Here is a 57,671-nt window from a genome sequence, read left to right as displayed (position 1 = left end):
TCACCACCGAATGGACCAACGAAGAGCGCCACGCCCGCCGTATCGGTCAGATGGCCGAATATGAGCAGACCGGCGCTATCGCTGGCAAACAGATCGACAGCTACGAGAACTAATGCCAGAAGGGCACTCAATCCACCGCCTGGCCCGCCAGCTCACCGACGTATTTGCCGGTGCCCAGCTGGCGGTCACCAGCCCCCAGGGAAGATTTGCGGACGGCGCAGCCCTGCTTGACGGTCATACCTTCGACTCGGCTTTCGCCCACGGTAAGCACCTCTTCGCCCGTTTCTCCAACGATCTCTACCTCAACGTCCACCTGGGAATCTACGGTGCCTTCACCTTCGGCGGAGACGAGCACTTTACAGGGGCCTCCTCGATTGGTGCTCCCCGTAAAATTGGTGAGCAAGAGGACCACCGTACCGAACTCTCAGCTGAACCTCCTGCACCCCGGCCAACCACCCGCGTCCGCCTGGTTTCAGAGCACGGCTGGGCAGACCTGGTGGGCCCCACCATCTGCCGAACCCTCACCTCCAAGGAAGTGGGGGAAGTGCGCGCAAAACTGGGCCCCGACCCCCTGAACCAGGACGCCGACCCGGCCGCCTTCTACGCTGCGGCAGCCAAGACCAGTCGGCCTATCGGTGTGGTTCTTATGGACCAGAAGGCTATCTCGGGGGTAGGAAATATCTTCCGCGCAGAATCCCTCTACCGCACCGGTATCGACCCCTTTACTCCGGCTAAAGAATGCAGCCGACAGCAGCTTGAAGCCCTCTGGAACGATAACAAGCACCTACTGGAAATCGGCGTGCGCGTAGGTCGCATCATCACCACTGAGCCCGCCGACAGGTCCGGCATCCCGGAAACCGAGGCCTGGCCGGATTACGCTAACTACGTGTACCACCGCCAGGGCCAGGCATGCCCCCGCTGCGGGGCAACTATTGCGATGGAAGAAGTTGCCGGTCGTAAGCTCTACTGGTGCCCGGGCTGCCAGCACTAGGTAACCAGCCTAGCCGTAGGCTCAGACGAGAAAAGTAGGGCCCCGGTTGTATCACCGGGGCCCTACTTGTTTCTATGTTTTAGCGGTCTGTCAGGTCAGAGAGGTTAAAACCGGTGGTACCGTCGGTGCACTGTACGCTCACCGGGCCTGTGGTTGTGCAGGTCATGCCCATCCAGCTGATGGACTGCCCCTCGGGCAGTACCGTGTTGGTCTTGAACCAGTCGTGTGTGGCAGCCCGCCCGCGGGCCTGCACCGTGCGGGGCTGGGTATCACCGGGCCCCATTGATACCGATTGCAAGACCCAGTTCTTTGAGTCATCTGTCATGCAAAATACACCGTAGGTCTGCATCAGGCAGGCTATCTGGGGGTCCGGGGTCTGGAAGACAACAGAGGGCTGGTCGGCAGCTGCAAAACTATAAGCTGCAACGTCAGCCACCGGGGTTCCCGTGACAAGATCGGTGGTCACCAGAGAAACTGGGTCGATGGTAAAGCCGTCGTTGACCGGGGGAGTCAGGGCCGTGGCGCTAGGGGACTGCGCAGCGGTCTCAACCGCAGAAGGTTCTGCGCTGGGAGTTTCTGTTGTTGGCTCAGCGGTGGGGCTGGGGGTGCTACTTTCGGACGGGGCAGTGGTCGCACTGCTTGCGGCGCTAACGTCAGTTTCAGCGGGGGCAGCGGTGGTCTGGCTACTCCCGCAGCCTACAAGTGCTAGGACGCCGGTAGCGAGCAGGGCGCTCACCGGAATGAATCGAGCAGATAGGGGTGCTAAAGCCATGAAGAAATCAACCTTGTGGTCAAAAATGTGAGTGTCTATTCCAATCCTAGGGGAAGAACAGCCGTTTCAAAGGTTAGGGTAGCAGCCGACCTGTGAGTTATTTACCCGCTGAAGTCCTTGATGGAGTTGCTTAGCGCAAACCAGTGCACCCCGTTATCGCAGCGGGCGGCGCCGTCCGGCGTTGCAGTACAGCTAAACTCACCGACCGTAATCGTGTGGTTGGCAGGTAGCTGGGTGCCGAAGGAGAAGGGGGCGAACCCGGGGGTGCTGCCCTGGAGGAAGTCCTGGTGGGGTACCGTGCCGGGGTCAAGCCACATCACACCGTAGCCGATGCGCCCCTGGGAGCCTGCCCGGTAGCAGCTCACCTGCTCTGTGCTCATGACGCAGCCCGCGCCGTCCGCTGTTTGGAAGTAGACCTTTCCGTCGCCGGCGGGGGTTACCCCGTCGATGCTGGTCTGGTAGGGGGCGAGGTCGGTGACGAGAGTGGTCGCTCCGCTGTTAACCGGTGGGTTGATGGCCTGTACCGGGGTTTCGGTGGGGGCAGGAGCTGCCGGCTGGGCAGAAGGTGTCTCAGCGGCTGAAGATACCGGGGCGGCGGTGGTTTGGGTAACTGTTTCGGGTGAGATTGAAGGTGCTGCGGCTGCTGTCTCTGAAGCCTCAGCGCTGGCAGAAGCCACGGGGCTGGATACTGTGGGGGAGGGGGTAGCGCTGGCGCTAGCACTGTGGCTTGTGACGGAGGCGGACGACGTAGCGCCGGCCTGAGTCTGTTCGGTTGGGGAAGAGCTACAGGCAGCCAGGGCAAGCACTGCGGCGAGGGGAAGAGCCGCTTGAAGGGGGCGGGGGCACATACTGTCTCCTTTGACGGTGGGGTGTCCCTCTAATGATAGGGGCCAACGTATATGCTGGTGAAGAGTTAAACGCCATCATGACATCGAAGGGCTACTATGCGCGATACCGGATACTTGCTAGGGCAGGCCAACCTGGTGCTCTTCGACCTAGATGGCACCCTGCTCGATAGCGATACGGCAACCGCGGTGGGTTTTAACCGGGCTGTTCGGGAGTTTGGCTTTGAGGGGGAGATTGATGACACTCAAAGCTACTTCCAGGCCTGGGCTGATATTCAGCGCGAGGATTTTCAGCGCCATTTGGCAGGAGAGCAGGTTTTTGATGAAAATCGCCTGTTTCGCACGTCGAGTCTCTTGCACCTGATGACGGGGGAGCAGCAGAGCGCTGACCGGGCTCAGAAGTTTTTGGCGACCCTACAGGAGGAAACCCGAAAGGCTTGGGCTCCTTTTGCTGAGGTTGATCGGTTTTTTGAGGAGCTCGGCCGCAGGTTTGGGCATCTGCAGGTGGCGGTGATCTCTAACGGTTCTCAACTGACTGAGCAGAAGAAGCTTGACGCTATTGGTCTGCACGATATGCCCCTGTTTTCGTCGGAGCGGGTGGGCATGAGTAAGCCCGACCCCTACCTATTCCGGTTTGTATGTGCCCAGCTGGAGGTAGACCCGACTTTTGCGGTGCACGTGGGTGATAACTATATCGCGGACGTCGCCGCCCCGGCTCGGGCGGGCCTGCAGGCTGCCTGGGTTAACCGGCATCGCCGCGGTCAGAAGTTGCCCCGGGGGAGCGTGAAGGTGCGCAACCTAGTGGAGCTTTTGGATGTTCCAGCTCCCGTTGCTCGACGCTTTTTCTAGGGAACAAAAACGGTCACTCCGAAGAGTGACCGTGAAGCGAGTTTGCGCTGAAAATGACTTCCGCCAGTCCCGAGCGATAGCGAGCGGCTGACGGGAATCGAACCCGCGTATCAGGCTTGGGAAGCGTGCGCTCTACCATTGAGCTACAGCCGCGTGAGAGGGGATGACGGGAATCGAACCCGCGTAATCAGTTTGGAAGACTGAGGCTTTACCATTAAGCTACATCCCCGAATGGGTGCCCAGTGTTGTGGACGTGTTCCAGTAAACCTGGTCGAACGGGGCCTTGTCAAATCAGTGTGGAGTACGGCGTTTCCCAACACGCCCTGGGCGTAATCGAGGAGTGAGTTAGGTTTTAGGAGCTAGAACCGCTAAACTGGGTGGTGCCTTCCGTGCAAATCGGGGTGTGGCGTAGCTTGGCTAACGCGCCTGCTTTGGGAGCAGGAGATCGCAGGTTCGAATCCTGTCACCCCGACGTGAAATAGAACGACCCGCCGGAAACGGCGGGTTTTTCTATAGAACGTTATATCTAGCCCCACTCTTTTCCGGGTGGCGGTTCCAATCAAGTTATCAGGAGATCAACGGACGTGAAGACTGCCGTCGAGAAGATCAACCCGACCCTCGCAAAGATTGAGGTCGAGGTTCCCTTCGCTGAGTTCAAGACCTACCTTGACCGTACCTACAAGTCACTGGCTAACCAGATTTCGGTTCCCGGTTTCCGTAAGGGTAAGACCCCCAAGGCTCTCATCGATCAGCGTGCAGGCTTTGACTTTGTTGTCGAGAACGCTCTGAACGATGCTCTGAACAGCTACTACTCACAGGCTCTCGCTGAGAACGAGCTGACCCCCCTGGCGCAGCCCGAGCTTGACATCGTTTCTAAGCCTGAAGAGGGCAACCGTGAAGCTGACGTGAAGCTGACCATTGAGGTCACCGTCCGCCCCGAAATCGAACTGCCTGACTACTCAGGTATCAAGGTTGAGGTTGCAAGCGTAGAGGTCACCGAAGAAGACGAGCAGAAGGCACTCGATGCCCTGCGCGGCCGCTTCGGCACCCTGAAGGCTGTTGACCGCCCCGCAGCTGACGAAGACTTCCTGACCATCAACATCGCCGCTGAAATTGACGGTGAAGAGGTGGACGCCGCTAACGACCTGTCCTACCAGGTTGGCTCCGGCACTATGCTGGACGGTCTGGACGAGGCTGTTCTCGGTCTCTCCGCTGGCGAGGACGCCACCTTCGTCACCAAGCTTGCCGGTGGTGAGCACGCAGGTGAAGAAGCAACCGTTAAGGTTGAGGTCACCGCTGTGAAGGAGCGCGAGCTGCCTGAGGCTGACGACGACTTCGCTCAGCTGGCTTCAGAGTTCGACACCATTGCTGAACTGAAGGAAGACCTGAAGAAGCAGGCTGCTGATTCCAAGGTTGCCGAGCAGGGTGCAGAAGCACGCGACAAGGTTCTTGATGCTCTGGTTGAACTGGTTGAAATCCCCGTTCCCGAGAAGGTTATCGAAGACCAGCTGGCTCAGCACTTCAACGCTCCCGGCCAGGACGATGACCACGACACCGAAGAGCACCGCGCAGAGGTTCGCGAGAACACCGAGCGTGCTTTCAAGAACGAAATCATCCTCGACGCTATTGCTGAGAAGGAAGAAGTTTCTGTCGAGCAGGCTGAGCTCATTGATTACATCATCACTATGAGCCAGCAGTACGGCATGGACCCCAACCAGTTCGCTCAGATGCTCGACGGCTCAGGCCAGTCCGGCATGATTGTTGGCGAGGTTCGCCGTTCAAAGGCTCTGGCAGCTGTTCTGGCTCAGGCTGAGGTTAAGGACGCCGACGGTAAGGCTGTTGACCTCTCATCCTTCCTGGGTGAGACCGCAGACGCCGAATAAGTTTTTGCCTTGTGAGGCTCTAAAACTTTTCTAGCTCAAGCCCCCGCAAGACCCTGATTGGGTTCTTGCGGGGGCTTTGTGCTGCCTGCGGGGAAAACCCGTGGGAAGAGGCGGACGCGGGTGCCGACGTCCGCTGTTTGAAAGAAGGTGACCTGGGTGATTAGAAGTCAAATTCGGTAAATAAGTTAAAAAAATATTTCGTAATAGGGGTTTCTGGGTTGATAAGTAAGGTGGGGCTAACTAATCTTAGGTAAGTCAAGCCTTACAAGATGTTGAGGCTAACCAAGTACACACCACGAACAGATATAGGAAAACCCGTGAAGGCAAACCGTATCTCCCTGCTCGCAGCCACCTCCGTTGTAGCACTGGCGCTCACCGCCTGTGGCGCGGGCACCACCGACGCATCCTCTGAATCCAGCGCGTCCACCTCAGCTTCTGCCAGCCAGTCAGCTGGCACCGTTACCGTCACCGATAACTACGGTGAGGTTACCGTGACCGTTCCCCCTCAGAAGGTCGCCGCAACCGATAACCGCACCTTTGAGGTTCTCGAGTCCTGGGGCGTCGACCTGGTGGCAGCCCCCATCACCCTGATTCCTGCAACCGTCGAGACCTACAAGAACGACTCCTCTATCACCGATATCGGAACCCACCGCGAGCCTAACCTTGAACTGCTCGCTGCTGAAGAGCCCGACCTGATCGTCAACGGTCAGCGCTTCTCCCAGCACTACGACGCCATCAAGGAACTAAACCCCCAGGCCGCCATTCTCGAACTTGAACCCCGCGACGGTCAGCCCCTTGACGAAGAGCTCAAGCGCCAGGTCACCGTACTGGGCGAGGTCTTCGGCAAGCAGGCTGAAGCCGACAAGCTCATCGCAGACTTCGACGCCGCTCTAGCCCGCGCTAAGGCCGCCTACGATGGCGAATCCACCGTCATGGCCGTCAATGTCTCCGGCGGCGAAATTGGCTACATTGCCCCCTCCATCGGCCGCACCTACGGCCCCGTCTTCGACATGCTGGGCCTCAAGCCCGCCCTCGAAGTTGAAGGCTCCTCTGACAACCACCAGGGTGACGATATCTCGGTTGAGGCTATCGCAGAAGCCAACCCCGACTGGCTGCTGGTTCTTGACCGCGATGCTGGCACCAGCACCGATGAAGGTTCACCCGCTGCCGCAGACGTCATCGCCGGTAGCTCAGCCCTGGCCAACGTCACCGCAATCACCAAGGACCAGATTGCCTACGCTCCGGCTGATACCTACACCAACGAATCCATCATCACCTACACCGAGATCCTCAACGATCTTGCCGATAAGTTCGAAGCCGCCAAGTAAGGCACCGGCTGAGACCCTATAACCGATGAAAAAGGAGTCATCCTGCCCTCGTGGCGGGGTGACTCCTTGAGGGCTTTTATGACGACCACCGAAACCACCCGAGTTAGCCGCACCAGGAATTCCCTGGTCAGCGGCAAATTCCTGCTAGCCAGCCTGGGAATTGTTGCCCTGCTCGTGCTCTCCTTGTTCACGGGGGAGTACGACATCTTCAACAAGGCTGACGGCGCTGCCATGTTCGCCATCACCCGCATACCCCGAACCATTGCCCTGGTGCTGGCCGGGGCAGCCATGGCCATGTGCGGGCTGGTGATGCAGATGCTGACCCAGAACAAGTTCGTGGAACCTACCACCACCGGTACCACCGAATGGGCAAGTCTGGGCCTGCTCTTTATGCTCTACTTCTTCCCCGCGGCAAACCTCTTGCAGCAGATGACGGCGGCTATCGTTTTTGCTTTTATCGGCTCAATGCTCTTCTTCCTTTTTCTGCGCCGGGTATCTCTCAGGTCTTCCCTCATTGTGCCGATTGTGGGCATGATGCTGGGTGCTGTTGTTTCTGCCTTTACCACCTTCTTTGCCCTTCAGACCAACCTGCTACAGAACCTGGGTGTGTGGTTCGCCGGCAGTTTTACGTCCGTCATTAAGGGGCAGTACGAGGTGCTCTGGCTGGTGCTCCTGGTAGTTGCTGTTATCTTCTGGTATGCCGATCGGCTAACCGTCGCCGGTCTGGGGCAGGAATTTGCAACCAACGTGGGTCTGAACTACGCCCAGATCATGCTGGTGGGCACCGCCCTCATCGCGGTTGCTACAGGTGTGGTGACCGTGGTGGTAGGAGCTTTACCATTTCTAGGACTGATCGTTCCCAACATCGTCAGTATGTTCCGCGGCGATGATCTTCGCTCTAACCTACCCTGGGTAGCCCTCACCGGTATCGGTGTTGTGACCGTCTGCGACCTGATTGGCCGCACCATCATTGCCCCCTTCGAAATCCCGGTGTCTGTGATTCTGGGTATCGTGGGTGCTCTTGTTTTTATTGGTCTGATTGTGAAGGGGCGCCCTCGTGTATCAGCAGGCAAGTAAAGAAAGCCGGGTGAGTGCGTCCGCTCTGCCCGCGATGAGCGCTGGTGCGGACGTCCGCCCCGCCTCCCGCAGGGCAGGCACCTCCCGTAGCGCTGGGGCTTTCAAGACCCCGGCTGCTGCCCGCACCTACTGGGTGCTCCTGGCAGTGCTCACCGCTGCCGCTGCGCTGGCAGCCTTTGGGCTCTTGGCCTACGCCAACCCCTTTGAGACCGGCACTCACAAGTGGTGGCTCATTGCTGAACGCCGCTCAAACGCCCTGATTGCGATGGCTGTAGCGGCTGTCTGCCAGGCTGTGGCAACGGTGGCTTTTCAGACGGTGACCAACAACCGCATCATTACCCCCGGTATTCTGGGCTTTCAGGCCCTCTACGCCGCGATTCACACGGCAACCATCTATTTCGCCGGGGCAGCCGGGCTGATTGCTGCCCGCACCCTCGACACCTTTATTTTCCAGCTGGTCATGATGGTGGCCCTGAGTCTCTTGCTCTACTCCTGGCTGCTGACCGGTAAACGGGCCAACATGCACGTCATGCTCCTGGTCGGTGTGGTACTGGGTGGGGGACTGGGGTCTGTCTCAACCTTTATGCAGCGCATGCTGACCCCCAGTGAGTTCGATATCCTGACCGCCCGCCTCTTCGCCTCGGTCAACAACGCTGACCCCGACTACTACCCGGTAGCCCTGCCCCTGGTCGTCCTGAGCGTTGCGGTGCTCTACGCAAAATCCCGCACCCTCAACGCCCTCTCCCTGGGCGCACCCGCGGCTACCAACCTGGGAATCAACCACCGCCGCGAATCCATTATCGTGCTGGTGATCGTCGCCATCATGATGGCGGTCTCCACCGCCCTGGTCGGCCCGCTGACCTTCCTCGGCTTCTTGGTAGCAACCCTCACCTACCAGTTCGCCGACACCTACGACCACCGCTACCTCTTCCCCATGGCAACAGTGCTCTCCTTTACCATTCTGGCGGTCTCCTACTTCATCATGAACCACATCTTCTCAGCCCAGGGCGTGGTAGGCATTATTATCGAGCTCATCGGTGGCCTCACCTTCCTGATCGTGATTCTTCGAAAGGGCAAACTATGATCACCCTCCACCAGGTTGCTAAAAGCTACTCCGGTGAAACCAACATCGGCCCGGTCGATGTTCAGCTGCCTGCAGGCGGAATCACCGCCCTGGTCGGCCCTAACGGTGCCGGCAAGTCCACCCTGCTCACGATGGTGGGCCGTCTACTCGATATTGACGCAGGCACCATCGAAATTGGTGGCCTGAATGTGGCCACCACCAAGTCCAAAGACCTGGCCAAAGTCGTCTCGATTCTGCGGCAGGAAAACCACTTCGTCACCAAACTCACCGTGCGCCAGCTGGTGGGCTTCGGGCGCTTCCCCTACACCGGGGGCCGACTCACCGCTGAAGACGAAGAGATTATTTCCCGCTACATCGACTTCCTTAACCTCACCACCCTCGAAAACCGCTACCTCGATGAACTCTCAGGCGGCCAGCGGCAGCGGGCCTACGTAGCTATGGTGCTCTGCCAGGAAACCGACTATGTGCTTCTTGATGAGCCCCTCAATAACCTCGATATCTCGCACTCCGTGCAGATGATGCAGCACCTGCACAACGCCGCCCGCACCCTGGGCCGCACCATCATCGTGGTGCTGCACGACATCAATTTCGCCGCCCGCTACGCCGACTACATCTGCGCTATCAAGGACGGCAAACTAGCCCGCTTTGGAACCGTTGCAGAGATCATGCAAGATGATCTGCTCACCGATATCTTCAACACCCCCATCCAGGTAATCCAGGGCCCCAACGGCCCCATCGCCTGCTACCACTAGGCCCCGTGCCCGCTCGCTCTTGCTCACAGCGTAGCGGGCACATGCCAACAGCGAACTGAAGGGCAAAAGGCAATTTTTGGAGCCCCAAAAGCGATAACCTAAGTGTCAAGCAAATCTTTGGCACCGGCGTCCGCGCGGGTGCTGCAACCGACACAAGGAGCGGAACACATGTCCTTCACCCCTGAAGCACACCAGGCCCCCGCCATGGAAACCCCCATGGGCGGCCAGGACGACTACGTCTACAACCGCCTGCTCAAGGAACGCATCATCTGGCTGGGCTCCGAGGTGCGCGACTCCAACGCCAACCGTATCTGCTCCCAGCTCCTGCTGCTCTCAGCTGAAGACCCCGAGGCAGATATCTACCTCTACATCAACTCACCCGGCGGCTCCGTCACCGCGGGCATGGCCATCTACGACACCATGCAGCTGATCCCCAACGACGTTGTCACCGTTGTCACCGGTATGGCAGCCTCCATGGGCCAGTTCCTACTCACCGCAGGTGCCCCCGGCAAGCGCTACGCCACCCCCAACGCCCGCATCCTCATGCACCAGCCCTCCGGTGGCATCGGCGGCACCGCCTCCGACATCCGCACCCAGGCCCAGCTGATTCTCGACATGAAGAAGCGCCTGAGCGAAATCACCGCAGAGCGCACCGGCCAGACCGTTGAAACCATCCTGCGCGACAACGACCGCGACAACTGGTTCACCGCCGAAGAAGGCCTGGCCTACGGCTTCTTCGACAAGATTCTCGACAAGATCGGCCCGGCCACCAGCGCCACCGACAAGTAAACCGGCACAGAACTTTTTACAGGAGAAACGAATGATTCACCTTCCTTCATCAACCGCACCTGCCGGTATGCCCACCGACCGCTACGTGCTCCCCAACTTCGAAGAGCGCACCCCCTACGGCTACAAGCGCCAGGATCCCTACGCCAAGCTCTTTGAAGACCGCATCATCTTCCTGGGCGTGCAGGTCGACGACGCCTCAGCCGACGACATCATGGCCCAGCTGCTGGTGCTTGAGTCCCAGGACCCCGACCGCGACATCACCCTCTACATCAATTCACCCGGTGGCTCCTTCACCGCGATGACTGCTATCTACGACACCATGCAGTACATCCGCCCCGAAATCCAGACCGTCTGCCTGGGCCAGGCTGCCTCAGCTGCCGCCGTCCTTCTGGCAGCCGGTACCCCCGGTAAGCGCCTTGCCCTGCCCAACGCCCGCGTGCTGATCCACCAGCCCGCCCTCTCGGGTCAGCAGGGTGGCCAGGCTTCTGATATCGAGATCCACGCCAACGAGGTTATGCGTATGCGCGAGTGGACCGCCCAGACCCTGGCCCTGCACTCCGGCAAGACCTTTGAAGAGGTCGATAAGTCCATCGAGCGTGATAACATCCTTACCGCTAAGGGTGCCCTCGAATACGGCATCGTTGACCAGGTGCTTGAATCCCGTAAGGCCGTCAAGCCCTCCTTCAACACCGCCGAGAAGCACGACTAAGCACTGCTCACGTTCAGACTCGGTGCGGACGCCGCCTTCCGCCCCACCTGCCCAAAGGCAGGGAAGGGCAGGGGCGGCGTCCTTCTGTCTGCCAAGCGGTAGAGAAGGAATAGCCCGCCCGGTTCAACTGTTAAGTCATAAAGACGTAACCTTGCTTGAACCGTCACATGTTGGGCTAGGCAGGTTTTCACGGTAGATTAGGTAGAGGAACCCAAGGAAAGGTAGGGTCTATGGCTCGCCTAGGCGATAGCACCACTCTTCCCAAATGCTCATTTTGTGGGAAGAACCAGCGACAGGTTCGTAAACTGATCGCCGGCCCCAACATTTACATCTGCGATGAATGCATTGAACTGTGCAACGAGATTCTCGAAGAAGAGCTCGCCGATGTGAAAGATTTGGGTGCCGTTGAAGTGCTCCCCACCCCGCGTGAAATCTTTGACCACATGCAGGAGTACGTGATTGGCCAGGAGGCCGCCAAACGTGCCCTGTCTGTTGCCGTTTACAACCACTACAAGCGTATTCGGGCCCAGCAGAGCCCTGCCTTTGAGGCCAAGGAGCTTTTAGCTACCGAGGGCGAAGACGTAGAGATTGCCAAGTCTAATATTCTCTTGGTTGGCCCCACCGGCTCGGGTAAGACCTACCTGGCCCAGACCCTGGCCAAGAAACTCAACGTACCTTTTGCCGTTGCCGACGCCACCAGCCTAACCGAGGCCGGCTACGTGGGCGAGGACGTTGAAAATATTCTGCTCAAGCTCATCCAGGCTGCTGACGGTGATATTGAAAAGGCCCAACGTGGCATTATCTATATCGACGAAATCGATAAGATTTCCCGTAAGGCCGACAACCCCTCCATCACCCGGGACGTATCGGGCGAGGGCGTGCAGCAGGCCCTGCTCAAGATTCTTGAGGGCACCGAGGCAGCTGTGCCCCCGCAGGGCGGGCGGAAGCACCCCCAGCAGGACTTCCTCAAGATTAATACCGCCAATATCCTCTTCATCGTCGCCGGTGCTTTTGCCGGTATCGAAGAGATTGTGGGCGGGCGGGTGGGCCGCAAGGGCATCGGCTTTGGCGCATCTATTGACCAGGCCGCTAAAGAGAGCGATATTCTCACCAAGCTCATGCCTGAGGACCTACTTAAGTTCGGTCTGATTCCTGAATTTATTGGCCGCCTGCCCGTGCTGGCAACCCTGGGTAAGCTCACCGAATCTGACCTCAAGCGGATTCTGACCGAGCCTAAGAACGCCCTGGTCAAGCAATACAAGCGCATGTTTGCCCTCGACGGGGTCGAGCTGATTTTTGAGGACGCCGCCGTGGCAGCTATTGCCCGCCAGGCTGTTGAGCGAGATACAGGCGCCCGCGGTTTGCGCTCCATCATGGAGTCGATTCTGCAGCCGGTCATGTTCGATGTACCCAGTCGCTCAGACGTCACCTCGGTCATTATTGACGAGGCTGTTGTGGCGGGGGAGAAGGACCCGATTCTGGTGCTCGAAGCCCCCGAGAAAAAATCTGCCTAATAGTCTTTCCCGCTGTCGGTGTCTCTGCGCGCTGGCAGCGGGCTCTTGTATCCCACCCCTGATTGAAAGGACAACCCGTGGCTGAAAATACCGTTGATTTTTGGTTTGACCCTACCTGCCCCTGGTGCTGGATGACCTCCCGCTGGATTAAAGAGGTTGAGACCCAGCGCGATGTTGCCGTCACCTGGCACCCCTTCTCACTCGCCGTCCTGAACGAGGGCCGCGACCTTGACCCGGGCTACCGCAAGCACATTGACAACACCTGGGGCCCTGCCCGTGTGGCTACCGCCGTGGCAGAGCAGTACGGCCAGGAGAAACTCGATGAGCTCTACACCGCCCTGGGCGAGCAGATTCACCACCAGAAGAACAAAGAGGGCACCTACTTCGAGAAGGCTATCGAAGCTGCCCTGGCTGAGGTGGGTCTTCCTGCCGAGCTAGCCCAGGTTGCCTTTACCGAGGAGTACGACGAGCAGATGCGGGCTTCAACCCGTGCAGGTCTAGACTCTGCCGGTGGCGATGACATCGGCGTGCCCCTGATGAGCATCAACGGTGTGACCTTCTTTGGCCCCGTGATGTCACCTGCCCCCACCGGTGAAGAAGCAGCTAAGGTCTTCGACGGCGCTGTGGCTCTGGCCTCTTACCCCGGTTTCTTTGAGATTAAGCGCCCCCGCAACGTTGGCCCGATTTTTAACATCGAACAATAGTAACGAGCTGGCACTGAACGCCCAGCTGCTGAATACACGATAAGGCCCGGTTCCAGATTGTCTGGAACCGGGCCTAATCTTCTGATGCAGCTGTACCGGGCCGGCATACCCCCGAAGGCGGCTGGCTGGGGCTGGCATGAATTGCGCGAGCGTCCCAGCGCGAGCTCAAGAAGGTTAGCCGCCTTCGGGGGTATGCAGGCCCAGTAACATTAGCTTTCTTCTTCGGTAATCAGCACAACGTCAGTGACGGCCAGCTCGCCCTCTGCTTCGGTGAGGGTGAGGTCACGGGCGTTACCTGCTGCCTTGAGATCGCCGAGACCACCGCGGATGCGGGTGATGTCTTCGGCCGAACCGGTGATGGTTGCGGTTTCGACCTCGGTGCGCTGCTTGACCTGGGCCTCTGACTTGGCCTTGCGCAGGCCGCCCAGGGCAGCTGCTACGGTGGGCAGGACTGCGGGGTCGGCATCCGCAACCGCGGCGGCAAAGCCGTCGGTGGTGGGCCAGGGTGCGCGGTGCACGGAGCCTGCTCGCCACCACGACCAGATTTCGTCGGTAACGAAGGGCAGGAAGGGGGCAAAGAGGCGCAGCATGGCGTCGAGGGTGGTGGCCAAGGCTGCCAAGACGGAGGCCTGTTCGGCTTCACCGACGTTGCCGTAGGCGCGGTCCTTGATGAGTTCGACGAAGTCGTCGGTGAAGTGCCAGAAGAAGGTCTCTGAGATCTGCAGGGCACGAGCGTACTCGTAGTTCTCAAAGGCGGCGGTGGCTTCTTCAACCAGGGCGGCTAGGCGGGCTAGCAGGGAACGGTCGAGCTCGTTGGTGAGGACGCCTGCCGCGGCCTGGTCGGTGATGACCGAGTTGGCGGTGGCGCCCAGGCCGAGAACGAACTTGGAGGCGTTCAGCAGCTTGATGGCCAGACGGCGACCAATCTTCATCTGGGCTTCGTCGTAGGCGGTATCGGCACCCAGCTTGGCGCTGGCTGCCCAGTAGCGCACGGCGTCCGAACCGTACTTTTCGAGCACCTCGTTGGGGACCACCACGTTGCCCTTGGACTTGGACATCTTCTTGCGGTCCGGGTCCAGGATCCAGCCTGAAAGGGCGGTGTCGGTCCAGGGCACGGAGTTCTCCAGGGAGTTGGAGCGTACCACGGTGGAGAAGAGCCAGGTGCGGATGATGTCGTGGCCCTGGGGGCGCAGGTCCATGGGGAAGGTGACCTTGTGCAGGTTTTCGTCCACGGCCCAGCCGGTGGCAATCTGCGGGGTGAGAGACGAGGTGGCCCAGGTGTCGAGGACGTCGGGGTCGGCGATGAAGCCGCCGGGCACGCCGCGCTGGTCTTCGGTGTAGCCGGGGGCGGCGTCCGAAGCGGGATCGACAGGGAGCATATCCTCACTGGGAATGATGGGCTCGTCGTAGTTAGGTTCGCCGTCGGCGTCGAGCTTGTACCAGATGGGGAAGGGCACGCCGAAGAAGCGCTGGCGGGAGATGAGCCAGTCACCGTTGAGGCCTTCAACCCAGTTTTCGTAGCGGGAGCGCATGAAGGCGGGGTGCCAGGTGATTTCGCGGCCACGCTCAACCAGGGCGTCGCGGCGGTCGGCGTCACGGCCACCGTTGCGGATGTACCACTGGCGGGAGGCCACGATTTCAAGGGGCTTGTCGCCCTTTTCGTAGAACTTGACCGGGTGGGTGATGGGCTTGGGGTCGCCGTCCATTTCACCGGCTTCGACCAGCATTTCAACGATGGTCTTCTGGGCGGTGAAAACGGTTGCCCCTGCCATGCGCTCGTAGCGCTCGCGGCCCTCGGCGGAGGTAATCCACTCGGGGGTGTCGGTGGCGAAGCGGCCGTCGCGGCCGATGAGGGCACGGGTGGGCAGCTGGAGCTCGCGCCACCAGGTGACGTCGGTGGTGTCGCCGAAGGTACAGATCATGGCGATGCCGGCACCCTTATCGGGCTGGGCCAGGGGGTGGGCCTTGATTTCGACCTCTACACCAAAGAGGGGAGAGGTGACCTTGGTGCCGAAGAGGGGCTTGTATCGCTCATCGTCGGGGTGGGCGACCAGGGCAACACAAGAGGGCAGCAGCTCAGGGCGGGTGGTCTCAATCCAGACCTTCTCACCGTTCTCGCGGTGGAAGGAGATGCGGTGGTAGGCGCCGGGGCGTTCCTTATCTTCCAATTCTGCCTGGGCAACCGCGGTACGGAAGGTGACATCCCACATGGTGGGGGCCTCTGCCATGTAGGCATCGCCACTGGCCAGGTCGTTGAGGAAGGCCAGCTGGGAGACCTTGCGGGAGTGGGCGTCGATGGTGCGGTAGGTGTGTGACCAGTCGACGGACAGACCCAGGGTGGTGAAGAGCTCTTCGAAGACCTTTTCGTCTTCTACCGCCAGGATCTCGCACAGCTCGATGAAGTTCTGACGGGAGATACGGGGCCAGTCGCGCTGATTCTTGGCGGGCTTTTCGGGAGCCTTGAAATCGGGGTCGTAGGGGATAGCCGGGTCGCAGAGTACGCCGTAGTAGTTCTGCACGCGGCGTTCGGTGGGCAGGCCGTTGTCGTCCCAACCCAGGGGGTAGAAGACGTTCTTGCCCTTCATGCGCTGGTAGCGGGCGATGACGTCGGTCTGGGTGTAGGAGAACATGTGACCGACGTGCAGGGAGCCGGACGCAGTGGGCGGCGGGGTATCGATGGAGTAGACCTGCTCGCGGGTGGTGTTGGGGTCGAATGCGTAGGTCTTGTTGGCGGCCCAGTTCTCGGTGAACTTCTTTTCGAGGCCTTCAAGGCCGGGCTTCGCGGGGACGGTAATTTCTACGGTGTTTTCTGCGGGCGTGTCTGTGCCCTGGTTGATTTCAGCCATGTGGCCTATTCTCTCACGAATAAAAATATGTTGCAGGTTAGGCTAGTGCTATGACTACTACATCACTTCCCGCTAATCCCTTTGCCCCCGACGCCCAGGCCGGTAAGGTCGCTGTGGTAACCGGTGCCTCCTCAGGTATCGGCCGTGCTACCGCTGAGCTAATGGCCGCTACCGGCTGGACGGTCTACGCCGTGGCCCGCCGCGCCGAGCGCCTTGAAAGCCTGGCCCAGGCAACCGGGGTGCGCCCGGTCGTCCTCGATATTACGGATGCCGACGCGGTCACCGCCCGTGCCGAGGAAATTTTGGGGGAAACCGGCGGTCGTCTCGATGCCCTGGTGAATATCTCCGGCGGTGCTATTGGGGCTGATTCTGTGGCGAACGCCGACCCTGCTGGCTGGTCGGCAATGTTCGAGCTCAACGTGATTGGCACCCTCAATATGGTCAAGGCCTTCCTGCCCGCCCTGCGAGAGAACGGCCAGGGTACCGTTTTGAATCTGACCTCAACCGCGGCTGAAGCAGGCTACGAAGGGGGAGCCGGTTACAACGCCGCCAAGTTCGGTGAACGAGCCCTGACCGAGACCCTGCGCCTAGAAGAGGCCGAGCACAACGTGCGCGTGATTGAGGTGCGCCCCGGCATGGTGCACACTGAAGAGTTCTCCCGCAATCGCCTGGGCTCGGACGAGGCTGCCGCTAAGGTCTACGCTGGCGTGGACAAGCCCCTGCGGGCTGAGGACGTTGCTCAGACCGTCACCTTTGCCGTGAACATCCCCCAGCACATCAACCTGGACCACATCACCATGCGACCGGTTGCCCAGGCAGCCCAGTACAAGGTGATTCGGCGGGGGAAATAAGCAATCTGAATGCTGATGCTGCTGAAGGGCTGCGTATTCAAAGCAGCCCCTCAGCAGTGGAAGGAAGCGCAGTTATTTCTTATTGATATTGGTCCGTGAATCCGTGGGGGCCGTAGGAGAAATAGGAGCCATCTGCGTTGGTGCAGGAGATAGTGTCGTCAAGTTCACGGGCGCACTTTGCCCCGTTTGCATCAAGCAGGGTGTTCCGGGGGAGCTCCTTCTGCGCGGTTGCCATGCCCTCACCGTAACCAGGCTGGTCGATCACCTCACCGTAACCAGCCTTAGAAAACCAGAAGTGTTTTTTAGTTGCTGACTCGTAACCCTTACACGAGGCGGTGCCGTCTGCAATGATGTAACAGCTGATGTTGTTCACGAAGAACGCAACTGTGTCGGGTTGACGCGGGCCAATGGTGTGCTGGTAGTCAGCGCCGGAAGCAATGGTGGCCGGGCCATCGGGCAATGTGAAGAGGTTGGGCGACCTGCCGTCTACTGACGATGCTTTCGAGTTGAGCTTTGAAATGATGGTGATTCCGTTGTCACCGGTTGAACATTGTGTCCCGATGCCTTGTTGCAACGCTGTATCCCAGTCATTGGTGCGGCAGGTAAAATTCCCCACCTGATGGTCGGTGAGTCGGACGTCTATAGAGTTCTCAGCCATATCCTGTTCAAAGACAGCAATCATATCGCTACAGGTGATTGAGCCGGCCACCAGGGTTGCTTCGAGGTAATCCTTGCCATAGAGCAGGCCGCAGTTTTCGCCGATGGTTGCCAGCCCGGCTTCAGGGGCGGGGACATTAGTCACTACATCTGCTGGTGATGCTGCGGGTTCTGATGATGACTGGATGCCCTGGGTTGGAGTTTCAGTGGGTTCCGTGGGCGCTTGTGATATCGAGCTCGGCGAAGAGCTGGTTGATGGGGCGGGTGCAGAAGCAAGTGACGGTGCCTGCGTGGGGGCAGATACAGAACTGGAAGAACATGCGCTGAGAACCAGCATGGCGCACGCTGCTGTTGCGGTGGCAATTCGTGAAAGTTTCATTAGAGTCCTCGGTGTGTGTGATGTTCATTTAGTATATCCAGGATATTGATAAGAAATATGACGCCGATTGGCCGTGAGTCTTGAAAATAGTTTCCTTGAGAGTAGGGTGGAATTAGTCAATATATGAACTAAATAAGGAGCTTGTCATGACTACAGCAATCGTCGGAACAGGGCGTATCGGTTCACAGGTCGCCCTCCGCCTGGCCCGCGGGGGAGAAGAGATACTGGTTGCAGCATCAGATCTCGAATCGGCTCAGAAATCAGCCCAAGAACTGGGGCTAGGTATTCGGGCTGGTACCGTCGAGCAGGTCATTGACGAGGCAGACACGGTTGTCTTCGCTACGATGTTCCCCGTTACTCAGCAGTTGCTACAGGAACATTCTTCACAGTTGGTGGACAAGGTCGTTGTTGACCCATCCAACAACTTCCGGGTTATTGACGACGGCCGGGCGGTTTCCGCCAACCCAGAAGGGTCCTCAGCTGGCCAGCAAAACGCTGCCCTGCTTCCTCAGGGAGTTCATTTCGTCAAAGCGCTGGGAACCATGAGCGCGGCTAATCTGGGCAAAGAAACTACCGAAAGCGGTGAAAAGGTTGCTCAACTTTTTGCAACGGACGACCCTGTAGCGCAAGAGCGCATTACCCACCTATTGCGTCTGGGCGGCTGGGAGCCCGTCAAGGCCGGCGGCTTGGACATTGCTTCCAGAATCGAGGTCGGTGGTGCCTGGCACGACCGCGGTGGACTGAGCGGACGGATTCTCAGCAAGGAGGAAGCGGAGAAACTGGTCAGCCAACCCCTTGCGGAGGAATCAGCACGATAAAAGCGGGAGAAGCGCACCTGCCAGTCGATTGATTGTGCTGTACAGTGGGTGGGGTCAGCCCCACCCACTGTGCTGTGCAGGCAGCAGACTGGAGCCCCATGATTCACCTGGTCGCCACCTCCCACGGAACCGATAACCCCCATGGCCGTGAAGCCGTTAACCTCATCCGAGAGCAGCTCACCGCCCTGGTTGAGGCCCAGGCACCGGGAACCTACAGCGTGCATGAAGCCTACGTTGATGTGCAAGAACCCTCCCTGCCGCAGGTGCTGCAGGCCCTGCCGTCCGGAGCTACCGCCGTCCTGGTGCCCCTGCTGCTCTCACCGGGCTACCACACCGAACACGACATGAGGAAGGCTGCCACAGGCGCCAGCCACCTGACCACCGCGGTCGCTAGAGCCCTGGGCCCCTCAGCGGCCCTGGCTAAGCTCCAGCTCCAGCGTCTTGAAGAAGCGGGCTGGGACGGGTACGACGACATCGCCCTGGCGGCAGCGGGTTCGTCCCGGGCTGACGGCCGTGAAGCCGTTCTCTACCAGGCAGAAGTTTTCAGCACCCTGCTCAGCCGCGAGGTGCCCTACGGCTTTATCGCCGATATTGAACCCACCATCGAAGAGGCCTGGGAGGCCAACCAGGCTGAATATATTTCTACCTACCTGCTAGCCCGCGGCTACTTCCACAGCAAACTCATCAAGGCCTATCAGGGCACAGAAAAAGCGGCCGTCACCGATCCGCTGGTGCTTCCCGGTGACGCCGCCTCTGCTGCGGTTGTCGCTTCGGTTGCCCTTGAGAGGGCCACCGAAGCATTAGCCGCTCTTAGCGCTTAACCGCTACAGCCTCAAAGGTCTCAGCAGGTTCAACGTAGGCCTGCTGGGACTCAATCAGCTGAAGTTCACGCTGGCCCGAGGCCAGGGTGTTCTTCAGCAGTTCGTAGACGCTGGCAGTGGTGAGTTCCAGGGCCTCCTTTAGGCCCTTACCCGATGCGAAGTGAGAGGCAAACAGGGCCTGGGTAACGTCGCCTGAGCCGTTGGCCTTCATAGGCAGACGCGGGGTAGTAATCAGCCAGGCCTCGTCGCCCGAAACAGCCAGCATCCGGATTGAATCCTCGGGAGTTTCGGGGGTGTTCACGCTGGTCACCAGCACGGTCTGGGGGCCAATCTTCTGGGCTGCAGCCACAGACTCGAGAACCTCATCCAGGGTCTTGGGGTCGGTATCGGTTACAAAGCCCAGCTCAAACTGGTTGGGGGTGATGATGTCGGCGTGCTGAATGACGCGGTCGCGAATCAGCTCCTGCACCTCGGGGGAGACAAAGCAGCCACTGGTGGCATTGCCCAGCACCGGATCGCAGGAGTAGAGGACGTTCGGGTTGGCTGCGCGGGCCTTGGCAACGGCATCGAGGATGGCGTCGCCGATGGAAGAGCCACCCTGGTAGCCAGAAATGACCAGGGAGGTGTCGGTCAGACCCCCGCGCTCTTCAATGCCGGTGACGATTTCGCGGACGTCGTCGCCCGAGATCAGCGGGCCGCGCCAGGCACCGTAGCCGGTGTGGTTTGAAAAGAGAACGGTGTTGACGGGCATGACCTCGTGGCCAAGGCGCTGCAGGGGGAAGACGGCGGCTGAATTACCTACATGGCCGTAGGCAACAGCGGACTGAATAGACAAAATACGCATAAATACCATTGTGGCACGCTCCAAGTGCCCCGCGGAACGCGCGTTTCATTAGATGACAGAGGGGCGTGAGCTGGTAGCGCACCCTAGTGCGCGACCTGTGACCCACGCAAACTAGATTGCGTAAAAATTACCCCCGGTGAAGACCTGTGACGTGAAGATGTCTCCCCGTGACCTGACCCATGAAATAACTCGACCACCCTGCCCCCATAAGCCTAGACTTTCAAACAATTCACCCGAAGAACTGTTGTGAAAGGAGCGCCATGGCACCCTCACCCGTGAGCTTTAAAAACTTTGGTGTTGGCTCGCCGGCCGCACCGCTGCAAGACCCCGCGATCAGCCCGGAAGGCACTGCTGAACCGGCTCAGCTCCCTGCTGACGAGCAAGAGGCTAATCGAGAACTCGTTGACCGGTATGCGGCCGAGCTCTACGACGCGAGCGCCGAAGAAATCCTGACCTGGGCCCACGAACATGTGACCGGCAAGCTGGTGGTAACCCTCTCCATGGAAAACACGGTGCTCGCCGAACTGGCTAGCCGCTACCTGCCTGACTCCGACTTCCTCTTTCTCGATACCGGCTACCACTTCCCCGAGACCCTGGACGTGGCCCAGCAGGTAGAGGACCGCTACCCCCAGAACCTGGTCAGAGCCAAGCCCCTGCTCACCGTGGCCCAGCAGGACGCCCGCTACGGCATCAACCTCTACGGCACCGACCCCGCAGCCTGCTGCCGCATGCGCAAGGTCGAGCCCCTGGCAGCGTCCATGGCCCCCTACACCGGCTGGATTACCGGCCTCCGCCGGGCAGATTCACCGCTTCGCGCCACCACCCCGGCACTGGATATAGACCCCAACGGCAGACTCAAGATCTCGCCCCTGGTCACCTGGAGCCTTGAAGATACCGACCGGTACATCGACGAAAAGAACCTCATTGTTCACCCCCTGACCAAGGCAGGCTACCCCTCCATCGGCTGCGCCCCCTGTACCGCCAAAGTAGAAGCGGGTCAGGACCCCCGCAGCGGACGATGGGCAGGATTCACCAAGACAGAATGCGGACTACACACATGAGCACCACTACATCAGCCACCCTCTCACCCCACCTCAAAGACCTAGAAAACGAGTCAATCCACATCCTGCGCGAAGTAGCCGGGCAATTCGACAAGGTCGCCCTGCTCTTCTCAGGCGGTAAAGACTCCGTTGTCGTCTACGAACTAGCCCGCCGTGCCTTCGCACCGGCACCCGTGCCCTTTGAACTGCTGCACGTAGATACCGGCCACAACTTCCCTGAAGTTATTGACTTCCGTGACCGCCTGGTGGAGCGCACCGGCGCCCGCCTGCGCGTGGCCAAAGTCCAGGACTGGATCGACCGGGGAGAACTCCAGGAGCGCCCCGACGGCACCCGCAACCCCCTGCAGACCGTCCCCCTGGTCGAAACCATCGAAGAACAGGGCTACGACGCGGTGCTCGGTGGCGCTCGCCGCGATGAGGAACGAGCCCGCGCCAAAGAGCGCATCTTCTCGGTACGCGACGCCTTCGGCGGCTGGGACCCCCGCCGCCAGCGCCCCGAGCTGTGGAACCTCTACAACGGCGGCCACCTGCCCGGCGAGAACATCCGTGTCTTCCCCATCTCCAACTGGACAGAAGCCGACATCTGGGAATACATCGGCGCCCGCGATATCGAACTGCCTCCCATCTACTTCGCCCACGACCGTGAAGTTTTCAACCGCGACGGCATGTGGCTCACCGCGGGGGAGTGGGGCGGCCCCACCAAGGGCGAACCCATCGAAACCCGCCGAGTACGCTACCGCACCGTCGGCGATATGAGCTGTACCGGCGCCGTCCTGTCTGAAGCCAGCACGGTACAGGACATCATCACCGAAATCTCCACCTCAACCCTGACCGAACGCGGCGCAACCCGAGCGGACGACCGCCTCAGCGAATCCGCCATGGAAGACCGCAAGAAGGAAGGTTACTTCTAAGATGACCCTGCTCGCCCACCCCACCGACAGCGAGGCGGCAACCGGCTCACCGGCGTCCGCCCAGCTCGCAACCCGCCAAACCCTGCGCCTGTGCACCGCAGGCAGCGTCGATGACGGCAAATCAACCTTCGTGGGCCGCCTGCTCCACGACACCAAGAGTGTACTCGCCGACCAGCTCTCAGCCGTAGAACGCACCAGCCGCGAGCGCGGCCACGAGGGCCTTGACCTCTCCCTGCTGGTCGACGGCCTGCGTGCCGAACGTGAACAGGGCATCACCATCGATGTGGCCTACCGATACTTCTCCACCGCCGAACGCACCTTTATTCTGGCTGATACCCCGGGGCATGTGCAGTACACCCGCAATACCGTCACCGGTGTTTCAACCTCCCAGGTCGTCGTGCTGCTGGTGGACGCCCGCCACGGCGTAGTCACCCAGACCCGCCGCCACCTGACGGTCGCCTCCCTGCTCGGTATTCGCCAGGTGGTGCTGGCGGTCAACAAGATTGACCTGGTGGATTACTCCCAGGACGTCTTTGAGCAGATCCGCGAAGAGTTCACGGCTTTGGCGCAGGCCAAGGGCGTCGCTGAGGTAACCGTGATCCCTATTAGCGCCCTGAAGGGGGATAACGTGGTGGAACCTTCTGCCAACACCCCCTGGTACACCGGGCCGACCGTGTTGCGCTACCTCGAAACCGTCGACGTTGCTGAGCAGGAGTCAGACCTTGGCCTGCGCCTGCCCATCCAGTATGTGATTCGCCCCCAGGGTACCGACTACCGGGGCTACGCTGGCCGTATTACAGCCGGGCACCTGGCTGTTGGCGATACCGTGCACCTGGGGCAGGGGCGAACCAGTACCGTCACCCATATCGATACCGCAGACGGTGAGGCTGCCACTGCTTCTGTTGGCGATTCCATCGTGGTGCGCCTGGCAGATGACATTGACCTTTCCCGCGGTGACCTGATTGCCGGTGCCGACCGGCCCGAGGGCAGCCGCGAACTTACCGTCACCCTGGTAGGTCTAGCCGATACCCCGCTGCGCCCGGGTGCCAAGGTCAAGCTGCGTTACGGCACCTCCCTGGTGCGGGCCCGCCTCACCTCCATCGACTCCATCCTCGATATCGACACCAACCAAGAACACCCCGGCGAAGCAGCCGAACTCAACGACATCGCCACCGTCACCCTGCAACTGGCAGAAGACCTACCCGTTGAACCCTACACCGGGCGCGGTCTAGTGGGCTCCCTGCTGCTCATCAACCAGGCAGATGGCAACACCCTAGCCGCGGGTCTCGTCCGCTAGAGCCCCACACAGAACGAATACCACCATGAACAAACTACTTCTCATCGCCCTGGGCGGTCTGCTCGCCCAACTCGTTGACGGCAGCCTCGGCATGGGCTTCGGAGTCACCTCAACCACCCTGCTCCTCACCCTCGCCGCGATGAACCCGGCCAGCGCCTCGGCAGTTGTTCATGTGGCAGAACTCGGCACCACCCTCGCCTCGGGCATCAGCCACTGGCGGTTCAACAACATCGACTGGAAGGTCGTGTTGCGGCTGGGGCTTCCGGGGGCAGTAGGGGCCTTTGCAGGAGCGACTCTGCTCTCCAACCTCTCCCTGGATACCGCCAAGCCGGTCATGGCAACTATTTTGACTCTTATCGGCATCAATCTGGTACTCCGCTTCTCCACCGGCCGCCGCGCCGCCCGCGGCACCGGCGCTCCCGCCACCCCCCGCACCCTCGGCTTCCTCGGGCTCTTCGGCGGATTCGTGGACGCCGCCGGTGGGGGAGGCTGGGGCCCGGTCACCAGCTCCACCCTCATGACCATCGGCAAAACCGAGCCCCGCCGCATCGTGGGCACGGTTAACACCGCCGAATTCCTGGTCACCCTGGCCGCCAGCCTGGGCTTTATCCTGGGAATGTGGCAGGACCTCACCGAGCACCTGCTTGCCGTCCTCGCCCTACTGGCCGGTGGCGTCCTCGCCGCTCCCGTAGCAGCCTGGTTGGTCACCCGCATCAACCCCACAGCCCTCGGAGGATTTGTGGGCACCTGCCTGGCTGTAACCCACCTGCCCTACCTCATCGGGCTGATCCCAGCGCTCGCCCCCTATAGCCTGCCGCTGACCCTGGCAGCTGCCCTGACCGGGCTGGCTCTGAGCACCCGCGGGGTACTGCGAAGCCGCCAGCTCGCACCACACCGTCCCGCCGGCTACCAGGAAACTGTTTCACCCTCAATTCACACTCTCGCAACCAGCACCACACGCACGAAAGACTAGAACCCATGGCAAAAACCCTCACCGCCCGCCCCGACCAGGCAGCCGCACCGGCCCGCCGTAAACCCGTCTCAAAGAAGCCTAATGGCCAGTGGAAAATCGACGGTAAAACCCCGCTCAACGCCAACGAAGAATTCAAGCTGGCAGATGACGGACTGCACGTACGCGAACGCATTATCGACACCTACTCCAAAGAAGGGTTTGATTCCATCGACTCGGACGACCTACACGGCCGCTTCCGCTGGTGGGGTCTTTACACCCAGCGCAAGCAGGGCATCGACGGCGGCCGTACCGCAACCCTGAGCCCCGAAGAACTCGAAGACAAGTACTTCATGCTGCGTGTGCGCATCGACTCCGGCCAGCTCACCACCGAGCAGACCCGCGTGATCGGTGAAATCTCCCGAGAATTTGCCCGCGACACCGCTGATGTGACCGACCGCCAGAACGTGCAGCTGCACTGGGTACAGGTAGAAGACGTACCCGAAATCTGGCGCCGCCTGGCAGAGGTAGGGCTCGACACCACCGAGGCCTGTGGCGACGTAGGTCGCGTCATTCTGGGCTCACCCCTGGCAGGAATTGCCGCTGACGAACTCATCGACCCCACCCCGGTGATTCGTGAGATTAAAGAAAAGTATATCGGCGACCCCGCCTTCTCCAACCTGCCACGTAAGTTTAAGACCTGCTTCACCGGCCACCCCAGCCAGGACGTCGTGCACGAAATCAACGACGTCGCCTTCGTTGGTGTTAGCCACCCGGAACTGGGTGTCGGCTATGACCTGTGGGTCGGCGGCGGTCTCTCCACCAACCCCAAGCTTGCAGAGCGCCTGGGGGTCTTCGTCACCCAGGAGCAGGCCGTGGAGGTCTGGAAGGGCGTTATCTCCATCTTCCGCGACTACGGCTACCGCCGCCTGCGCAACAAGGCCCGCCTCAAGTTCCTGGTCGCTGACTGGGGGGTAGAGAAATTCCGGCAGGTACTGGAAGAAGAATACCTGGGCTATGCCCTGCCCGACGGCCCCGCCCCCGAGACCCCCGCCGTCACCGGCGACCACGTGGGAGTACACGCGCAGAAGGACGGTAAGTTCTACATCGGCCTAACCCCCACCGTGGGGCGCATCAGCGGCAGCCAGCTCATTGACCTGGCCAACCTGGTTGAAAAGTACGGCTCTTCGCGTCTGCGCACTACCCCCTACCAGAAGCTGGTTGTGCTCGACATCGAAGAAGATGATGTTGAACCCTTCATCACCGAAGCTGAGAAGCTGGGCTTCTACGCGCGTCCGTCCGTCTTCCGCCGCTCCACCATCGCCTGCACCGGCATCGAGTATTGCAAGCTGGCTATCGTGGCAACCAAGTCCACTGCCGCCCGCGTCATCGATAACCTCGAAGAGCGTATGGCCGATGTGGCTGACCAGCTGCCTGCCCGCCTGACCCTGCACATCAACGGCTGCCCCAACTCCTGCGCCCGTATTCAGACCGCAGATATCGGGCTGAAGGGGCAGATCATTACCACCGACGACGGCCGCCAGGTACCCGGCTTCCAGGTTCACCTCGGCGGCGGACTGGCCGACTACCAGAATGACGCCGCAGGTACCCTCGGCCGCACCGTGCGCGGTCTCAAGGTAGAGGCTGACCTGCTAGAAGACTACCTTGAACGCCTGATCCGCACCTACCTTGCGGAGCGAGCGGACGCCTCCCAGACATTTGCGCGCTGGGCCCTGGAGGCAGACGAGCAGCAGCTAGTATAGGGCTGGCTTTTCGACGCGTCCGCCGGTTTTCCACTGTTGAGGCGTGGAAAACCGGCGGACGCGTCGAAGTTATAGGTACACCCCGGCGGACGCAAAAGCCCGCTTCAGTTTCTCCGCCAAGAACTGCGGCCGGTAGATAACCTCATGCCAGTTGGTTCGTACCACGTTGTAGCCTCTACCGCGGAGCCAGGCTTCACGCTCATTTTGCTGACCAAAAACCTGTTCACGGTTTGAACCCGCGTATTTGATGTTTCCGTCAAACTTTAAAATGATCATGCACTTAGGCCACATAAAATCAGGCCGGTAGCGCCGTCCGCCGCCCTCAACCCACACCTGCTGCTGGCAGGGCGGAAAGCCAAACTCGTCTAAGAAATAGACCACCAGACTTTCACCAGCAGATTCGGAAAGCGGATTGACTAGGTCAGCCAACCTCTGTAGGCGGTTACTGCCGCGGCCCTTAGCCTGACGTAAACACGTCAAGAGATCGGGGTAGAGAACCCCAGCCCGTAAGGAACTATCGGCCAGTACGAGTGCATGGCGTAGGTCGAGAACCCGGCAACAATCCACCACTGTCTGTAGGGCAGATGTTACGGGAATACCCGCAAGCTCTTGGGGCTTACTCGTAAGCCCGTGCACGGTGACGCCCGGTGAAGAATGAGCCCTAGAGTTCGGTGCTGCAACGTGGATACGTTCAGGAACAGTCAGCTGAGCAAAACCATAGAGAGCTGCAGCGCTCTGATGCGAGAAAACTGTTCGAGCACCCATACCTTTTGAATGGGCAACCAGCCGGGCCACATAGCGTTCACTCGGTAGGAGCGAAGACCAGCTCTGAGAGGGCACGTAGACCCCGCGACGTATTCTGACGATCTCGCCACGGGACACTTTTTGACGCACAGCATGACGGGTAAAACCGCGTAGCTCCAGATCTTGGGCTGTCTGAACCAGGGGGTGGATGTCGTGCAGGCTTTTCATGCATCTAGATTGCACCCTTGAGCACCTTTATCGCAGGCCTAAGGCCGAACCTGTGGATAACTGCGCCCTTTAGCGGGGATAGGCCTAACGTTTAAGGCGCCACAAAGACATAAACGCGTCATAGAAGTTAGCTGCTGTGGGGTCTGCACAACTTGTCCGGACCGCACTGGGGGCGCGTCCGTCCGGATTTCTAGCACCCTGCTAAACCTTCGACGCGTCCGCCGGTTTTCCACTGTTGAGGCGTGGAAAACCGGCGGACGCGTCGAAATGAAGAGGAAGGCACAACGAGAGCGCGGAAACGGACTCGGAATCGGGACTATGACATAGCCCCGGCTTGAAAAGTCGCTGTGGCAGCTCCTGCCTAGTGGGTCTCAAAAGCCCTTGCCATGACCTCTTCGCGGCGGGGGCCGGCCACCGCACACACCTCGCCCAGAGTAATCACAGCAGGCGGCTTCACATCGGCTAGCGTTTCAAGGCAGTCACCCAAGGTCGCGTACACTTCGCGCTGGTTGGGGCGGAAGCCGTCCTGCACCGCAATCAGGGGCAAGGACGCCGGCACCCCACGCTCGCGCAGACCGGCAACGGTATGGGGGAGGGACTTGACGCCCATGAGGAGGGAGACTGTGCCGCCGTCTTTGAGCAGGCCCGCCAGCTGATCCAGCTCCGAGCTGCCTAGAGGCGCGTGCCCAGATACCACGGTAAACATGTGGGACACACCGCGCAGGGTAATCGGTACACCGGCCAGAGCGGGCAGCGCGATCGATGAGGTCACCCCCGAATACACGGTGACCGGTATACCGGACTGCTCACAGACGTAGAGCTCCTCAGCACCGCGCCCGAAGACATAGGGGTCACCGCCCTTCAGACGGGCCACCGTCCGACCGGCTAGAGCATGCTCTACCATGAGCCGGTCAATCTCCCGCTGCGGCACCCGGTGCTGGCCGGGAATCTTTCCCACATCAATAATGCTTGCCTTAGGCGCCCAGCGGGGCAGGTCTTGGTGGGGAGCAAGATGGTCAAGCAGGACGACGTCCGCCCGACTCAGTGCCTCAAGGGCATGGCGGGTCATGAGGCCGGGATCGCCGGGGCCAGCCCCAATCAAAAAGACCCTGCCGACCTGCTGCGGCGCCGGTTCGCTATCTACAAGAAGGACCGTGTGCAGACCCCTGCTGCCCAGGGCGGCCGTAATCGCCTGCCGCCAGTTCCCAATCTCATCGGGCTGCTCGGCACAGATGACCACCACAGACGGGGAGATATCTTCTAGAACAGAGGGGAGTAAGTCAGCAGAGGAGACACTCATGACCTCAGCCGCCGCCTTATACTTGGGCGCAACCTGCCCCACCCGCTCTGATGCTCCGCAGAGCAGCACCGCGGCACTGGTGACATCAAGATCAGCGAACACGCCGTATCCTCTCCCTAGAAAACTCTTTACCCCTCATCCTCACACGGGTCGGGCAGCTTCACCCACTTGCGTGACCTCGCATGAACCGGAGCATCACAACCTTGTCACACGAGGTCACACGGCGGCAGCTAGCCGGCGTGCACCGGCAAACTGGCTCCGGCAATCAAAACCTTCTCGCTGGCGTCCTCACCCTCAAGATCACCATCGGCCTCAGCTGCAGCGATTTCCGCTTCGGTGGCCGGGCGGATCTGGTCACGCTCCAGCACATACATGCGGTCACCCGCTGAATTAGCCTCAGGCTCATTCACAAAAGCCCTAAAGCGGCGCAGGCGTTTCTCGTCGCGCAGGGTTGCGGCCCACTCGTCCTCATAGTGGTCAATGTGGTACTGCATATCGGCATCTAGCTGTTCACAGATGCCCAGCTTGTCGTCGATAATTACCTCGCGTAGGTGCTCGATAGCGTCGCCAAACTTTTCATCGAGGTCCTCAGCCCAGCGGGCGGTGCGCTGGAGCTTATCCGCGGTACGGATGTAGTACATCAGGTAACGGTCAATATAACGGTAGGCGGTTTGCTGGTCGAGATCCTGCGCAAACAGGCGGCCGTGGGCGGGGTTAGCGCCGCCGTTGCCGGCAAAGTAGAGGTTCCAGCCGTTCGTGGTGGCAATCAAGCCGACGTCCTTACCCTGGGCCTCAGCGCACTCGCGGTTACAGCCAGAAACCGCCACCTTGAACTTGTGGGGTGAGCGCAGACCCTTGTAGCGGTTTTCGGTATCAATGGCCATAGCCACCGAATCCCGCATGCCAAAGCGGCACCAGGCAGAACCAATGCAGGACTTCACATTACGCAAGGACTTACCGTAGGCCTGGCCCGACTCAAAGCCCGCATCGACCAGCCGCTGCCAAATCTCAGGCAGCTGCTCTAGACGGGCACCGTACATGCCGATACGCTGGGCGCCGTTAATCTTGGTGTAAAGCCCATAGTCAGCTGCCACCTGGGCAATAACTGCCAGCTTCTGCGGGGTAATTTCGCCACCGGGGATTCGGGGAATTACACCGTAGGTGCCGTCCTTCTGCATGTTGGCCAGGTTGCGGTCGTTGGTGTCCTGCAGGGCGCCGCGGCCACCGTCCAGGGCGTAGGACTTGCGGGTCGATGCAAGGATGGACGCCACGGTCGGCTTACAGATGGCACAGCCGTCGGTACCCCGCCCAAAGCGCTTGAGCACGGAGTAGAAATCATCGAGGTCGCCCACAGCGTAGACAGCCTGGAAAAGCTCAGCACGCGAGAGATCAAAGTGCTCGCACAGGGCCTTCGAGACCGTCAGCCCCAGTTTCTTCATGGTCTGTTCTAGGGTCTTTTGGATCATGGGTACGCAGGAGCCGCACTGGGTCCCGGCGGTTGTCTCAGCCTTGACCGCTCCTACATCGTGCGCACCGCCCTTTACCGCTTCCCGCACTGCACCGAAGCAGATATTGTTGCAGGAGCACAGCACCGCATCGTCGGGCAGTTCTGTATCGGGCACGCCATCCCCGCTTCCTGCAGCGGTGAGAAAGGCGGACGGCTCCGCGGGCAGCTCCCTACCCAGCAGCGGCTTCAGCGAATCGTAGGGGGCGGTATCACCCACGAAGACGCCACCGAGCAGGGTCTTCGCATCGGCGGTTGTCACAATCTTCTGATACAGGCCGCGAGCCGGGTCAGCAAACATAATCTCTAGGCAGTTTTCGGTCACCCCGCGACGGTCACCAAAACCGGCTACTTCCAGACCCGAAAACTTGAGTTTGGTGGCGATATCGAAGCTCTCTACCTCTTCATGACCACCGGTGAGATTAGTTGCCACAGCTTCAGCCATCTGATTAGCCGGAGCCACCAGGCCCCAGGTGCGGCCCAGCACGCAGGCTACTTCACCGATAGCCCAAATATGGGGGTCTTCCGACTGGCAGCTGGGGGAGACCACGAGGCCGCCGCGCTCGCCCACCTGCAAACCGGCGTCCCGGGCTAGCTGATCATTGGGGCGGATGCCGGCAGCCATCATGACCAGGTCAGCATCGAGCTGGTGCACATCGGCTTCATCACCCATACCGTTTGCCACCGACACCGAGATAACCTCACCGGCGGAATCCTTGTTAATGGTTGAGATAAAAGCACCGGTTTCAACCGCGATTCCCGCTTCGCGAATTGCGGCGTTGACCGCGAAACCGCCGCCCTGGTCTACCTCAATCGATAGCAGCCAGGGAGCCACATCGAGAATGGTGGGGTCAGCTCCTACATCTCGCAGACCTTCAGCCGCCTCTAGGCCCAGCAGGCCGCCACCGACCACGATGGCGCGTGGGCGGCGTCCTAGCTTGTCGGTAAGGCGGGTGACCTCAGAAACCACGTTTTGAACATCGTCAATGGTTCGGAAGACATGGGCGCTGTCGGAACCGGGAATGGGAATTTTGACTGCCGAAGAACCGGTAGCCAGAACAAGTTCATCGTAGGAGTAGGTCTTGCCGTCGGTTGCGCTGACGGTTCGGTTCTTCCGGTCAATGGAGGTGGCGCTCACGCCGCTGATCAAGGTGACATGGGGGTTGTCCCATAGCTCTGGGTCACCCAGGGTGAGGTCGCGCTGGGTGTCTTGGAAGATCTTTTCGAGAGCCACGCGGTCGTAGGGCAGGTGTTTCTCGGCGTTGAGCACGGTAAGGTGGGAGGCGCCGGCGTCCTTTTCCAGGAAGGCCTTGGCGAACCTCCAGGCGGCGGGCCCACCTCCAATCACCAGTACTGAACGCTGGTTGGCGGTGCGGGGATCGGTGGACATCAGTGCCTCCCTAATGTGGGTTCAAGCCGGTTTAATGCGTATTTCTAATGCTAATATTAGCTTAAAAGCAAGATAAACCCACGCAAACACAAGCAGTGACGTAGAAATAGGGAGAAAACCGTGACATCACAGTGGTACCGCATCTGCACCATGGACGACCTGGAACCCAACTGGGGTGAGGCTGCCCTGATTAATGGGCAGCAATACGCGGTCTTCCGCACCGCTGGCGATTCCATTTTCGTCACCGACCATAAGGACCCTGCCTCCGGCTCCCTGGTGGTAGCTCGCGGCATTGTTGGTGAAAAGAACGGCGAGCCGACCGTAACCTCCCCGCTCTACAAAGAGGTGTACTCCCTGGTAAGCGGCAACTGTCTCTCTGGGGCTGAGCATCGCCTACCCGTTTACCCTGTGGAGGTGCGCGACGGGGATATCTGGGTGGAGCTGCCCGCGTGAATCAGCGCTTACCCCTAGCGCTGGATATGCGCGGACGCCGGGTACTCCTTGTGGGGGCCGGGCGGGTTGCTGCCCGTAAACTTGGCCCCCTCCTGCGCGCAGGTGCCCACGTTGAAGTGGTGGCACCTACTTTGGGTGCCGCAATTGAAGAAGAACTGGCCGCCGGTCACCTGGTTGCCCACCGGCGTCCGTTTGCTCCCGAAGATCTTGCTGGGGCCTGGCTGGTCTACGCGCTCACTGACTCACCAGGCCTCAATGCACGGGTCGCTGACCTCTGCGAAGAGCGAGGAATCTGGTGCCTAGTGGGCGGGGCATCGCAGGAATCCCCCGTCTGGTCGCTGGCCCACCGCAGGCAGGGCGATGAACTGGTGGCTGTTTCTGGCGGGGGTAACCCGCGGCGAGCCCTTGCTCTGCTGGATCGCGTCGTTGCGGCTTTGGGTTGGAAATAATCAAATAAACATAGTGACACGCAGCACACAAGTTGGTAGGCTGACTGCAATGTATATACAACCACTCAGGTGTGGAGGTTACTATGTCTATGCAGTCGTGGAGCCAGGAGCCCACTGCCGCCATCGATACCGTAAGCAGGCCGGGCGCGGGTAAAGACGCCTTTAAACTCATCGCCTGCTCCGCTATCGGCATCTTTATGTTCTTCATCCCAATCACCTACCAGGGCAAAACCAGTATCCCTCTGGACCACCTGGTTACCATCGTCCGGGCCATACTCGGCCCGGTGGTGCCCTGGTTGCTCCTTGGGCTCATTGCTTTCGGCACCGTCCGCCCATTCCTTCAGGGCACATGGAAGGCGAGCACCACCAAAACCATCTTCGCTTTGCTCAACATAGTGGGTCTGATCGCCGCCGTCCTCATGGTGACCAGCCCGCCCAGCTGGCTAGACCAACCCGGCGTTGGACCCTTCCTCTGGGGGACTCTAGTAGGGTCGGTGGGCCTCATTGTTCCTATCGGCGCAATCTTCCTGGGGTTCCTCATTGGGTTTGGCCTCATGGAGTTTATCGGCGTTTTCGTTCGCCCCGTCATGAAGCCGGTCTGGAAAACACCCGGACGTTCAGCGGTTGACGCTGTGGCTAGCTTCGTTGGATCCTACTCGTTGGGTCTGCTGTTGACCAACCGTGTCTATAAATCTGGAGGGTACACCGCTAAAGAGGCCGCTATCATCGCCGTGGGTTTCTCAACCGTTTCTGTCACCTTCATGGTGGTTGTTGCGAATGCCCTCAACCTGATGGACTACTGGCTTCTTTACTTCTTTACCAGCCTGATTGTTACCTATCTGGTGACTGCTGTGCTGGTTCGTATTCCGCCGCTCTCTCGAATTCCTGACGAGTACTACCCAGGTGTCACGCCCCAGCCTGAAAAATCGGTAGGGCGCGATAAATTCAAGGTGGCGTGGGCTCAGGCACGAGCCACTCTGCAGGCTTCACCCGGGGTATTTGCAACCATGTGGATCAATTTTAAAGACGGCCTTATGATGGCTTCCTCTATCCTTCCGTCCATCATGTCGGTAGGCCTCATCGGCATTTTACTGGGCCGTCACACCCCGCTCTTTGACTGGGTGGGCTGGTTGCTCTACCCCTTTACCTGGATAGCCGGCATGGCTGATCCTGCAGGTGCTGGTAAAGCAATTGCACTGGGATATGTAGAGATGTTCCTTCCTGCCTCTGCAATCGGGCCTGAAGCTGACCTTTCCACCCGCTTTATCATTGCGGTTGTCTGTGTCTCGGCGGTTATCTTTCTTTCAGCTATGGTTCCATCAATTTTGGCAACGGAGATTCCTGTGAGCTTCTGGCAGCTGACGGTGATTTGGTTTGAACGGGTGGTGCTGTCAACTGTGCTCACCGCACCGGTTGCCCATCTGCTTCTGTAACGCTTAGCTCACCTATGCACACAATCGCCCGCCCCACCTGCGCTAGGTGGGGCGGGCGTCCTTGCGTTTAGCGCAGATGCAGGGTCATGTCGTGCCAGATAGCGCCGCCGTGGGTTGATTCTGAGACCCTATCAAGCTCAAAGCCGAGCTTCTCATAGAAGCCAATCAGCTCCTTCTTGCAGGTAAGAATCACCCCTGTTCGCCCCTGCTCTCGTGCCTGGTCGATGAGCTTTTCTATCAGGGCGGACGCGTACCCCCGGCCCCGGTGGGCCGGGCGGGTGTTGATACCAAACACCGTCTGGTAAGCCCCGTGTCGAGTATGGGCCTGGGGGCTCTTGTAGAGGTCATCGAAGATAACGGGGGAGTCGGTTACCAGCCCGTCGATAAAGGCAACAACTTCGCCGTCAGCTTCAAGTACCCAGAAATGCTCCCCAAAAACCTCGAACCTGGCTCGCAGGTCGCTCTCACTCGCTGCTTCAGCCGCCGGGAAGCACTCAGCTTCAATGGCTGCTAGGGCGGGTAGGTCTTCATGCTGTGCCTGGCGAATCTCTACGCGGGTGTCCTGCTGGTGAGCTGCTGCCGCGTCAAGCGCTGCTAGAGGCTGGCCACCCACACCCCAATCGGTGCGCGGTACCTCGTTAAGAATCACCCACACCGAGCTTTCCTTGGCACCCATCACCCGGGCATAGGTGCGGGTGAGTTCAGCAATCAGCTCGGCCTTCTTCTCATCAGACTGAGTAGATGCGTACGAGACATTAATGAGGGGCATGGTGTTCTCCTGGGTAGTGCTTGAACCCAAGTCTAGCGGCGTATCAGGGGTGGGTTCATCTTGAGCGCCCACCAGACTCTCGTAGTGCTTATGCCTCAAATGGGTGGTGCAAGATTCTTGTGGACACTTAGCTCAGCTGCGTCATACTGCGTCACGGCTGCACCGTTTTATTCGCACTTGCCGTGCACTGGTGAGCAAAGCGCTATCCACAGGAAGTACCTTTCTAGCGAAATCTGCCCGGATCAGCGCACAATCTGACCATGAAATCTCCAGAAGAAATAGCTATGGCCGTACAGACCACACAGGATCTATTTGCACGAGGCATAAACAAGGACGCCCTCGCTCGCGCGGTCGCTCGCGACGAGTATCAGCGGCTTGGCTACGGAAGCTATATGGAAAGTGGTTTCCACTCTCAGCTTTACCCTAGTCAGCAGTATCTTGCCCGTGTCATCGGGTATGGCAGAAGCAGGCTCAAAACCTCGGTGCTATCCCACCATTCAGCGGCAGCGGTACACGGTATGTGGCTACTCCATATACCGACTGCTATCCATACAGTGGGTCAGGCACACGGCACCCCTTCACCGCGGGTTGTGCGGCATAGAAACAACCGGTACGAAATCGAGAAAAGTTTAGGTGTAGATGTAACCGCACCGCTCGATACGGTTCTTCACTGTATGAGGGTGATGAAATTCGAAGAGGCGCTTGTGCTTGCGGATAGTTCTTTGCGGAAGATTGAGCACCAAAAACTGACCCAGGCCTTACGGGGGCTCTCTGGCCGTGGTTCCGTGCAGGCTCGCATAATTGCAGATATCGTAAGCCCTCTCAGCGAGTCGCCTGGGGAGAGTTTGCTGCGGCTTTTCTTGATGAGGTGTGGTTTGCCTCGGCCTGTTGAGCAGCACGTGATTGGGGTATATGGGCAGCAGTTCAGGGTAGATTTTGCCTGGCCAGATTTCAAGATCATCGTTGAGTTTGATGGGCAGATTAAATACACCCAGTTTGGTGAGCGTGAGGACGTTTTTGGGCGGCAGAATGAACGTGAGGCTCTCTTGCGGGGGCAGGGGTGGGATGTGGTTCGAGTAGCGTGGGACGAGCTCACCCGGCGTCCGCACGAGCTCAAAATCAAGATGGAGCGAGCTTTCAACCGTGCCCGCCGCCTCTAAGGGGCCACCAGACTCTCGGAGCGCCCACCAGGGGAATAAGCACTTTGAGAGTCTGATGGACGCTCGTGGAATAGGGGAAGTATGCGGACGCCGCCCGCAGGTAGGTGCGACCTGAAGTTGAGCACAGGGGCGGGGGCAAGAATTGTAATTTAGGTTCCCCTGCTCACCCTGCCAGCTGGCGGTAATCCGCTATCTTGGGGCGGGGTGTCCGCCTCTGTACTACATCTTGTGCTCACACGCCTGTAATTCACGCCCGGGCCCGGCGGGTGCCTGCCAGAAAAGCAAAAAACCCGTTAGACAGCCACCGCCCCTGCCCCTAAAATAGGTAACAGTTGCAATGACCCGGCTATCACCGGCGAGCAATCCGGAAGAACAGGCTGTACCTGCACACCCCCGTAATTCGTTGCGACGAGGGGAGTGCGCGGAATAGATATAGCCCCAGTAGACCCGGACGGGTAAGCCCGAAACAGCTGTCATGAAGCGACTGATAACCGGTTCGACCCTGCGCTGGGCGCAACCTACCTCATCTCACGAGACGGTAGGCTGCCCCGGCGCAGACCCATACCCGCCCGCACTTTTTAGTGCGGCCCGGGGTGGGGTCGGACCGGTTGACGTAAGCAAGGTGGTACCGCGCAGGTTCCCCACCCGTCGAGCGGACGGGGGAGGGCAGGCGTCCTTGCACCCCAAGTACTAGGCAGACAAGAACCTAAGGGCGCAACCATGACCAAGAAGCCTGTTTACCCCAAGGCAAGTGCAAGCGGAGCCAGCTTTGTGGCCGCTTCCCCCTCTTTCCCCGCACTCGAAGAAGCAGTGCTCGATTACTGGAAGAAGGACGACACCTTCCAGGCCTCCATCGACAACCGTGACGCCGGTGAGAACGGCGCCAACGAGTTCGTTTTCAACGACGGGCCTCCCTTCGCCAACGGCCTGCCCCACTACGGCCACCTGCTGACCGGCTACGTCAAGGACCTGGTCGCCCGCTACCAGACCCAGCGCGGCCACAAGGTGGAGCGCCGTTTTGGCTGGGACACCCACGGCCTGCCTGCTGAGCTGGAAGCGATGAAGCAGCTGGGCATGACCGACAAGCAGCAGATCATCGAGATGGGCATCGATAACTTCAACGACGCTGCCCGCGCCTCGGTGCTCAAGTACACCAAGGAATGGGAAGAGTACGTCACCCGCCAGGCCCGCTGGGTGGATTTTGAGAACGACTACAAGACCCTGAACGTGGAGTACATGGAGTCCGTGATTTGGGCTTTCAAGCAGCTTCACGATAAGGGCCTGACCTACGAGGGCTTCCGCGTGCTGCCCTACTGCTGGAAGGACGAAACCCCGCTGTCCAACCACGAGCTGCGCATGGACGATGACGTCTACAAGGAGCGTCAGGACCCGTCCGTCACCGTGGCTTTCCGCATCACCGACGACGCCACCCTGGCCAAGCACCCCGAAGTTGCCGCCGAACTGGCCGGTGTTGAGGCCCTGGCCTGGACCACCACCCCCTGGACCCTGCCCACCAACCAGGCTCTGGCCGCTGGCCCCGAGATCAGCTACGTTGTCGTGCCCGGCGCCGGTGAGCTAGAAGGACGCCGCTTCCTGCTGGCTGCCGACCTGCTGGGCGAGTACGCCAAAGACCTGGGCTACGGGGACGCCGAAAAGCCCGCGGACGCCGCCCGCGAGGCCGTCCTTGCCACCTACACCGGCACCCAGCTCGAAGGTGTGCGCTACGCACCCCTGTGGGACTACTTCACCGACGCAGAAAAGTTCGGCACCGAGAAGGCCTGGCAGATCCTGGTCGCTGACTACGTGACCACCACCGACGGTACCGGCCTGGTCCATCAGGCCCCCGCCTACGGTGAGGACGACCAGAAGGTCTGTGAGGGCTACGGTATCCCCGTGATTCTGTCCATCGACGAGGGCGCCAAGTTCCTGGACCTCTTCGCCGACTCTTCCCTGGCCGAGGGTGCCCCCCTGGCTGAGATTGCAGGCGTCCAGATTTTCGAGGCTAACCGCACCATCATCAACACCCTCAAGGCTGACGGTGTGCTGATTCGCGAGAAGTCCTACGTTCACTCCTACCCCCACTGCTGGCGCTGCCGCACCCCCCTGGTCTACCGCGCCATCACCTCCTGGTACGTGCGCGTGACCGACTTCAAGGGCCGCATGAGCGAGCTGAACGAGGACATCAACTGGATCCCCGAGAACGTCAAGCACGGCCAGTTCGGTAAGTGGGTTGAGAACGCCCGCGACTGGTCCATCTCGCGTAACCGCTTCTGGGGCTCCCCGATCCCGGTCTGGGTCTCTGATGACCCCAACTACCCCCGCACCGACGTCTACGGCTCCCTGGCTGAGCTGGAAGCCGACTTCGGCCGCCTGCCCCTGAACAAGGACGGCGAGGTCGACCTGCACCGCCCCTACATCGACGAGCTGACCCGACCCAACCCGGACGACCCCACCGGCAAGTCCACCATGCGCCGCGTGGAGGACGTGCTGGACGTCTGGTTCGACTCCGGTTCTATGCCCTTCGCCCAGTTCCACTACCCCTTCGAAAACAAGGAGTGGTTCGAGGCCCACTACCCGGCAGACTTCATCGTTGAGTACATTGGCCAGACCCGCGGCTGGTTCTACACCATGCACATTCTGGCCACCGCCCTCTTCGACCGCACCGCCTTTGAGAACGTCATTGCCCACGGCATCGTGCTGGGCTCGGACGGCCAGAAGATGTCTAAGTCCCTGCGCAACTACCCGGACGTCTCCGAGGTTCTGGATCGCGACGGTTCGGACGCCATGCGCTGGTTCCTGATGTCATCCCCGATTCTGCGCGGCGGCAACCTGATTGTGACCGAGCAGGGCATCCGCGAGGGCGTCCGCCAGGTCATGCTGCCCCTGTGGAACGTCTACCACTTCTTCGCCCTCTACACCAACGCTGCCAACGGCGGTGCAGGCTACGAGGCCAAGTTGGTTACCGAGGCCGAACATGTGATGGACCGCTTTATCCTGGGTAAGACCCGTCAGCTGGTTGCCGAGGTCACCGAGGCCATGGACGCCTACGATGTATCTGCCGCCTGCGAGGCCCTGCGCACCTACACCGACGCCCTGACCAACTGGTATGTGCGTCGCTCCCGCGAGCGCTTCTTCAACGAAGACGCCGCGGCCTTCGACGTGCTCTACACCGCCCTGGTGACCTTTGTGAAGATGGCGGCCCCCCTGCTGCCTTTGACCACTGAAGAAATCTACCGTGGCCTGACCGGGGAACGTTCGGTTCACCTGACCGACCTGCCTTCGCCGGAGGACTTCAAGGACGAGGCTGAGCTGCTGGCCCTGATGGAGACCACCCGCGCTGTTGCCTCTGCCGGTTCTGCCCTGCGTAAGGCCCACAAGCTGCGCGTGCGCCAGCCCCTGGCAGCCCTGACCGTGGCGGTTGCCGGTGGCAAGGACCTGGCCGGTACCTTTGAGTCGATCATCGCTGATGAGCTCAACATCAAGGCGGTTGAGCTTCTGGACGCTGCCGAGGTGGCTCCTGCGGACTTCGGCATCTCCCAGCAGCTCAAGGTCAATGCCCGTGCCGCCGGCCCCCGCCTGGGCAAGCAGGTGCAGGTTGCTATCAAGGCTTCTAAGAGCGGGGACTGGAAGGTCACCGAGGACGGCACCGTTGTGGTTGGTGCCGACAACATGGCTCTGGAGCCGGGCGAGTACGAGCTTGAAACCGTGGTCGCAGAAACCGACGGCGCCGCAGAGCGCGCCGTCTCGGTTCTGCCCGGCGGCGGCTTCCTGGTACTCGATACCACCCTCACCGACGAGCTGCGCGCCGAGGGTACTGCCCGCGACGCCGTCCGCGCCATCCAGTCCGAGCGTAAGGACGCCGGCCTGAACGTCTCAGACCGCATCGAGCTGACCATCACCGCCCCCGCCGCTGACCTCGAAGCTATCAAGAAGCACGAGGAACTGGTGGCCGGTGAGACCCTGGCTGTGGCCGTGACCTACCTCGAGGGCGCTGAATTCTCAGCGACCGTGAAGAAGGCATAAATGACCAAGGACAACATGGAGCTTGACCCCGTGTTTGCCGAGATTGCTGCCGAGGGCGCTCGCGCTGACGATGCCCTCGGCGTAGCCTCGGTCTACGCCGATCTGCTGGCTCGTGCCCCCGAGCACAAGATGGCCCCCCGCCTCGACGCGATGACCCGTGCCGTGGAAATTCTGGGCGAACCTAACAAGGCAGCCCCGGTCATCCACATCACCGGCACCAACGGCAAAACCTCAACCGCCCGCATGATTGAGCGCCTGCTCATGGCGCACGACATCCGTGTGGGCCGCTACACCAGCCCCCATATTTCCAAGGTCACCGAGCGGATCTCGATTGACGGGGCGCCCGTGGCAGATTCCACCTTTGTGCGTATCTGGGGCGAGATTCAGCCCTACCTGCAAATCGTGGACGCTGAACTTGAGGCAGCCGGTGCCCCCCGCATCACCTACTTTGAAGCCCTCACCATCCTGGCTTTTGCGATTTTCGCCGACGAGCCGGTGGACGTGATGGTACTTGAGGTGGGTATTGGGGGCTCCTGGGACGCCACCAACGTCGCCGACGCTACCGTATCGGTGGTTACCCCCATTGGCCTGGACCACACCGACATGCTGGGGGAGACCCTCGCCGAAATTGCCGGTGAGAAGGCAGGGATTATTAAGGACGGCGGCTTCCTCATCTCCGCTGCCCAGGACCCGTCCGCCGCCCAGGTCCTGCTCGAAGCCGCCCGCGCCCACAACGCCGACTACCGCTTTGAAGGCGTAGAGTTCGGCGCTGTCGACCGCACCGCCGGTGTGGGCGGGCAGCTGCTTACCATCCAAGGACTAGCTGGACGCTACGAAGACATAGCCCTGCCCCTCTTCGGTGCCCATCAGGCCCAGAACGCCGCCGTGGCCCTGGCCGCGGTTGAGGCCTTCTTGGGCGGGGGAGAGAAGGAACTGAGCCTCGACCTTATCAAGCTGGCCTTTGGCGAGGTGCGCTCGCCGGGCCGCCTAGAGGTAGCCCGTACCGAGCCGCCCGTGGTACTCGATGCCGCCCACAACCCCCACGGTGTCGCTGCTTCGGCAGCCGCCTTCAAGGAGTCCTTCAGCTTTGAAGAACTGCACCTGGTGGTGGGTATCCTGGGTGAAAAGGACGCCGCGACCATGCTGAACCTGCTCTTTGACGAGTACGTTGATCGGGCAGATTGGCGCACGGTACTGCACCTGACCAAGTCAGACTCTCCGCGTGCCATTGCCCCGGAAGAGCTAGCTGAATTGGCCCTCGACGCTGGTTTTGATGAAGACGCCATCGAGACCTACGAGAACATTCCCGATGCTCTGTCCGCGGCGGTGACGGCTGCAGCCGATGTGCCCAACCTGAACTCCGCGGTACTGGTGACCGGCTCTATTACCGTGGTGGGCGAAGCTAGCACCCTGCTCGGACTGTAAAGGAGAGATGATGGCGAGAATGACGCGCGCCCAGCGCGAATGGCGCCCGGGCCAGCCGATAAAGCAGCGCTCTATCAAGGTCATGTTTACCTCGATGGTGCTCTCGCTCGAAGCCCTGGTTGCCTTCTTTGCAACCCTGGCAATTTTTGGCCACCACTTCAACGACCCCACCTGGGTCAAGGTAGTCATTTGGGTACTGGGTCTAGCTCTGGTAGCGGCCCTGCTAGCCACCCCGGCCTTCCTGAAGAAGCCCTGGGGCTACCACCTGGGCTACGGTCTGCAGGCTGCCCTGATTCTGGTTGGTTTTGCCCTGCCCTCCATGTTCTTTGTGGGAGCGGCTTTTGCTGTGGCCTACTGGTACGGGGTGACGCGCGGTGCCCGCCTGGACGCCGAGAACGCCGTCCGCGCCAAAGAGCAGGAGGAATGGGAGAAGGCTAACCCCGCCTAGCGGGCTGTCTGGTAGGGTAAGGGTGAAAACTCACCCTGACCTATCAAAGGAGATTGTCATGACCGAGCGTACCCTGATTCTGGTCAAGCCCGACGGTGTGGAGCGTAACCTCACCGGCCAGGTGCTGGCCCGTTTTGAGCGTAAGGGCTACCGCATTGCTGAGTTGAAGATGCTGGTTCCCTCCCGCGAGCTGCTCGAGCAGCACTATGCGGAACACGAGGGTAAGCCCTTCTACGAGCCCCTGGTGTCTTACATGGGCTCAGGCCCCGTGGTTGCTCTCGTACTTGAGGGCAACGGCGTGCTTGAGGGCGCCCGTACTCTCATGGGATCTTCCAACCCCACCACCGCTGCCCCCGGAACCATCCGCGGTGACTTTGGTCGCGACTGGGGCGAGAGCGTGCAGAAGAACCTGGTTCACGGTTCAGACTCAGCAGAATCAGCAGACCGCGAAATCGCGCTCTGGTTCGGTGCCTAAAAAGACCTGCCGCTCAGCAGACTAAAAAAGGCCGGGGCCCTCGTACTGAGGGCCCCGGCCTTTTGCGGTGGGGAGGGGTTTAGAACATTCCCATAATCACATCGAAGAAGCGGATGAAGATAATGCCGAAGATCAAGATATAGACCAGGATGATAGAGAACCAGGTCCAGTTGGGGGCCGCCTGACGGATGCTCTCAGAGGTCGGGATAACCCCTGCATGGATGTTGCGGGTGGTGACCTTCACGAAGATTGCGGTTTGCATAATCCACACCACCATGCAGAAGAGGCAGAGGGCGTTGATGTCGAAGGTGGTGTTGTACCAGAGCCAGAGCACAAAGGCCATGGCCAGGGTGTGACCCACCTGCATGGCGACCCAGTACCAGCGGGCGAAGGACGCCCCGGCAATCAGAGCGGTAGAGATAGTCAGCACGATAGCGTAACCGGCGATACCGATAAAGGGGTTGGGGAAGCCAAAGGCTTCTGCCTGCCAGGTGCGCATGACGGTGCCGCAGTTGAGCAGGGCGTTGATATCGCAGACCGACCGGTGGGCGCCGTCCATATAAATCTGAAGTCGCTCGTAGACCAGCATGGCGGCGGCTCCGAAGGCCAGCAGGCCGGGAATGAGGGTGAACCAGCCGAGCCTGCGATCGAGCTGGGCCTGGCTGATACCGCTCTCAGTATCGGGGGTGTTCACGGGGGTAGACACAGTGAATCCTTAGGCTGTATAAAACTTTCTTTCCCCATACTACGGGGCAGGCTCCAAGCCCGCCCGGTTTTGCGGGGTGGGGGCAGGTTTTCTTTACTAAGTTCCCAGGTAAGGACGCCCGGGGCGAGCTGGCTGGGACAGGGCGGCCCGGTGCGGGGTGAGTTCGGTTCTAGATGGGGTGAAAATAGCGCGGGTGTGAGAGAATGGGTGTGGTAGTGTGCCGCCCGCACGCGGTAGCGCTACCCAGCAGGCACCCCGAAACGGCCGGTGACGCACTGCCTACCCGCAGGCGTCCTTACCGTCAAGCCCCATCAAGTGCAGCCCTAGCGCTGCCTCGGGTTGTTGCCGCTGGCCCGGTTCCCCTCGGTATGGAGCACAGAAGCCTTGACCTGCCGAGTACGCCAAGGAGCTCACGGTTGAGCCGGGTAGCCAAGGATTTCGGCGGACCACCCCTTAGGGTAGGGACCGTCGACTACAGGCAAGACCACTGGTGCGGCAGGGGCATACGAACACAAGGAGAGTGAACGCTGATGAGCAGCGAACAGTCCGAGGTTGTAGAAAACCTCGAAGAAACCCAGGCTGCAGAAGCTACCGCAGCCGCTGAACAGGTTGCCGAAGTAAGCACCGAGGTGGAAGAGACTCAGGCCAAGGGCCCCGAAGCGAAGGCCGTTGTACAGGCTGAAGAAACCGAGTCTGCCGAAGAAGCCACAGAAGAGGCAGCAGAAACTGAGGCAGAGCCTGCAGAAGCTGAAACAGAAGAAGTCCCCGCCGAAACCGCTGAAGAGCCTGCCGCTCCTCAGAAGAGCCTGCGTGAGCTCAAGGAGGAAGAGCTAGCCCAGGTCAACGCGGCGGTGAGCTCAAACAATCTGCTCTTCTACTCGCCCAACATGGACGAAATCATGGAGCAGCTGCGGGCCGAAAAGGAAGCCCGCCGTGAGGCCGAAGAAGCTGAGCGCCGTGAGCGCCGCCTGGCTGACCTTGACCCCGAAATCACCTCCCACCGCCGCCGTCGTCGCCGCCGCGGTGACGCCGACCTCGAATTTGAAGGCGGTACCGAGGGCGACCCCGAGGACACCATTGTTAAGGTGCGCGCCCCCCGACTGTCTGACTCCCACAGCACCAACCGGGTTACCGGCGTCCGCGGCTCAACCCGCCTGGAAGCCAAGCGCATCCGTCGCCGCGAAACCCGCGCCACCGGCCGCCGCCGCCAGATCATTACCGAAGCTGAGTTCCTGGCTCGCCGCGAGTCCGTCGACCGCCAGATGCTGGTCCGCCAGAAGGACGACCGCATCCAGATTGGCGTGCTCGAAGACGGCGTTTTGGCCGAGCACTTTGTGTCCAAGACCCAGCAGGACTCCCTGATTGGCAACGTCTACCTGGGCAAGGTCCAGAATGTTCTGCCCTCCATGGAAGCTGCCTTCGTCGACATTGGCCGCGGCCGCAACGCCGTGCTCTACGCCGGTGAAGTGAACTGGGACGTCACCGGCCTCGACGGCGCCCCCCGCAAGATTGAAAACGCCCTCAAAGCAGGCGACTCGGTACTGGTGCAGGTCACCAAAGACCCCGTCGGCCACAAGGGTGCCCGCCTGACCAGCCAGGTCTCCCTGCCCGGCCGTTACCTGGTCTACGTGCCCGGTGGCTCCATGACCGGTATCTCCCGCAAGCTGCCCGACGTTGAGCGTCAGCGCCTGAAGAAGATCCTCAAGGACCGTCTGCCCGAGGACGCCGGCGTCATCGTCCGCACCGCCGCAGAAGGTGCCAGCGAAGAAGAGCTGAGCAACGATATCAACCGTCTGCGCGTGCAGTGGGAAGAAATCAAGGCCAAGAGTGAATCCCGCAAGGTGCTGGCCCCCGAACTGCTCTACCAGGAACCCGACCTGACCATCAAGACCGTGCGCGATGTCTTCAACGAAGACTTCACCTCCATGATGGTACAGGGCACCGACGCCTGGGACTCCATCGAAGCCTACGTCACCTACGTTGCTCCCGATCTGCTGGACCGCCTGAAGAAGTGGGAAGAGGACGACGACCTCTTTGACCACTACCGCATCGAAGAGCAGCTGGCCAAGGCTCTAGACCGCAAGGTTTACCTGCCCTCCGGCGGCTCCCTGGTCATCGACCGCACCGAAGCCATGACCGTGGTGGACGTGAACACCGGCAAGTTCACCGGCTCCGGCGGCAACCTCGAAGAAACCGTCACCAAGAACAACCTCGAAGCAGCCGAAGAAATCGTGCGCCAGCTGCGCCTGCGCGACATCGGCGGCATCGTGGTCATCGACTTCATCGACATGGTGCTCGAATCTAACCGCGACCTGGTACTCCGCCGCCTGGTAGAGTGCCTGGGCCGTGACCGCACCAAGCACCAGGTTGCCGAAGTAACCTCCCTGGGCCTGGTGCAGATGACCCGCAAGCGCATGGGCACCGGCCTGCTCGAAGTCTTCTCAGAGCCCTGTGAAGCCTGCGCCGGTCGCGGCATTCTCGTGCACGACCAGCCCCTGAAGGGCCGCTCCGGCGGCGCTAGCGATTTCATCCACCGTGCCGAACGCGATGACCGCAAGCGCTACCGCAACCAGAAGACCCAGAACCGCCGCGACTTCACCGAGGTTAACGAAGAGACCGAGCAGAAGACCGAGGCCCGCAAGGCTGCCCTGGCCAACATTGTTGCCGCCAGCGCCCACCACGAGGACGAGCAGGGTGAGACCGAGTCTAAGTCAGCCCGCAAGCGTAAGCGCCGCAAGCGCAACCGCCGCGCCGAGGCCGGCCTGGAGCTGGAGAACCAGCAGAACCAGGACCAGGACGCCCGCGGCGAGCAGGTGCTCACCATCGGCGACGAGGTCATTGAGCTGCCCACCGGGGCGGACGCCGACACCGAAGAGAGCATGGGGGAGCAGGGCTCCTTCACCCTCGAATCCCTGGCTGCCGTCTTTGACTCCGATGCTGAGAACGAGACCGAAGGGTCTTCCGAGGAACGCTCAAAGGGCCGTCACCAGTCCAAGCGCCGGGGCGGTAAGAAGCGCGAAGAGATTTCAGCAGATGACTTCTCAGCCAACTCCGACGCGTCTATGGACGTAGACCCCGAAGCTGACTCCCGCTTCACCCAGAACTCATCCCGACTCGACGCCATCCGCGCAGGCGAAGCCCGCGCCCGAGCCTCCCAGAAGGCCGGACGCGACTACGAACCCCGCGACGGCGAAGAATCAACTACCTCAGGTGAGCGCTCTGGCCGTAACGACCGAGTCGGCCGTGCAGACCGCACCGACCGCCGCGGCACCCGCAACCAGGACGAGTCAGGCAAGGGCCGCACCCGCAAGCCCCGCCGCGCCTCAAGCTCCGACGTCAAGTACGTCGCCCCCATCGAGGTCGCAGCAGACCCGGCCGTCACCGGCGTAGCCACCCCCGGCAAGAAGGTCGAAGCACCCAGCGAAACCCCCGCCGAAGCGTCCGCACCCTCAGCTGCCGCAAGCGAAGCGCCCCGCAAGAAGCGCCGCTCCCGCCGCGCCGTCAGCTCAGGTGCCGGCTCCACCGAAGTGCGCACCGAAGAGGTCAAGGCCGCAACCGGTAGCTCCGTAGTCGCCAGCATCGACCAGGCTACTAAGCCCGCCGCATCCAGCGATGACGCCCCCGTCATGCTCGGCGTCGGCGTCTCAGCTGCAGATATCAAGCGTGTAGGTAACTAAAGATCCGGGGAATGAAAGGCCCCTGCGCCGACTAACCTTCTTGCTGATTCGCTGGCGCTCATAAGCAATTCATGCCAGACCCAGCCAGTCGGCTTCGGGGCCTTCATCTCCCCGGATCCTGAGGGGTTCACCACATATCTTGCTCAGCACCGACTCACCACGTAAACTGGTGAGTCGGTGCTGTTTCCACAAGCAAGCGTTAGCGTGGACTCAGCTAGGCATATTCCACCAGGGATAAGGCCACACCATCTCAAAACGACAGAACCTGAAACCGCCCGGTACGTACTGAGCAAACCGGGTCACCACCTTGCTGTTGAGCCCGAGTTCCTTTCAGGAAGACCCGTTTTGAACCATTAAAATGACGTCAAGAAGAAGTGAGTTCCCAAGTGGCATACGCAATTGTCCGCGCTGGCGGCCGCCAGGAAAAGGTCTCAGTTGGAGACCTGGTTACCCTTGACCGCGTCGCTGGCGAGCCCGGTAGCACCATTGAGCTGCCCGTGCTGATGCTGGTTGACGGCGACAAGGTCACCGTTGATGCAAAGTCCCTGGCTTCAGCCAAGGTCACCGCAGAAAAGATCGAAGACCTCCGCGGTCCCAAGATCGTTATTCAGAAGTACAAGAACAAGACCGGTTACAAGAAGCGTCAGGGCTTCCGCGCCGAACTGACCACCGTTAAGATCACCGCGATTAACGCATAAGTTCAGCTTAGACTGGTTTTATCCCAACATTCTTTGACCTAAGGTAGGCATCAATGGCACATAAGAAGGGCGCAAGCTCCACCCGTAACGGCCGTGACTCAAACCCCCAGTACCTCGGTGTTAAGCGCTACGGCGGCGAGACCGTCAACGCAGGCGAAATCCTCGTTCGTCAGCGCGGCACCCACTTCCACCCCGGCAACAACGTAGGCCGCGGTGGCGACGACACCCTGTTCGCTCTGGCAGCAGGCAAGGTCGAATTCGGTACCCGCAAGGGCCGCAAGGTAGTCAACATCCTTGCAGCCGCTGAGTAAGGTCTAAACACCTCACCTCAGTAGAAGGGCGATTACGGGGCAACTCGTAATCGCCCTTTTGCGTACCTCACCTACGCAAAGCCGCCCAAGGAGCGTCCGGCCACAGACCGGCACCGGGGCGACCCTGTAGACTAGATAACCAAACCAAACTTTTTTGAAGGAGCTTGCACTCGTGGCAGAATTTGTAGATCGCGTGGTCCTACACGTAACCGGTGGGCACGGTGGGCACGGCTGTGTCTCGGTTCGCCGTGAGAAGTTTAAGCCCCTCGGCGGCCCCAACGGCGGTAACGGCGGCAAGGGCGGCGACGTCATCCTACGCGTCGATGCCCAGACCACCACCCTGCTCGAATACCACCACAGCCCCCACCAGAGCGCCCCCAACGGCGACATCGGCCGCGGCGATATGTCCCACGGCTTCAACGGCCAGGATCTGATCCTGCCCGTTCCCCAGGGCACCGTCGTCAAGGATCGCGACGGTAACGTCCTGGCCGACCTGGTTCGCATTGGCGATGAATTCGTCGCAGCAGAAGGCGGTATCGGCGGTAAGGGCAACGCAGCCCTAGCTTCCACCAAGCGCAAGGCCCCCGGCTTTGCCCTGCTCGGTATTCCAGGCTCCACCCGCGATATTGTGCTGGAACTCAAGTCTATTGCCGATGTCGCGCTGGTGGGCTACCCCTCAGCCGGTAAGTCCTCCCTCATTGCAGCAATTTCTGCGGCCCGCCCCAAGATTGCTGACTACCCCTTCACCACCCTGATTCCCAACCTGGGTGTGGTGCAGGCGGGCGATACCCGCTACACCGTAGCCGATGTTCCCGGCCTGATTGAAGGTGCCTCCGAAGGTAAGGGCCTGGGCCACCGCTTCCTGCGCCACGTGGAGCGCTCCAGCGCCCTGGTGCACGTCATTGACTGCGCTACCCTAGAGCCCAACCGCGACCCCATCAGCGACTTCGACGTGATTCGTGGGGAACTTGAAAACTACGAGGTTGACCCCACCGCCGGCGTCACTGTGCCCCTCAACGAGCGCCCCCAGATTATCGTGCTCAACAAGATTGACGTGCCCGAAGCGCGCGAGCTGGCTGAGTTCGTCCGCCCCATGTTTGAAGAGCGCGGCTACCGGGTCTTTGAAATCTCAACCGCCTCCCACGAGGGTCTCAAGCAGCTGACCTTCGCCATGGCAGAGCTCGTTGAAGCAGACCGTAAGGCCCGCAAGAAGAGCAAGAGCGCCCCCGTAGAAGACGTTGCTGTGGTCAAGCCCAAGGGCTTCCGCTCCAAGAAGCGCCAGGAATTCATCATCCGCAAGGAAGAGCGCAACCTTGAGCCCCTCTTCCGCGTCATTGGTGAGAAGCCTGAGCGCTGGATCAAGCAGACCGACTTCAACAACGACGAAGCCGTGGGCTATCTGGCTGACCGCCTCAACCGCCTGGGCGTTGAAGATGAGCTCTTCAAGGCCGGTGCCGTTGCCGGTGATGCCGTGGTGATCGGTGAAGAAGTGGACGCCGTGGTCTTTGACTGGGAGCCCACCATGGTCGGCGGCGCCGAGCTGCTCTCATCCCCGCGCGGTACCGATGCCCGTCTTGAGGAAATCATTCGCCCCACCCGTGCCCAGCGCAAGGCTGAGTTCCACGAGCGTATGGACGCCAAGGCTGAGGCTCGTGCCGAGCTTGAGGCTGAGCGCGTGGCGGGTATCTGGACCGAGTCTGTCGACGAGGCCCGCGCCGCTAAGGCCAAGGCAGCTAAGGCTGAAAAGCGAGCTGCCAAGCGGGCGGCCGAGGAAGAGTAGGCCGGGGTAGGAGCACCTTCCGCGCCCCAACCGTATTCCACTATGCGTTAGAAGCCGCTTCGGGGCGTGTCCCCGGGGCGGCTTTGCTGTATATTCATAGAAGCTAAAGTTAACACTTTAAGGGAGCTAATCAATTGGATTTGAAGGACGCCTTCCAGGCCAGTGCCGAGTCACGCGGCAAGCACCGCCGCAGCCCCATCATCGAACGCTCCGACATGCCACGGGCCAAACGGATTGTGGTGAAGGTAGGCTCTTCCTCCCTGACCTCCATCGAGAACTCCCTGGACGAGCTGGCTATCGCCACTATCTCCGATGTGCTGGCGAAGAAGAAAAAAGAGCACCCCTCTATCGAGCTGGTCTTTGTGTCCTCGGGTGCTATTGCTGCCGGCCTTGCCCCGCTGGGCCTATCGCGCCGTCCTAAAGATTTGGCAACCCAGCAGGCGGCGGCGTCCGTCGGCCAGTCCCTGTTGATGAGCCGCTACACCGATATCTTTACCCGCTACGGCGTTACCGTCTCCCAGGTGCTGCTGACCGCCGAAGACCTCATGGCCCGAGACCGCTACCAGAACGCCCACCGCCAGCTAGAGCGTCTTCTTGATCTGGGGGTCATGCCCATTATCAACGAGAACGATGCGGTAGCTACCCGCGAAATCCGCTTCGGCGATAACGACCGTATCGCGGCCCTCGTGGCCCACACCGTCAAAGCCGACGCCCTGCTTCTACTCTCTGATGTGGATGCCCTCTACACCCGCCACCCCGATCAGGGTGGCGAGCGCGTGAGCAGCGTGCGTAACGAAGCTGACCTGGCTGGCCTGTCGATTGGGTCGGTGGGATCTGCCGGTGTGGGTTCTGGTGGAATGGTGACGAAGGTGAAGGCTGCCCAGGTGGCTGCGGCGTCCGGAATTCCCGCCCTGGTGACGAGCGCGGCTCACGCCCGCGCCGCCTTTGCCGGTGAGGACGTCGGCACCTGGTTCTACGCCACCGGCGAGCGCCGTCCGGTGCAGACCCTCTGGCTGGAGCACCTGGCCGATATAGAGGGCTCAATTACCGTGGACGCGGGCGCTGCCGCCGCCCTGCGCCGCCGTCGTTCTTTGCTAGCAGCCGGTGTGCTGGGGGTTCAGGGCTCCTTTGAGGGCGGTAGCCCCGTGGCGATTGTTGACGAGGGTGGCGAAGTGCTGGCTCATGCCCTGAGTTCTTATACTGCCGGTGAGACCGCCCAGATGGTGGGTCTGCACACCGAGCAGATTCAGCGCACCATGGGGGAGACCTACGACGGTACGGTAGCGCACGCCGATAATATTGCGCTGGTGGCCCCCTCCCTGTAGTAATCACCGGCCCCCAGTAATACTGGGCCCTTGCGCGGGTGCGCCGGTAGGATAGTTTCAAGGTTGTTTAACCCCCTATACATAAGGAGATGCTCATGGGCGAGCAGGTACACGTGAGTGACGATGTGATGCGGCAGGTCACCGATATGGCGGTGGACGCCCGTATCGCCTCCCGGCGTCTGGCCAAGGCCGATACCCGCTGGAAGAACCGGGCTTTGCTGGCTGTTGCCGATTCACTCGAAAAGCATTCGACGGTGATTATCGAGCAGAACGCCCAGGATCTTGAACGGGAGCGGGAAGCCGGTATGAGCGAGGCCATGCTGGACCGCCTGCGTTTGACCGAGCACCGGGTGGTTGAGCTTGCGGACGCCCTACGCGAGCTGGTTGCCCTACCCGACCCGGTGGGGGAGCTGGTGCGCGGTTCAACCCTGCCGAACGGCCTGCGGATGCAGCAGGTACGGGTGCCCCTGGGCGTGGTGGGCGCTATCTATGAGGCCCGCCCCAACGTAACGGTTGATATCGCTGGCCTAGCTATTAAGGCCGGTAATGCGGTGATGCTGCGCGGCGGCTCAGCTGCTGCCAAGAGCAACCAGGTGGTTGTTCGTATTATCCGCGATGCCCTGCACGCTACCGGCCTGCCCATTGACTCGGTGCAGTCGGTGGACGAGTTTGGCCGTGAGGGCGCTGCAGCCCTGATGCTGGCTCGCGGGCATATCGATGTGCTGATTCCGCGAGGCGGTCGCAGCCTGATTCAGTCGGTGGTGCAGAACGCTAAGGTGCCGGTGATTGAGACCGGTGAGGGCAACTGCCACATCTTCCTCGACGTCACCGCTGATCCGGCAAAGTCCGCGGAGATTCTGGTCAACGCCAAGACCCAGCGGCCCGGTACCTGCAATACCGTAGAAACCCTGCTCCTGGCCGAGGGCGCGAAAGCCGCCCCGGGCGTCCTTGCGGCCCTGGCTAAGGCGGGGGTAACCCTGCATGCGGACGCCGCCACCCGCGCCATCCTGCCCGAGGGCGTAGATGCGGTAGAGGCAACCGAGGAAGACTGGGCCACCGAGTACGGCTCCCTGGACTTGGCTGTTAAGACCGTGCCCGATGTGCGCGCCGCTATTGCCCATATTCGTGAATACTCCACCGGCCACTCCGAGGCGATTCTGACCAACGATATCGCCAACGCCGAGAAGTTTATTCGCGACGTTGACTCCGCGGCAGTGTACGTGAACGCCTCGACCCGGTTTACGGACGGCGGCCAGTTCGGCCTGGGCGCTGAGGTCGGCATCTCGACCCAGAAACTGCACGCCCGCGGCCCCATGGGCCTAGAACAGCTCACCACCACCAAGTGGATTGTGCGCGGCGACTGGCACAGCCGCGACTAAAAGCAGAAAAATCGCACCTGCCACCGGGTAAAGTCCCGCTCATAGAGCGCGAAACCCGGTAGCATGGTAATAAACCCATACTTTGACCGCACTGGCGCGGCCACACACCGCCCAGCCTCGAAAGGTACACACACATGTTTTCATCTGTACTTGCATCAGGCGCCACCGTACTTGCCTCAGAAGAAGGTAGCCACCAGCTCGAACTGCTCGGTATGCCCACCTACTGGTTCGCCATCATCGGCTTCATTGTCTTCGGCCTGCTCTTCCTGATTACCATCTCATTCTCAGGCCGCGGCGTTGTACGCCCTGACCACGCAGCAGACCACCTCTCCCACGAAGAGACCGAGGCCCTGCGCGACTACCAGAGCAAGCACAAGCGCTAAACTTTTCTCCACCACACTTCGGCGCGGTGCCCGCACCACCCCGGTAACCGGGGGGGCGGGCCCGCGCCGAAGCCGTACATACAAAAGCGAGCAGGAGACCCGTGATTCGTCCCGCCCATGAAATCCGACGTGAGCTCGGTATCCCCGAACCCGATCCCGCCACCACCCGCGTGGGGGTCATGGGTGGCACCTTCGACCCCATTCACCACGGGCACCTGGTTGCGGCCAGCGAAGTCGCTGCTGTGCTGAGCCTCGACGAAGTAATTTTCGTGCCCACTGGCAACCCCTGGCAGAAGGCCAACAAGCAGGTCACCGCCCCTGAGCACCGCTACCTGATGACGGTGATTGCCACCGCTTCCAACCCCCGCTTCACCGTGAGCCGGGTCGATATTGATCGCCAGGGCCCCACCTTCACCATCGACACCCTCACCGACCTGCGCGCCGAGCGCCCCAACGACGAGCTCTTCTTTATCACCGGTGCCGATGCCATGAGCCAAATTACCACCTGGAAAGACGCCCACAAGATGTGGGACCTTGCCACCTTCGTGGCGGTCACCCGCCCCGGCCACGAACTAACCGTGCCCGAAGAAGCGCAGGGGCGCGTCCGCGTCATTGAGATTCCGGCCATGGCGATCTCATCGACCGACATCCGCGACCGGGCCCGCAATGACCTGCCTGTCTGGTACCTGGTGCCCGACGGGGTAGTGCAGTACATCAATAAATACAGCCTCTACACCGGCGACGACACCGGCACCCAGGGCGGCGGCTACGTAGCTGGCCTGCCCCGGCTGAAATAAAACCAAAGACCACCTCAGCTAAGAACCTTCACCACCTGTCTGGCTTGGTAGCATTAACCACAAGAACCAGGCATCCCACTCAAGGAAACACTGTGAGCACACGACCCGATCAGGCCGCGGACGGCCAGAACGACGAGACACCCGCCTACCTCACCGAAAGTTACACCACTGAGGACGGGCTAGAAATCCCGCCCCCGACCCGACCCATGGGCCCGCGCCGTCTGAGCCGCTACTACGAAGAGGTCGCTGAATACCTGCGCGCCCTGCAGCGGGGGGATGAAGAGCTGCCCGAGGTGCCCATGTTTATGGGGGCCGTCGAGGGCGTAGAGGTAGAGCAGGACGCCGCCCGCTCCCTGGTTGACCTGTCGCAGATGGGCAGCATCAGCACCGGTGAGGGCGAGAAACTCGACGTAGATTTCGATAACACCCGCGCCACCGTGGTTGAAGACCCCCTGGCCCACATTGATCAGCAGGTTCTCGGCGCCGACTACTCTGAGCCGGCTGAAGCTACCGAGCAGGTAGACTTCGCCGCTGCCGCCGGCGAAATCACCGGTGAAAGTGACTTCGTGAGCGTTGATGAGCTGCAGGCAGAAGAGCCTGAAGCTACTGAAGAAACGAGTGACGCGGCAGCTGATGAGAGCCCCGAGGCAGAAGAGCCTGAGGCCGAGGAACCCGTCGTCACCACAAACCCTGAGGCAATTGCCGCTATCATCGCCCGCGCCCAGGCCAAGGACGATGAATATAGGGCAACCCACCCCGAAGAAGAAGCCCAAGCGGAGCTCGCCGAAGACACCCAGGGCGGGCCCGTCACCGAACTCTTTACCGCCGGCCAGCACACCCCGGACCTGCCCGCCCCCGTCCGCGCGGTTGATGCCCAGGGCCTTGACCTTACCGAAATCGACAGCGCCGATGTGACTGACCCAGCCGCCAGCACCCTAGCCAGTGACAGCACCGGTGCGGTAGACTCTGATAGTTCTGAAGAAACTGCCGAGGCACCCGAAGGGTACACCTACGAGCCACAGGCAGAAGAGGACGAAGAGACCACCGAGTCTGCACCTGAGACCCCGGCGGTGGCCCCCGGCCCCGACCAGGAAGAAGACGCTCAGCGCTTCAACTTCGCAGGCACCGTCAAACAGACGGACGAAGCCCCCTCCGGCGACCTTGCCGAAGTGGAACAAGAAGCAGCAGCAACCTACAGCCCAGAAACATCAGAGGGGCGATCCACCGGCGCAATCGTAGCCGTCGTGGGCCTCCTGCTTCTCGTGCTTGTGCTGGCTACCGTGTGGTTCCTTTTCTTCAGTTAAAGATTTAGTTGAATGAGACCCCAAAAGGTTTGGGGAATGATTTGCTCGGAAAGGGCGAAATGACTGCAGCTGCAGAGTCTATTGAAGCGTTGAAGGTAGCCGCACGCGCGGCCGACGACATGCAGGGAACCAACCTGCTGGCCGTCGACGCTTCTGACATTATGGGTTTGATCGACGGCTTCCTGGTCGTCTCAGCCCACAACGAACGCCTGGTCAACGCAATTGTTGACGAGGTTGAAGATAAGCTCCGTGAAGAACTGGGCCTCAAGCCCCTGCGCCGCGAAGGCCGCGCAGAAGGCCGCTGGGTACTCCTGGACTTCGGCGACATTGTAGTGCACGTACAGCACGAAGAAGACCGCGCCTTCTACGCCCTCGACCGCCTCTGGGGCGACGCCCCCCGCATCGACCTGGGCCTGGAAAGCGAAGCCGGTGCCGTCGATACTGAAGGCGCCGAAGCTGACTTTGAGATCATCACTCCCGAAGCGGATCTGATGAACCAGCGCGAAGACTAGAAACTCAGTCTAAGAGGGGTTGCACAGGCTCGCGCTTGCTGCCGACCCTCTCGCTGGTTCGCTTCGCTCACAACCGATTCACGCCAGCCCCGGTGCCAGCAGCTTCGCTGCGAGCCTGCTCCACCCAACTTCCCTGCGTTAGGGGAGTAGGGTGGGGCGTCCTTTTGTGGACAGAGGTTGAACAGTCCATGAATATTATGTGATGCAGTTCATGGGTGCTGGTGGGTTCTCGATTTGCATGAGCCCTTGTGGGTGCCATAAGATAGAACAGTCGCCGCGAGAGCGGGGAATAAGTGAATAAGGGGCTATGGCGCAGTTGGTAGCGCGTCTGCATGGCATGCAGAAGGTCAGGGGTTCGAATCCCCTTAGCTCCACGGGGGTATGGCGCAGTTGGTAGCGCGTCTGCATGGCATGCAGAAGGTCAGGGGTTCGAATCCCCTTACCTCCACCACTCAGGTCTCGGTAACAGCTTGTTGCCGAGACTTTTTTGTGCCCCGAGAAAACCTGGGCCATAAGCCAGGGCAGGGGTACTAAAGAGAATAGAGCCGCCTCTGGTTCTCCCGCAGAATCGGTAGAAAGTCTACGCCGCGCTCAGCCGAAATGCCCTCGACAAGTCGGCGCAGGCGTCCGCCCACCTCTTGCGCAAAGAACTGGACGTCAAGCGAGTCGGTGGGCTGCTCGGGTAGGTCCGTTTCCAGAAGCAGGCGGTCTGCGGGCACCTGGCGGATGTAGGCCCGTCCGCGCTTGCTCTCAACCATCTGCGGATGAACCGAAATACACCCACCTGCCCGCACCAGCCGGGTCAGCTCATCGCTGGTGCCCCCAAAGCGGTGAATCACCGGCACGACAGGTGCGCCAGGTAGAGCAAGCTCCTCGAAAAGATCAAGCATGGCTGTTGTTGCACGGACGGCGTGCAGGGACAGCACATAGGGCTTCTGCTCTGTTTGCCCGGCGGCTGCCTCACTTACCATACTCAGAAGACTGCCCAGGGCCCCCAGCTGCAGGTCGGCAGGGGATACCTCCAGGCGGCGGGGCGAAAAATCTAGCCCAATTTCACCAATGAACCGGCAGCTGGCTACCTCAGCCTCAAAAACCTCCAGCTCAGCCTCAACTTGGGCTGGTGAGACCATCCACCAGGGGTGAAAACCAAGAGAGAGCAAGGGCCCAGCCGGGTCAGTTACCTGCCGAAGTTCCCGGTAAGCTGATGGCAAGAGGGTCTGGGCAATAACCTGGACGCCCTGGGCCCGCAGCGCTTCGTCAAACGCTGACCGAAGCGCCGGGGCCAGGAAGTCATAGTGAAAGTGGGTATCAAGCAGCATACTAGCGGGGCTGAGGCAGGTGCTGACCTGCGGCGTCCTTCTCTCCCGCCTGGGAACCCAGGTAGGGAGGTGCCGGAATCTTTTCCATACCGGCCAGCTGACGAATCACCTTACCCGCCAACATCTGCCCCATAATCGGGGGCATGTAGCTCATGGAACCCAGGGTCTCACCCTTGGCCTTAGCGCCCGGGGCCTTCTCCACCTTGAAGGGCAGCTCGGTGGAAAAGAGCACCTCAAGCCCGTAAATCTGACGCTTGCGGCACTCAGACCGAATCACCTTAGACATTGAACAGTTGTAGGTGCGGCGGATATTAGCGAACTGCAGCATGGTCGGGTCAAGACGATTCGCAGCACCCATGGAGGCCACCAGGTTCAGGCCCCGCTCAGCAGCCCACTGGTAGACGGCCAGCTTCTGGGTGATGGTGTCGATGCAGTCAATGACGTAGTCGGGGCGGGGGAACTTATCCAGGGTCTCAGCCAGGTTATCGGGGGTGAGGAAGACCCGCTCAGCGGTGACGGTGCAGTCGGGCTGGATCTCCTTAATCATGCCCTCCATGACCTCGGCCTTAACCTTGCCCAGGGTGGAGGTAAAGGCCAGGGCTTGCCGGTTGATGTTGCTTTCTTCCACGACGTCGCGGTCCAGCACAATCAGGTTGCCCACACCGCCGCGGGCCAGAGCCTCAGCACAGGCCGAACCAACGCCGCCAAGACCCAGCACCATGACGGTGGAGTCCTGAAGTTTCTGCAGGCCCTCGTTCTTAAAAAGTAGCCTCAACCGGGCAAAACGTTCGCTCTCAACACCCACGGGGTCTCCTCGGAAAGTCAGTGTGTCTAACCTGGTCATTATGCCACACGGGCGGGGTCAGGGCGTGTGCCTGATGGGTTGAGGTCTTGAGCTGCAGATAACCCAGTCGGTAGGATTGAGGTATGACCACCAACCAATCATCTGTTGTTCAAACTGACGTGGAACAGGTGGCAGCTGTAGACCTTGCCGATGAATACGCTAGAGCTCATCGAGAATGGGCAGAGTCTGGTGAAGAAGATGTGTGGGTCAGACTTCAGGAAACGGCCTTGTCTGAGACAGAGTGACGTCTGTAAATACTAGATTATGAGGCTTATTCAAAAGTCCCACCCGCAGCCAAAAACACCAACCCCCGCACCACCGCAAACACCCGCCCATACAAC

At 60.6% G+C, this 57,671-nt stretch carries 52 protein-coding genes and 5 tRNA genes (1 of these 57 running past the window's edge); 42 read left to right on the top strand and 15 right to left on the bottom strand.

The window, feature by feature from the left end; genetic code table 11:
• Together ACED88_RS09180 and ACED88_RS09175 are read left to right on the top strand one after the other, a co-directional pair.
• Positions 1-113 carry the 3' portion of a ribose-5-phosphate isomerase gene (locus ACED88_RS09180; RefSeq protein WP_449109421.1) on the top strand. The gene continues 385 nt to the left of window position 1, outside the view, so only the last 113 of its 498 coding nucleotides appear in the window; its start codon lies beyond the left edge, outside the window; it ends in the stop codon at positions 111-113.
• Complete coding sequence (locus ACED88_RS09175; protein WP_449109420.1) at positions 113-991, top strand: Fpg/Nei family DNA glycosylase; 879 nt, start codon at positions 113-115, stop codon at positions 989-991. The genes ACED88_RS09180 and ACED88_RS09175 overlap by 1 nt, the downstream gene beginning before the upstream one ends.
• A gap of 79 nt (positions 992-1,070) precedes the next feature.
• Here the strand turns inward: ACED88_RS09175 and ACED88_RS09170 are convergent, their stop codons facing one another.
• Positions 1,071-1,763, bottom strand: coding sequence for a hypothetical protein (locus ACED88_RS09170; protein WP_449109419.1), 693 nt, complete (start codon positions 1,761-1,763; stop codon positions 1,071-1,073).
• A gap of 101 nt (positions 1,764-1,864) precedes the next feature.
• A complete protein-coding gene (locus tag ACED88_RS09165) occupies positions 1,865-2,611 on the bottom strand; it encodes a hypothetical protein (protein ID WP_449109418.1) in 747 nt (248 codons plus the stop codon).
• 96 nt (positions 2,612-2,707) lie between these two features.
• Here ACED88_RS09165 and ACED88_RS09160 point away from each other — a divergent pair, with 96 nt between their 5' ends.
• The gene (locus ACED88_RS09160; RefSeq protein ID WP_449109417.1) at positions 2,708-3,457 is read left to right on the top strand and encodes an HAD family hydrolase; all 750 of its coding nucleotides are present in this window, start codon (positions 2,708-2,710) and stop codon (positions 3,455-3,457) included.
• Between the two features lie 82 nt (positions 3,458-3,539).
• On the opposite strand, the gene ACED88_RS09155 is transcribed toward ACED88_RS09160, so the two are convergent.
• Positions 3,540-3,610: transfer RNA gene (locus tag ACED88_RS09155), tRNA-Gly, on the bottom strand.
• 5 nt (positions 3,611-3,615) lie between these two features.
• A tRNA-Gly gene (locus tag ACED88_RS09150) sits at positions 3,616-3,686 on the bottom strand.
• A gap of 168 nt (positions 3,687-3,854) precedes the next feature.
• On the opposite strand from ACED88_RS09150, the gene ACED88_RS09145 reads away from it, so the two are divergent.
• The 10 genes from ACED88_RS09145 to ACED88_RS09100 all read left to right on the top strand — a co-directional run bounded on the left by ACED88_RS09145 (position 3,855) and on the right by ACED88_RS09100 (position 13,297).
• Positions 3,855-3,929, top strand: a tRNA-Pro gene (locus ACED88_RS09145).
• 112 nt (positions 3,930-4,041) lie between these two features.
• Complete coding sequence (tig, locus tag ACED88_RS09140; RefSeq protein ID WP_237194028.1) at positions 4,042-5,340, top strand: trigger factor; 1,299 nt, start codon at positions 4,042-4,044, stop codon at positions 5,338-5,340.
• A 317-nt stretch (positions 5,341-5,657) separates the two neighbouring features.
• Positions 5,658-6,668, top strand: a complete 1,011-nt coding sequence (locus ACED88_RS09135; protein ID WP_237186137.1) for a siderophore ABC transporter substrate-binding protein — start codon at positions 5,658-5,660, stop codon at positions 6,666-6,668.
• Between the two features lie 78 nt (positions 6,669-6,746).
• Entirely contained in the window at positions 6,747-7,745 is a 999-nt protein-coding gene (locus ACED88_RS09130) for an ABC transporter permease (protein WP_449109416.1), read from the top strand.
• Positions 7,726-8,829 (top strand): iron chelate uptake ABC transporter family permease subunit, encoded by a 1,104-nt coding sequence (locus ACED88_RS09125; protein WP_449109415.1) that lies wholly within the window; start codon positions 7,726-7,728, stop codon positions 8,827-8,829. The genes ACED88_RS09130 and ACED88_RS09125 overlap by 20 nt, the downstream gene beginning before the upstream one ends.
• Positions 8,826-9,581, top strand: coding sequence for an iron ABC transporter ATP-binding protein (locus tag ACED88_RS09120; RefSeq protein ID WP_237186140.1), 756 nt, complete (start codon positions 8,826-8,828; stop codon positions 9,579-9,581). The genes ACED88_RS09125 and ACED88_RS09120 overlap by 4 nt, the downstream gene beginning before the upstream one ends.
• 168 nt (positions 9,582-9,749) lie before the next feature.
• A complete protein-coding gene (locus tag ACED88_RS09115; RefSeq protein WP_272878352.1) occupies positions 9,750-10,370 on the top strand; it encodes an ATP-dependent Clp protease proteolytic subunit in 621 nt (206 codons plus the stop codon).
• A 31-nt stretch (positions 10,371-10,401) separates the two neighbouring features.
• Positions 10,402-11,079 (top strand): ATP-dependent Clp protease proteolytic subunit, encoded by a 678-nt coding sequence (locus tag ACED88_RS09110; protein WP_185174588.1) that lies wholly within the window; start codon positions 10,402-10,404, stop codon positions 11,077-11,079.
• A 230-nt stretch (positions 11,080-11,309) separates the two neighbouring features.
• On the top strand, positions 11,310-12,593 hold the full coding sequence (gene clpX / locus ACED88_RS09105; protein ID WP_237242601.1) for an ATP-dependent Clp protease ATP-binding subunit ClpX: 1,284 nt from the start codon (positions 11,310-11,312) through the stop codon (positions 12,591-12,593).
• A gap of 77 nt (positions 12,594-12,670) precedes the next feature.
• The gene (locus ACED88_RS09100) at positions 12,671-13,297 is read left to right on the top strand and encodes a mycothiol-dependent nitroreductase Rv2466c family protein (RefSeq protein ID WP_449107043.1); all 627 of its coding nucleotides are present in this window, start codon (positions 12,671-12,673) and stop codon (positions 13,295-13,297) included.
• A 209-nt stretch (positions 13,298-13,506) separates the two neighbouring features.
• Here ACED88_RS09100 and valS read toward each other — a convergent pair whose 3' ends face one another.
• Positions 13,507-16,143: a valine--tRNA ligase gene (gene valS / locus ACED88_RS09095; RefSeq protein WP_449109414.1), complete on the bottom strand. Its 2,637-nt coding sequence runs from the start codon at positions 16,141-16,143 to the stop codon at positions 13,507-13,509.
• 50 nt (positions 16,144-16,193) lie between these two features.
• Here valS and ACED88_RS09090 point away from each other — a divergent pair, with 50 nt between their 5' ends.
• Positions 16,194-16,994 carry an SDR family oxidoreductase gene (locus ACED88_RS09090; protein WP_449109413.1) on the top strand — a complete coding sequence of 267 codons (801 nt, stop codon included), beginning with the start codon at positions 16,194-16,196 and terminating at the stop codon, positions 16,992-16,994.
• 79 nt (positions 16,995-17,073) lie between these two features.
• Here the strand turns inward: ACED88_RS09090 and ACED88_RS09085 are convergent, their stop codons facing one another.
• Together ACED88_RS09085 and ACED88_RS09080 are read right to left on the bottom strand one after the other, a co-directional pair.
• Positions 17,074-17,796 carry a hypothetical protein gene (locus ACED88_RS09085; RefSeq protein ID WP_449109412.1) on the bottom strand — a complete coding sequence of 241 codons (723 nt, stop codon included), beginning with the start codon at positions 17,794-17,796 and terminating at the stop codon, positions 17,074-17,076.
• A gap of 58 nt (positions 17,797-17,854) precedes the next feature.
• Entirely contained in the window at positions 17,855-18,058 is a 204-nt protein-coding gene (locus ACED88_RS09080; protein WP_449109411.1) for a hypothetical protein, read from the bottom strand.
• A 118-nt stretch (positions 18,059-18,176) separates the two neighbouring features.
• Here ACED88_RS09080 and ACED88_RS09075 point away from each other — a divergent pair, with 118 nt between their 5' ends.
• Complete coding sequence (locus tag ACED88_RS09075) at positions 18,177-18,848, top strand: NADPH-dependent F420 reductase (RefSeq protein WP_449109410.1); 672 nt, start codon at positions 18,177-18,179, stop codon at positions 18,846-18,848.
• A gap of 98 nt (positions 18,849-18,946) precedes the next feature.
• On the top strand, positions 18,947-19,669 hold the full coding sequence (locus ACED88_RS09070) for a sirohydrochlorin chelatase (protein WP_449109409.1): 723 nt from the start codon (positions 18,947-18,949) through the stop codon (positions 19,667-19,669).
• Here ACED88_RS09070 and pdxY read toward each other — a convergent pair.
• Positions 19,659-20,513, bottom strand: coding sequence for a pyridoxal kinase PdxY (gene pdxY, locus ACED88_RS09065; protein WP_449109408.1), 855 nt, complete (start codon positions 20,511-20,513; stop codon positions 19,659-19,661). The genes ACED88_RS09070 and pdxY overlap by 11 nt on opposite strands.
• Before the next feature lie 260 nt (positions 20,514-20,773).
• On the opposite strand from pdxY, the gene ACED88_RS09060 reads away from it, so the two are divergent.
• From ACED88_RS09060 to ACED88_RS09040, 5 genes are read left to right on the top strand one after another with little or no spacing between them, the layout of a single operon-like run.
• Positions 20,774-21,574 carry a phosphoadenylyl-sulfate reductase gene (locus tag ACED88_RS09060; protein WP_449109407.1) on the top strand — a complete coding sequence of 267 codons (801 nt, stop codon included), beginning with the start codon at positions 20,774-20,776 and terminating at the stop codon, positions 21,572-21,574.
• The gene (cysD, locus tag ACED88_RS09055) at positions 21,556-22,485 is read left to right on the top strand and encodes a sulfate adenylyltransferase subunit CysD (protein ID WP_449107061.1); all 930 of its coding nucleotides are present in this window, start codon (positions 21,556-21,558) and stop codon (positions 22,483-22,485) included. The genes ACED88_RS09060 and cysD overlap by 19 nt, the downstream gene beginning before the upstream one ends.
• A gap of 1 nt (position 22,486) precedes the next feature.
• Positions 22,487-23,782, top strand: coding sequence for a sulfate adenylyltransferase subunit 1 (locus tag ACED88_RS09050; RefSeq protein ID WP_449107062.1), 1,296 nt, complete (start codon positions 22,487-22,489; stop codon positions 23,780-23,782).
• 25 nt (positions 23,783-23,807) lie between these two features.
• On the top strand, positions 23,808-24,755 hold the full coding sequence (locus tag ACED88_RS09045) for a sulfite exporter TauE/SafE family protein (protein ID WP_449109406.1): 948 nt from the start codon (positions 23,808-23,810) through the stop codon (positions 24,753-24,755).
• A 5-nt stretch (positions 24,756-24,760) separates the two neighbouring features.
• Positions 24,761-26,494 carry a nitrite/sulfite reductase gene (locus ACED88_RS09040; protein WP_449109405.1) on the top strand — a complete coding sequence of 578 codons (1,734 nt, stop codon included), beginning with the start codon at positions 24,761-24,763 and terminating at the stop codon, positions 26,492-26,494.
• Between the two features lie 69 nt (positions 26,495-26,563).
• Here the strand turns inward: ACED88_RS09040 and ACED88_RS09035 are convergent, their stop codons facing one another.
• The 3 genes from ACED88_RS09035 to nirB all read right to left on the bottom strand — a co-directional run bounded on the left by ACED88_RS09035 (position 26,564) and on the right by nirB (position 31,660).
• Positions 26,564-27,259 carry a hypothetical protein gene (locus tag ACED88_RS09035; RefSeq protein WP_449109404.1) on the bottom strand — a complete coding sequence of 232 codons (696 nt, stop codon included), beginning with the start codon at positions 27,257-27,259 and terminating at the stop codon, positions 26,564-26,566.
• Between the two features lie 568 nt (positions 27,260-27,827).
• Positions 27,828-28,868: a uroporphyrinogen-III C-methyltransferase gene (gene cobA / locus ACED88_RS09030; protein ID WP_449109403.1), complete on the bottom strand. Its 1,041-nt coding sequence runs from the start codon at positions 28,866-28,868 to the stop codon at positions 27,828-27,830.
• 128 nt (positions 28,869-28,996) lie between these two features.
• On the bottom strand, positions 28,997-31,660 hold the full coding sequence (nirB, locus tag ACED88_RS09025; protein WP_449109402.1) for a nitrite reductase large subunit NirB: 2,664 nt from the start codon (positions 31,658-31,660) through the stop codon (positions 28,997-28,999).
• A gap of 120 nt (positions 31,661-31,780) precedes the next feature.
• Between nirB and nirD the strand changes: the two genes are divergently transcribed.
• The 3 genes from nirD (at position 31,781) to ACED88_RS09010 (ending at position 33,995) form a co-directional block, all read left to right on the top strand.
• On the top strand, positions 31,781-32,113 hold the full coding sequence (gene nirD, locus ACED88_RS09020; RefSeq protein ID WP_449109401.1) for a nitrite reductase small subunit NirD: 333 nt from the start codon (positions 31,781-31,783) through the stop codon (positions 32,111-32,113).
• Positions 32,110-32,562, top strand: a complete 453-nt coding sequence (locus ACED88_RS09015; protein ID WP_449109400.1) for a precorrin-2 dehydrogenase/sirohydrochlorin ferrochelatase family protein — start codon at positions 32,110-32,112, stop codon at positions 32,560-32,562. Before nirD ends, ACED88_RS09015 begins: the two co-directional genes overlap by 4 nt.
• A gap of 83 nt (positions 32,563-32,645) precedes the next feature.
• Complete coding sequence (locus ACED88_RS09010) at positions 32,646-33,995, top strand: YjiH family protein (RefSeq protein ID WP_449109399.1); 1,350 nt, start codon at positions 32,646-32,648, stop codon at positions 33,993-33,995.
• 67 nt (positions 33,996-34,062) lie between these two features.
• On the opposite strand, the gene ACED88_RS09005 is transcribed toward ACED88_RS09010, so the two are convergent.
• Entirely contained in the window at positions 34,063-34,764 is a 702-nt protein-coding gene (locus ACED88_RS09005) for a GNAT family N-acetyltransferase (RefSeq protein ID WP_449109398.1), read from the bottom strand.
• An 875-nt stretch (positions 34,765-35,639) separates the two neighbouring features.
• Here ACED88_RS09005 and ACED88_RS09000 point away from each other — a divergent pair.
• From ACED88_RS09000 to ndk, 5 genes are all read left to right on the top strand, one after another.
• Positions 35,640-35,924 carry a DUF559 domain-containing protein gene (locus tag ACED88_RS09000; RefSeq protein WP_237193985.1) on the top strand — a complete coding sequence of 95 codons (285 nt, stop codon included), beginning with the start codon at positions 35,640-35,642 and terminating at the stop codon, positions 35,922-35,924.
• A 720-nt stretch (positions 35,925-36,644) separates the two neighbouring features.
• Entirely contained in the window at positions 36,645-39,947 is a 3,303-nt protein-coding gene (gene ileS, locus ACED88_RS08995; RefSeq protein WP_449109397.1) for an isoleucine--tRNA ligase, read from the top strand.
• Positions 39,948-41,372 carry a bifunctional folylpolyglutamate synthase/dihydrofolate synthase gene (locus ACED88_RS08990; RefSeq protein ID WP_336603687.1) on the top strand — a complete coding sequence of 475 codons (1,425 nt, stop codon included), beginning with the start codon at positions 39,948-39,950 and terminating at the stop codon, positions 41,370-41,372.
• Positions 41,373-41,382: 10 nt separating this feature from the next.
• The gene (locus tag ACED88_RS08985) at positions 41,383-41,820 is read left to right on the top strand and encodes a DUF4233 domain-containing protein (RefSeq protein ID WP_449109426.1); all 438 of its coding nucleotides are present in this window, start codon (positions 41,383-41,385) and stop codon (positions 41,818-41,820) included.
• Positions 41,821-41,878: 58 nt separating this feature from the next.
• Positions 41,879-42,295, top strand: coding sequence for a nucleoside-diphosphate kinase (ndk, locus tag ACED88_RS08980; RefSeq protein ID WP_237186160.1), 417 nt, complete (start codon positions 41,879-41,881; stop codon positions 42,293-42,295).
• A 79-nt stretch (positions 42,296-42,374) separates the two neighbouring features.
• Here the strand turns inward: ndk and ACED88_RS08975 are convergent, their stop codons facing one another.
• Positions 42,375-43,001 carry a vitamin K epoxide reductase family protein gene (locus ACED88_RS08975; protein ID WP_431464618.1) on the bottom strand — a complete coding sequence of 209 codons (627 nt, stop codon included), beginning with the start codon at positions 42,999-43,001 and terminating at the stop codon, positions 42,375-42,377.
• 530 nt (positions 43,002-43,531) lie between these two features.
• Here ACED88_RS08975 and ACED88_RS08970 point away from each other — a divergent pair.
• The 12 genes from ACED88_RS08970 (at position 43,532) to ACED88_RS08915 (ending at position 55,618) form a co-directional block, all read left to right on the top strand.
• The gene (locus ACED88_RS08970) at positions 43,532-46,678 is read left to right on the top strand and encodes an Rne/Rng family ribonuclease (protein ID WP_449109396.1); all 3,147 of its coding nucleotides are present in this window, start codon (positions 43,532-43,534) and stop codon (positions 46,676-46,678) included.
• Between the two features lie 386 nt (positions 46,679-47,064).
• Complete coding sequence (gene rplU / locus ACED88_RS08965; RefSeq protein WP_135013897.1) at positions 47,065-47,376, top strand: 50S ribosomal protein L21; 312 nt, start codon at positions 47,065-47,067, stop codon at positions 47,374-47,376.
• Positions 47,377-47,429: 53 nt separating this feature from the next.
• Complete coding sequence (rpmA, locus tag ACED88_RS08960; protein ID WP_135013898.1) at positions 47,430-47,687, top strand: 50S ribosomal protein L27; 258 nt, start codon at positions 47,430-47,432, stop codon at positions 47,685-47,687.
• 172 nt (positions 47,688-47,859) lie between these two features.
• A complete protein-coding gene (gene obgE / locus ACED88_RS08955; RefSeq protein WP_449109395.1) occupies positions 47,860-49,467 on the top strand; it encodes a GTPase ObgE in 1,608 nt (535 codons plus the stop codon).
• 215 nt (positions 49,468-49,682) lie between these two features.
• The gene (gene proB / locus ACED88_RS08950) at positions 49,683-50,792 is read left to right on the top strand and encodes a glutamate 5-kinase (protein ID WP_237206654.1); all 1,110 of its coding nucleotides are present in this window, start codon (positions 49,683-49,685) and stop codon (positions 50,790-50,792) included.
• 95 nt (positions 50,793-50,887) lie between these two features.
• Entirely contained in the window at positions 50,888-52,171 is a 1,284-nt protein-coding gene (locus tag ACED88_RS08945; protein WP_449109394.1) for a glutamate-5-semialdehyde dehydrogenase, read from the top strand.
• Between the two features lie 134 nt (positions 52,172-52,305).
• Positions 52,306-52,554 (top strand): hypothetical protein, encoded by a 249-nt coding sequence (locus tag ACED88_RS08940; protein ID WP_449109393.1) that lies wholly within the window; start codon positions 52,306-52,308, stop codon positions 52,552-52,554.
• A gap of 101 nt (positions 52,555-52,655) precedes the next feature.
• Positions 52,656-53,351: a nicotinate-nucleotide adenylyltransferase gene (nadD, locus tag ACED88_RS08935; RefSeq protein WP_449109392.1), complete on the top strand. Its 696-nt coding sequence runs from the start codon at positions 52,656-52,658 to the stop codon at positions 53,349-53,351.
• Positions 53,352-53,443: 92 nt separating this feature from the next.
• Positions 53,444-54,655, top strand: coding sequence for a hypothetical protein (locus ACED88_RS08930; protein ID WP_449109391.1), 1,212 nt, complete (start codon positions 53,444-53,446; stop codon positions 54,653-54,655).
• A gap of 59 nt (positions 54,656-54,714) precedes the next feature.
• Positions 54,715-55,167, top strand: coding sequence for a ribosome silencing factor (rsfS, locus tag ACED88_RS08925; RefSeq protein ID WP_237199378.1), 453 nt, complete (start codon positions 54,715-54,717; stop codon positions 55,165-55,167).
• Between the two features lie 301 nt (positions 55,168-55,468).
• Positions 55,469-55,541 (top strand) — tRNA-Ala (locus ACED88_RS08920).
• Between the two features lies 1 nt (position 55,542).
• Positions 55,543-55,618 (top strand) — tRNA-Ala (locus ACED88_RS08915).
• Positions 55,619-55,697: 79 nt separating this feature from the next.
• On the opposite strand, the gene ACED88_RS08910 is transcribed toward ACED88_RS08915, so the two are convergent.
• Positions 55,698-56,486 (bottom strand): TatD family hydrolase, encoded by a 789-nt coding sequence (locus ACED88_RS08910; RefSeq protein ID WP_449109390.1) that lies wholly within the window; start codon positions 56,484-56,486, stop codon positions 55,698-55,700.
• 1 nt (position 56,487) lies between these two features.
• Positions 56,488-57,291 (bottom strand): tRNA threonylcarbamoyladenosine dehydratase, encoded by an 804-nt coding sequence (locus ACED88_RS08905; protein WP_449109389.1) that lies wholly within the window; start codon positions 57,289-57,291, stop codon positions 56,488-56,490.
• A 122-nt stretch (positions 57,292-57,413) separates the two neighbouring features.
• Between ACED88_RS08905 and ACED88_RS08900 the strand changes: the two genes are divergently transcribed.
• Entirely contained in the window at positions 57,414-57,575 is a 162-nt protein-coding gene (locus tag ACED88_RS08900; protein ID WP_449109388.1) for a hypothetical protein, read from the top strand.
• The last annotated feature ends 96 nt before the right edge of the window (positions 57,576-57,671 follow it).

The organism is Rothia sp. 11273D007AR, assembly GCF_053547255.1.
Note: the sequence above shows the minus strand (reverse complement) of the source record. Positions and strands in the feature narration are given on the sequence as shown.

Excerpts from the sequence above, each read along its gene's own strand:
- ACED88_RS09090 (WP_449109413.1), top strand. The coding sequence starts at position 16,194 with ATGACTACTACATCACTTCCCGCTAATCCCTTTGCCCCCGACGCCCAG.
- ACED88_RS08900 (WP_449109388.1), top strand. The coding sequence starts at position 57,414 with ATGACCACCAACCAATCATCTGTTGTTCAAACTGACGTGGAACAGGTG.
- ACED88_RS09035 (WP_449109404.1), bottom strand. The coding sequence starts at position 27,259 with ATGGGTGCTCGAACAGTTTTCTCGCATCAGAGCGCTGCAGCTCTCTAT.
- ACED88_RS09110 (WP_185174588.1), top strand. The coding sequence starts at position 10,402 with ATGATTCACCTTCCTTCATCAACCGCACCTGCCGGTATGCCCACCGAC.
- ACED88_RS09160 (WP_449109417.1), top strand. The coding sequence starts at position 2,708 with ATGCGCGATACCGGATACTTGCTAGGGCAGGCCAACCTGGTGCTCTTC.
- ACED88_RS09165 (WP_449109418.1), bottom strand. The coding sequence starts at position 2,611 with ATGTGCCCCCGCCCCCTTCAAGCGGCTCTTCCCCTCGCCGCAGTGCTT.
- cysD (WP_449107061.1), top strand. The coding sequence starts at position 21,556 with ATGCGGACTACACACATGAGCACCACTACATCAGCCACCCTCTCACCC.
- ACED88_RS08970 (WP_449109396.1), top strand. The coding sequence starts at position 43,532 with ATGAGCAGCGAACAGTCCGAGGTTGTAGAAAACCTCGAAGAAACCCAG.
- ACED88_RS09175 (WP_449109420.1), top strand. The coding sequence starts at position 113 with ATGCCAGAAGGGCACTCAATCCACCGCCTGGCCCGCCAGCTCACCGAC.
- ACED88_RS09080 (WP_449109411.1), bottom strand. The coding sequence starts at position 18,058 with ATGAACATCACACACACCGAGGACTCTAATGAAACTTTCACGAATTGC.
- ACED88_RS09050 (WP_449107062.1), top strand. The coding sequence starts at position 22,487 with ATGACCCTGCTCGCCCACCCCACCGACAGCGAGGCGGCAACCGGCTCA.
- ACED88_RS09010 (WP_449109399.1), top strand. The coding sequence starts at position 32,646 with ATGTCTATGCAGTCGTGGAGCCAGGAGCCCACTGCCGCCATCGATACC.
- nirB (WP_449109402.1), bottom strand. The coding sequence starts at position 31,660 with ATGTCCACCGATCCCCGCACCGCCAACCAGCGTTCAGTACTGGTGATT.
- ACED88_RS09075 (WP_449109410.1), top strand. The coding sequence starts at position 18,177 with ATGACTACAGCAATCGTCGGAACAGGGCGTATCGGTTCACAGGTCGCC.
- rsfS (WP_237199378.1), top strand. The coding sequence starts at position 54,715 with ATGACTGCAGCTGCAGAGTCTATTGAAGCGTTGAAGGTAGCCGCACGC.
- ACED88_RS08985 (WP_449109426.1), top strand. The coding sequence starts at position 41,383 with ATGGCGAGAATGACGCGCGCCCAGCGCGAATGGCGCCCGGGCCAGCCG.
- ACED88_RS09045 (WP_449109406.1), top strand. The coding sequence starts at position 23,808 with ATGAACAAACTACTTCTCATCGCCCTGGGCGGTCTGCTCGCCCAACTC.
- ndk (WP_237186160.1), top strand. The coding sequence starts at position 41,879 with ATGACCGAGCGTACCCTGATTCTGGTCAAGCCCGACGGTGTGGAGCGT.
- ACED88_RS09115 (WP_272878352.1), top strand. The coding sequence starts at position 9,750 with ATGTCCTTCACCCCTGAAGCACACCAGGCCCCCGCCATGGAAACCCCC.
- rpmA (WP_135013898.1), top strand. The coding sequence starts at position 47,430 with ATGGCACATAAGAAGGGCGCAAGCTCCACCCGTAACGGCCGTGACTCA.
- valS (WP_449109414.1), bottom strand. The coding sequence starts at position 16,143 with ATGGCTGAAATCAACCAGGGCACAGACACGCCCGCAGAAAACACCGTA.
- ileS (WP_449109397.1), top strand. The coding sequence starts at position 36,645 with ATGACCAAGAAGCCTGTTTACCCCAAGGCAAGTGCAAGCGGAGCCAGC.
- pdxY (WP_449109408.1), bottom strand. The coding sequence starts at position 20,513 with ATGCGTATTTTGTCTATTCAGTCCGCTGTTGCCTACGGCCATGTAGGT.
- ACED88_RS09005 (WP_449109398.1), bottom strand. The coding sequence starts at position 34,764 with ATGCCCCTCATTAATGTCTCGTACGCATCTACTCAGTCTGATGAGAAG.
- ACED88_RS09170 (WP_449109419.1), bottom strand. The coding sequence starts at position 1,763 with ATGGCTTTAGCACCCCTATCTGCTCGATTCATTCCGGTGAGCGCCCTG.
- ACED88_RS08990 (WP_336603687.1), top strand. The coding sequence starts at position 39,948 with ATGACCAAGGACAACATGGAGCTTGACCCCGTGTTTGCCGAGATTGCT.
- proB (WP_237206654.1), top strand. The coding sequence starts at position 49,683 with ATGCCACGGGCCAAACGGATTGTGGTGAAGGTAGGCTCTTCCTCCCTG.
- ACED88_RS08940 (WP_449109393.1), top strand. The coding sequence starts at position 52,306 with ATGTTTTCATCTGTACTTGCATCAGGCGCCACCGTACTTGCCTCAGAA.
- ACED88_RS08910 (WP_449109390.1), bottom strand. The coding sequence starts at position 56,486 with ATGCTGCTTGATACCCACTTTCACTATGACTTCCTGGCCCCGGCGCTT.
- ACED88_RS09130 (WP_449109416.1), top strand. The coding sequence starts at position 6,747 with ATGACGACCACCGAAACCACCCGAGTTAGCCGCACCAGGAATTCCCTG.
- ACED88_RS09120 (WP_237186140.1), top strand. The coding sequence starts at position 8,826 with ATGATCACCCTCCACCAGGTTGCTAAAAGCTACTCCGGTGAAACCAAC.
- ACED88_RS09070 (WP_449109409.1), top strand. The coding sequence starts at position 18,947 with ATGATTCACCTGGTCGCCACCTCCCACGGAACCGATAACCCCCATGGC.
- clpX (WP_237242601.1), top strand. The coding sequence starts at position 11,310 with ATGGCTCGCCTAGGCGATAGCACCACTCTTCCCAAATGCTCATTTTGT.
- ACED88_RS09060 (WP_449109407.1), top strand. The coding sequence starts at position 20,774 with ATGGCACCCTCACCCGTGAGCTTTAAAAACTTTGGTGTTGGCTCGCCG.
- ACED88_RS09040 (WP_449109405.1), top strand. The coding sequence starts at position 24,761 with ATGGCAAAAACCCTCACCGCCCGCCCCGACCAGGCAGCCGCACCGGCC.
- ACED88_RS08945 (WP_449109394.1), top strand. The coding sequence starts at position 50,888 with ATGGGCGAGCAGGTACACGTGAGTGACGATGTGATGCGGCAGGTCACC.